Genomic DNA, 56693 nt, shown 5'->3' with positions numbered 1-56693 from the left:
GCGCCGGACCGTCAGGAGCGGGACCCACCACCCCCTGGCCGCCGGAGGGCTGCTCCCCCTGCGGCCCGGTGGACCCAACCTCGCGCTCGGTGCTCACGGACGACCTCCATAGCTGACAGGACCAACCACCATAGTTTTTCGCACACTCGATTCGATTGCCGTAAGGACCCTTCTGAAGAACTCATAAGAATCCTTAGCCCGGTCCAACAGCACCCCCTGCGAAGCTCCCGCGGCGCCCTTCTCGGGGCCCCTCCACCGGGCCTGCGCCGGACCCCGACCCGGGCCTGCGCCGGGCCTCGACCCGGCCCTCCGCCGGACCCCCGCGACGTCCCGCGATGCGGACCGCCGGGCGGCTGGCCTTGGCGTTCACCTCCGCGCCGGTTAGCCTGTCGCTCCAAACTGACACGCGGGAGCTTGGACCCACCAGGCTGAGAGTGCGCCGGTCGACCGTACGCCACGGGATCCGTGGACGGATCGTCGAGGGGGCGCTGACCGCCGGAACCTGTCCGGGTAATGCCGGCGTAGGGAGTATCGGCCATGCCGTCTGCTTCGCCATCCTCTTCTTCGGGCGCGCCCGCGTCCAAGGATTTCTCCGAGTCGTCCGCGACCGTTCACTCCGACGCCGCCGCGGCCGCGCCCGGTTCCCCGGCCACCGCCGTCCTGGACCGGCCGGAGCGGGACGGACGGGTCGAGGCGCCGCTCGTCCTGGACACCGAACCGCCGCGCACCCTGCGGTTCCGGGACCACTTCGCGCTCTGGATGAACCTCGGCGTCAGCCTGATCGGCTTCACCACCGCCGCCACCGTGCTGGGCGCGCCGGGCACCGAGCTGTCGCTGGCCGCCGCGATCACCGCGATCGTGGCCGGCACCGCGGTCGGCACCGCGATGCTCGGCGTGGCCGCGCTGATCGGGGCGCGCACCGGCGCGCCGGCGATGGCGAACCTGCGCGGGCTGTTCGGCACCCGGCTCTCGTACGTCCCGACCGTGCTGAACATCGTCCAGTGCCTCGGCTGGGGCGTGTACGAGCTGCTGGTCATCGCGATGGGCGCGCAGACCGTCGCGCACACCGAGGGCTACCGCTGGGTGTTCGTCGTGCTGGCGGGTGCGGTGACCACCGCGCTGACCATCTGGCCGCTGGGCGCGATCGCGGTGCTGCGCCGCTTCGTCGCCGCGGCGGTCGCGGTCGCGATGGTGTACTTCACCGTCCAGCTGGGCCGCCACGGCGTGCCGGACCCGGGCGCGGGCAACTGGCACGGCTTCCTGAAGGCCACCGACGCGATGATCGCCGTCTCGATCTCCTTCGTGCCGCTGGCCGCCGACTACACCCGGCACTCGCGCACCCCGCGCGCCGCGTTCTGGGGCAGCTTCTCCGGCTACACGCTCGCCCAGGTGTGGTGCTACGTGCTCGGCCTGTTCGCGCTGCTGCAGGCGGACGGCGACGCCGCGAAGATCTTCGACTCGTTCCTGGGCGTCTCGGCCGGCTGGCTGTTCCTGCTGGTCCTGGTGCTGCGCGAGACCGACCAGTCCTTCGCCAACGTGTACTCGACCGCGATGTCGGTCCACAACCTGCTGCCGAAGGTGGACCGGCGGGTGCTGACCGGCGGGACCGGCCTGCTGATCACCGTGCTGGCGCTGCAGATCACCGAGTTCACCGACTCCTACTACGCCTTCCTGGGCCTGATCGGCTCGGTCTTCGTGCCGATGTTCGCGGTGCTGGCGGTGGACTACTTCCTCGGCGCCGGGCGGCGCGGCTGGAACCTCGCCGACGACGCGCCCTCCCGCTGGCTGATGCTGCTGCCGTGGGCGCTCGGCTTCGCGGTCTACCAGCTGATCGCGCCGACCGCGATCGCCGGCTGGTGGACGGACTTCTGGACGGGGGCCCAGGAGGCGCTGCACTTCACCCCGCAGGAGTGGACCTCGGCCTCGCTCCTCGGCTTCCTGGTGCCCGCCCTGGCCACCTGGGCGCTCACCCCGCTGACCCGGCGGCGGCCGGCCGCCGCCTGACCGGACCGGACCGGAACCACCGGGCGGGAACCACCGGACCGGAGGAACCGAACCGGAGGAACCGGACGAACGAGCGAAGGCGGCCCCGCAGGTTGGGGCCGCCTTCGCTTCGGTGTCACCTCCGCCGCCTATCGTGGACGCGTGACCAGCCCTGACCTCTCCCCGGCGGCGGCGCGCACCGCGCCGTCCGTCCAGGTGATCGCCCACCGCGGTTCCTCGCACGCCCTGCCGGAGCACACGCTCGCGGCCTACCGCCGCGCGCTCGAGGAGGGCGCGGACGCGCTGGAGTGCGACGTCCGGGTGACCGCCGACGGGCAGCTGGTCTGCGTCCACGACCGCCGGATCGGCCGGGTCTCGGACGGCCGCGGCACCGTCTCGGCGATGACGCTGGCGCAGCTGGAGGCGCACGACTTCGGCGCCTGGAAGACCGGGGTGCCGAGCGCGGACCCGGAGCTGCGCGGCGTCCTGCGGCTGGAGAGCCTGCTGGAGCTGGCCGTGGACTGCGGGCGGCCGGTGGACCTGGCGATCGAGACCAAGCACCCGGTCCGCTTCCGGGGGCGGGTCGAGACCGAGCTGCTGCGGATGCTCGAACGGTTCGGGATCGGCGGTGCCGCGCCGGTCGGCGAGCCCCGTGCGGACGACCGTCCGAAGGCCCGGATCATGAGCTTCTCCTCGCTGGCCCTGACCCGGGTGGCCGCCGCCGCGCCGGAGTACCCGCGGGTCTTCCTGTTCGAGCGGATGCTGCCGCTGCAGGGCCGGCTGCGCCCGGGCGCGACGCTGCCGGGCGGGGCCCGGATCGCCGGGCCGGGGATCGACCTGGTGCGGGCCAGGCCCCGCCTGGTGACGCGGCTGCGCGAGCTGGGCCACCAGGTGCACGTCTGGACCGTGGACGAGCCGGCCGACGTGGAGCTGTGCCTGGAGCTGGGGGTGTCGGCGATCATCACCAACCGCCCGGCGGAGGTGCTGGCCCAGCTCGGCCGGTGAACGGCGGACGATCTCCCGGTCGACCGCCGCACCCGATCGCCGTCGCCGACCGGCCGCACCCGATCGCCGTCGCCGACCATCGCCGCTTATCGCCGTCGCCGCTCGGTCCGATGATCGTTCCACTGATCGTTTTGGTAGGGGCTCAAACCTTCCGCGTTCGTTTTGTGCCGGAGATTATCCGTTTTCACGACGGAGGGTGAGCGCCGAATCACCTGTCGCGCACCGTGGGTCGCGGGGCTTGAAATGTCCCCGCGGGATCGTCGCGCGGTCGTTTCCGACGCATTACCAAGGGGCATCCATCCCTCGGCATACGCTGAAGGAGGTCCGGGGGTGGCGTTGATGGTGGCGCGTGAAGTGCCTACTTCATCGACCATGGCAGTGCCGCACGGCCCAGCGAGTGTCGGGGTCGCACGGCGCCGACTGCGTCGAGATCTGGGTGACCGGGAGATACCGGAACCGGTCATCGATGATGCTGTTCTGATCCTTTCCGAACTGTTGAGCAATGCGTGTCGCTATGCCCGGCCGCTCGGTCCGCTGCCGGTGCTCGGGCGCAGTGCCCGCGCCGAGGTCGTGGACCAGGTGCTGGTCGGCGTCCCCTCGCGGAGCGCCGAGGCCAGACCCGCGGCCCGGCACGAGGACGGCGAGCCCGACGGCGGCGTCCTGGTCCGCTGGCAGATGCACGCGGACGGGGTCCTCACCCTGGAGGTGACCGACGGCGGGGCGCAGACCCGGCCGTCCCCGGCCAGCCCGTCGCTGACCTCGCGCGGCGGCCGCGGGCTGGGCATCGTCGACCAGCTGGCCAGCGACTGGGGCGTGCGCGACGCGCCCGGCGAGGTGACGGTGTGGGCGGCGCTGCCCGCCCGGGCCCGGCACGCCCGGCGCACCGGCGGTGATGCCCGCAGCGCCTGATCCCACCGGCCCTGGCCCGGCCCCGCCCCGATCGTCAGTAGGCTGCCCGGAGCACAACACAACCGTCCCCGGGAGAGCCGCACCATGGGCAAGAAGGCCGCCAAGAAGGCGCCGCAGCGCAGCCAGTCCACCACCGCCGTCACGGGTGAGATCCCCGTGGTCGGGGCCCGCGAGAACTGCCCGTGCGGTTCGGGCCGCCGCTACAAGGCGTGCCACGGCCGGGAGGCCTCGCACGCCGTGCAGGAGCTGGTGCACCGCCCGTTCGAGGGCCTGCCGGGCGAGGCCGACTGGGTGGCGCTGCGTGAGCTGGTGCCCGCCGCGACCGCGCCGCTGACGCTGGCCGCCGGGGTGGCCGAGACCGCCAACGGTGACGTCCCGTCGGTGACGCTGGCCACCGTGCTGCCGCTGGCCTGGCCGGCGCTGCGCCGCCAGGACGGGTCGATCCTGCTCGGCCTGCAGACCCAGTCCTCCTCCGGCGACCTGAGCCGCGACCTGGCGGACGCGCTGGAGCTGGCGCTGGCCACCGAGCCGGGTACGCCCGTCCCGGCCCGCCGGACCGTCCCGGGCGGACGCCGGCTGCAGGACCTGCTGGACGCCGACGCCGGCTTCGAGCCCACCGTGCACACCGGCTTCGAGTTCTGGCTGGAGGACGCCGAGACCGCCACCGGCGAGGTGGCCGCCTCGCTGGAGCGCGCCAACGCCTCGGCGATCCCGACCGAGAAGCTGGTCGGCGTCGACGCGGCGTACTGGTGCGGCACCCCGGACAAGAACCACCTGCGCTGGGTGATGACCGTCCCGGAGGAGCAACTGCTGGACGCGCTGGCCCGGCTGACCGCCGCCGACAAGTCCTCGCTCGGCCCGGACACCCGCCTGGTCGGCTCGTTCCGCGCGCACGGCCTGACCGTCCCGGTCTGGGACCTCCCGCTCGCCATGACGGCGGCCGACTGCGAGAAGCCGGCCGCCGAGTTCGCCGAGCGGCTCGCCGCGACGCTGGCCGACAGCACGCCGCTGACCGCCGAGGAGCGGCGCGCCCGCGCGAACCTGGTGAACCGTCAGGTCACCTTGAACTAAAGGGGACCGGATCCGGGTGATACGCGTCACATTGTCCGCCGGAAGGGCAATTTCCGGGCCCTGAAGGCCTCTTGGAAATTGGCGTGGACGCCGATCCTTGTTACTGTCTAAAGAGTCCGGTCGCTGGTGCATCCCCCGTCGCCAGCGGCCGGATCTTTTGTTTTCCGGACGACCGGCCGGATCAGCCCGGCCCGGCCGCCGGATCGACCGTCGGACCGGTCACCGGATCGGCCGCCCGCGACAGCGGGATCGCCGCCGGTCGCACCGGTCGGTCCGTACCCGATCAGTACGCCGAGCGACCGCTGTCCAGCCGGACCGTCGCCTCGACCAACTCGCCCAGCAGCGGCCCGACCTGAGGCAGCCACACGCCGCCGTCGGCCGCCGGGCGGGGCGCGAGCACCCAGCGCACCCGGCCGCCCGTCCCGCCGCCGGGCGGCAGCGACAGGAAGCCGCCGGCGCCGTGGTAGCGCAACGACCCTGGCACCCAAGGGAGTTGGGCGAGCATGTCGCCGAGCGCCTCCAGCGAGTAGGGGGCCACCAGGATCGCGTAGCGGCCGGGCAGCGCCAGCACCGGGCCGAGCGGCAGCCGCAACGCGCCGAGGTAGGCGAGCGCCCGGGCGCCGGCCGCCGCGGGCAGGCTGACCGCCGAGACGGTCCGGCCGGTCGCGGCCAGCACCGGCGCGTCCGGGCTCTGCCGCTCCCACCACCACCGCACCATCCGGGCGTCCGTGGTGGCCGCCAGCAGCGGCGGGTCGTGCGGGTGCGCGCCCGGGATGGGGCAGTCCGGATCGCCGCAGGAACAGCCACCGCCGAGGAGGAGCGTGCCGGGCACGACGGGCCAGCGATGGTCGACGGCGGCGGCCAGGGCCGCGGCCAGCCGGGCGGAACGGGCCGCCGAACGGCCGCTCCTCGGATCCTCACGCATGGCGCTCGTTCCTTTCCGTGACCGCTCGGTTCGCTCCGGGCCCACCGGCCGGCGTCGGGGTGCGTCGCACCGGCCCGGATTCAGGGGGGCGGGCATGGCGGCGACGGGCGGCCTGGCAGGGGCGGAGCACGGTGTGGAGCACGACCTGAGAAGGACCGCGGAACAGAACAGCCCTTGGAACGAGAATCCCGCATGCGACCGGATGGACGCCGCCCGGGCGCGATTGGTTCCACCGTACGAGTGAGTGACTTCCGGCCGACCCGGTCCACGGGCGGCCGAAGCATACGATCCGGACGGCCACCGGAGCCGTCCTCACGGTTCTGCCCGTTCTCCGGCCGCTCCATGCCCTCCGCCCGACCGGCGCGCGCACGAACGAAACGCGCCGCCCGAGCGGGTTGCGGAGGCCGTGGAACCGGCCACCGGCGCTGTCACGGATCTGGACATGCCCCGAATGGCCTGTGTAGAAGTGGTGGCATTGCTGACGATCAATGACGAGTAGTAGCGAATCAAGGCGAAACGCGCCCTTGGCCGTCCTCGCACGATCGGCCGTACCTGGGGGTTCCGCATGACACGTACCACCGCGTCAGGAGTGGCGGCATGACCGAGTCCCACGCACCGTCGACGTCCCCCGAGCCGGGCGAGCCCTGCGGCGCCAGCGTGCTGTCGCTGCTCGACCATCCGGGCTTCCCCGGCCCCGCCGACGAGCGCACCGCGCCCCCGTCCGGCGTGCAGGACCGTTTGGCCGGACGGCTGTCCGATTTCACCAGCCTGCACGAGCACACCGAGCTGCTCGCCCGCGCGCGCGGCCTGGAGGCCACCCTGGAGGCCGTCCTGGCCTCCGGCACCGCGCTGCTCGGCGCCCGCCGCGCCCTGCTGGTCACCGCGCTCCCCGGCGGCGGGCCCAGCCAGCCGTTCGGCCACGGCCTGGACCGCGCCAGCCTCGGCTCGCTGGAGACCGTGCCGACCGACCAGAGCCTGGTCGCCCGGCTGCTGCGCGAACACGACCGGCCCGACCGCCTGCACTCCCGCGACCTCGCCGAGGACCCCGCGATCGGCCCCCGGCTGCGCGAGCTCGCCGCCCACCTCGGCCTCGGCGGCTGCTACGGCCTGCCGCTCGCCACCGAGGAGGACGGCCCGCTGGCCGCCGCCCTCTGGTTCTACGACGAGCCCGCCGAGCCCACCGAGCGCCAGCGCGAGCTGGCCGGCCGGTACTGCGAGGTGGCCGCGCCGCTGCTGGCCAAGCAGCTGGACGCGGAGAAGGTCCGGCGCACCACCGAGGCGCTGCGCCGCGGCCTGCTGCCCGACCGCCTCCCGCAGCCCGCCGGCCTCCGGCTCGCCGCCCGGCTCGTCCCCGCCGGGCTGGACCACTCCTGCGGCAGCGACTGGTACGACGCCATCCCGCTGCCGGACGGCACCGTGGGGCTGACCGTCGGCAGCGTCTCCGGCGACGGCCCCGGCGCCGGACCGGGCTCGGCGCCCGGCGCGGCCGCCGCGATGGGCCGGGTGCGGGCGGCCCTGCGGGCGTACGCGGTGCTGGAGGGCGAGGACCCGGTCTCCGTCCTCGGGGACCTGGAACTGCTGCTCAAGACCACCGAGCCGACCCGCAGCGCGACCGCCGTCTACGCCTGGGTGGAGCCGGAGGACCGCCGGGTCACCCTGGCCGGCGCCGGACACTGCCCGCCGGTGCTGGTCACCCGGTACGGCGCCGAGTTCGTGGAGACCTCGCTCTCCGCCCCGCTCGGCATGCTCTCCTGCTGGGAGGCGCCGGGCGTCGAGCTGACCGCCGAGCGCGGCGACACCCTGCTGCTCTACACCGAGGGCCTGGCCCGCCGCTGCGGCCCGACCCTGCACGCCGGGCAGGCCAACCTGCGCCGGGCCGCCGCCGACGCCCCGCGGGACGTGCGGATCGACCCCGACCGGCTCTGCGCCCACCTGCTGGCCGTCTGCCCGGACCCGCACGCCGGGCCCGCCACCGACGACCTGATGCTGCTGGCGGCCCGCTTCGACTGAGACCTCCCCGCGGGGCCGCCCACGACCCCGAACGGCTGAGCGGCCGGGCGTCCGTACCATGGACGCACGGCCGCCCCCGCGTGTCGCGATCCGACGGGTCCAGGGCGGCACCACTCGCAAGGAGGCGACGTACGTGACCGAGGACCGCACCCCGGCGGTGGCCGAGAACCCCGAGGCCGCCGGCGGCGACGAGCAGCCGCAGCAGTTCAAGGGCCGCAAGAACGGCCTGTACTCGGAGGTCTCCGACGAGCTGGCCGCCTCGATGAAGTCCGGCTGGGCCGACACCGAGCTGCACGGCCTCGCCCCGGTCGCCCAGGCCCCGTACGCCGCCGAGCGCCGCGCCAAGCTCTCCGCCGCCTACCCCGGCGAGCGCCTGGTCGTCCCGGCCGGCACCCTCAAGGTCCGCGCCAACGACACCGACTACAGCTTCCGCGCCGCCAGCGAGTACGTGCACCTCACCGGCGACCAGACCGAGGACGCGGTGCTGGTCGCCGAGCCCACCGGCGAGAGCGGCCACGCGTTCGGCCTGTACCTGCTGCCCCGCTCCAACCGCGAGAACGGCGAGTTCTGGCTGGACGGCTACGGCGAGCTCTGGGTCGGCCGCCGGCACAGCCTCGCCGAGCAGGAGCAGCTGCTCGGCCTGCCGGTCCGCGACGTCCGCAAGGCCGCCGACGAGCTCGCCGAGCGGGCCAAGGACGGCACCGTCCCGACCCGCATCGTGCGCGGCTACGACGCCGGCCTGGAGGCCGCGCTCGCCGACGTGCTGGACGCCGACAAGGACGCCGAGTTCCGGGAGTTCCTGAGCGGGCTGCGGCTGGTCAAGGACGAGTGGGAGATCGGCGAGCTGCGCGCCGCCTGCGCCGCCACCGTCAACGGCTTCACCGACGTGGTCCGCGAGCTGGGCCAGGCCGTCGCCACCTCCGAGCGCTGGATCGAGGGCACCTTCTGGCGCCGCGCCCGGGTCGAGGGCAACGACGTCGGCTACGGCTCCATCTGCGCCGCCGGCCCGCACGCCACCACCCTGCACTGGGTCCGCAACGACGGCGAGGTCCGCCCCGGCGAGCTGCTGCTGCTGGACGCCGGCGTCGAGACGCACACCCTGTACACCGCCGACGTCACCCGCACCCTGCCGATCGACGGCCGGTTCAACGAGCTCCAGCGCAAGATCTACCAGGCGGTGTACGACGCCCAGGAGGCCGGCATCGCGGCGGTCAAGCCCGGCGCCCGGTTCCGCGACTTCCACGACGCCTCGCAGCGCGTGCTCGCCGAGCGCCTGCTCGCCTGGGGCCTGCTGGACGCCTCGGTGTACGACGTCGAGAAGGTCCTGGAGCTGGGCCTGCAGCGCCGCTGGACGCTGCACGGCACCGGCCACATGCTCGGCCTGGACGTCCACGACTGCGCCCACTCCCGCACCCAGGAGCACGTCGACGCGCTGCTGGTGCCCGGCATGGTGCTCACCGTCGAGCCCGGCCTGTACTTCCAGCAGGACGACCTGACGGTGCCGGAGGAGTACCGCGGCATCGGCGTCCGGATCGAGGACGACATCCTGGTCACCGCCGACGGCAACGAGAACCTCTCGGCCGGCCTCCCGCGCCGCGCCGAGGACGTCGAGGCCTGGATGGCCTCGCTCGCCTGAGCCGACGGGTACACGAGAGGGCCCGCCCCCCGCGGGGAGCGGGCCCTCGTGCGTCCTACTTGGCGACCACGCGCACCGGGATGGTGCGCTCACCGACGATGACGATCGGCGCGTCCTGGGGCACCACCGCCGCGCTCGCGGTCACCGGCATCACCCCGGCACCGTCCTGGGCGGTCAGCTTCATCCGGTACTTCACCGTGGCGTTCTGTCCCGGAGCGAGCGCCAGGGCCCGGTCGGTCTCGCCCTTCGCGGGCCTGTCGGCCGTCGCGAGGTCCAGCGGCATCCAGGCGCCGCCGACCAACCGCTCGATCGTCCCCTTGACGACCGGCGCCCCCGCGTACGGCTCGGCGTACACCCGGGGCACGATCGCGGCGTAGTTGGTCTGGCTGGTGTTCCGGTAGGTGACCGAGAACTCCACCGCGCTGCCGTCGTTCGGGACCGACTGCCCGGCGCCCAGACCTTCCACGCCGACGCCGATGTCGTTCTGGTTCGGCCGCGCCACCGGCGCCTGGCGGCCGCCGAGGTCCATGGTGTCCAGGATCGACACCAGGCCCGCCTGGTACTCGGGCTTGAGACCGTTCGCGGCGATGTACACCTGGTCGGTCCTCAGCCCCCACAGCTGGGCCGTGAAGTCCTCCCCGGGCTTGCAGGTGACCTGCCACTGCGTCTTGGAGATCGCCCGCCCGGCCACGATGTCGCGGGTGCGGACCGGCGCCCCGACCTTCGTGTAGGGCCCGGTGGGGACGTAGGGGTGACCCCACACCGGGCAGTCGGGCTGATGGCTGAAACCGCTGTCCGAGTCCAGGTCGAAGGCCGTGGGCCAGGTCGCGTGATCGGCCTCGTCCGCGGTGTTGTAGACCGCGATCACGATGCCGTAGGGCGCACAGGACTCGGGGGTCCAGCCCGGCTGGGAGCCGGTGGGCGCCCCCGGGCTCAGGACGCACATCTGGGTCTGGCCGGAGGCGGGCGGCACCGCCTTCCACCCCGCCGGGACCTTGAACTTGACGCCGCGGAACGTGTACGGCGTCGCGGGCCCCGCCGGCACCGCGGCGGTCGTGGCGGCCGTCGTGGGCGGGGCACCGGCCGGGATGTCGGCCTCGGCGTCGTCCGGGTCGGCCGACGGCGACGCGGTCGCGGTCGGGCCGGCCGTCGCCGTGGGGGTCGGGGTCTCGGTCGGCGTGGGGGACGGCGTGACCGAGACGGTGGCCGCCGGAGGCGGGGTGTCGTTCCGGTCGGCCACCGTGTCACCGCGGAAGCCGAGCACGCCGAAGGCCATCGCCGCGGCCAGACCGAAGAGCGGCACGGCCGCGAGGTACACCGGCTTCAGCCGGCGCAGCCGCCGGCTCGGCGGGTCGGCCGGGCGCAGGCTGTGCGCGGTGATCTGCGTCGCGCGTGCGTCCATCGCCTCGCGGAGCAGGCGTTCCATCGGGGTTTCGTCCGGCCCGCTTCTGTCGCCCCCGCTCGGGCGGGGAAACTTGTCGGTCATCGAACCTTCTCCAGATGCTTTTCCAAGGCGTCCAATGCCCGGCTGGCGGTGGACTTCACAGCACCCCGGGACAGCCCCAGGGTTTCGGCTATCTGCGCCTCCGACATGTCGGACCAGTAGCGCAGCACCAGGACCTCACGCTGGCGGGACGTCAGTTCCTGCAACGCCACCAGGACCCGCCGGTGCTCGTCGTTCAGCACGGCGTGGTCCTCGGCGGACGGCGCGTCGGCCTCGTGCGGCGGAACGTACTCGCGGGCCGTCTTCCGGCGGCGCAGCATCGAACGGGCCCCGTTGACCACGGAGGTGCGCAGGTACCCGAGCGCGTTGTCCAAGTCCTCCAGCTGCTCGCCGTGCCGCTGGTAGAGCTGGGTGAAGGCCTCCTGGACCACGTCCTCGGCCAGGTCCTGGTGGTCGACCAGGAGGACCGCCATCCGCACCAGGCTCAGCCGGTGCGCGTGGTAGAGGTCGGTCAGGGTGGGCCGCTCCTCCTCGGCGGACTGGCCGCGCCCCCCGCGCAGCAGCCGGAAGCCCGAACGACGCTTGGCCGCCTCCTGCTCCGGTCGCGGCGCGGCCGTCGGCTCGACGGCCTCCCGGGCGCCGAAGAGGAGGACGGCCAGCCCCAGCGGGGAGAATCCACGGGCCCTCCCGGGTCCCGCGATCGGCCCGATGGCCATGGACATGAGGTTCTGCTTTCCCCCGGGACGGCACCCGGCACTTGCCGGACCGTCAGGACACTGTGATCAAGGCTGCGATCTGCGGGCATCCTGCCAGTACCGGTGTCCCGGCGCCGCCCCGCCCCCGTACTGATGGACGTGTGGCGGGGCCCGGGGTTGCAGGGGGGTCCGCGGAAAATCCGAACTGGCCGGAACGGCTACACTCGCCGCCATCCCGCCACCCCTGAGCGAGAGGTCCGCGATGGCCGAGCAGCAGACGTCCGACCGGCAGTCGTCCCCCCGGCAGGGCGCCGGCCCGGTGACCGTCGCGATCGGCCGGCGGCCGGAGCCGGTGCACGACGTCGCGGTCTACGCCTTCGACGGCATGACGCCGTTCGAACTCGGCGTCGTGGTCGAGGTGTTCGGGCTGGCCAGGCCGGAGCTGAGCGGGCTGCTGGCGGCCCCCTGGTACGGGCTGAAGGTCTGCGCCGACCGTCCGGGCACCGCGCTGCAGGCGGTCGGCGGCTTCTCCCTGACCGCCCATCACGGCCTGGACGACCTGGCCGCCGCCGACACCGTGGTGATCCCCGGCGTGCCGAACGCCTTCAGCGGCGAGGTCTCCCCCGGTCTGGTCGCCGCGCTGCGCACGGCGCACGAACGCGGCGCCCGGATCGTCTCGATCTGCTCGGGCGCCTTCGCGCTGGCCGCGGCCGGCCTGCTGGACGGCCGCGAGGCCACCACGCACTGGCGGTACGCCGAACTGCTCCAGCGGCGCCACCCGTCGGTGCGGGTCAACCCGGACGTGCTCTACGTGGACAGCGGCGACGTGCTGACCAGCGCGGGCAGCGCCGCCGGGATCGACCTCTGCCTGCACCTGGTCCGCCGGGACCACGGCGCCAGGGTGGCCAACAACGTCGCCCGCCGCTTCGTGGTGCCGCCGCACCGGGACGGCGGGCAGGCCCAGTTCATCGAGGCCGCGATCCGGCCGGTCGAGGAGGAGGACGACGGCATCGCCCGGTCCATGCGGTGGGCGATGGACCACCTCTCCTCGCCGCTGACCATCTCCCTGCTGGCCCGCGCCGCCCGGATGTCCGACCGCTCGTACCTGCGCCACTTCACCGCCCGCAACGGCACCAGCCCGATGCGCTGGGTCGTCACCCAGCGCATCGCGGCCAGCCTGCCGCTGCTGGAGGCCCCCGAGGGCTCGGTGGAGGAGATCGCCACCGCCGTCGGCTTCGAGAGCGCCGCGACCTTCCGGCACCACTTCGGCCGCGTGATGCGGACCTCCCCCACCGCCTACCGCCGCGGCTTCGGCCGCGGGGCGGCGTAGCGGGGCCGGTTCCCGGGGTGCGGTGTCACGCCTGCTCGCCGGTGCGGAAGGCCGCGTTGGCGAGCATGGCGTCGTGCAGCCACCGGGCCAGGCCGGGGGCGAGCCGCTCGTAGACCTCGGTGAACCGCGGGTCGGCGACGTACATCCCCGCGATGCCGCGGTGGATCTCGAAGGTGCAGTCGTAGAAGTTCTCGCAGATGTGCTGCCGGTGCACCTCGGCGAGGTCCATGGCCGGGCCGCCGTCGGCGGGCTCGCCGGCGGTGAAGGCCTCGACCAGGCGGGCGTTGAGCGCGTCGGTCTCGGCCTTGATCCGCTGCCAGTCCGCCTTGCCGTACTCGGCGGTGCGGCGCTGGGACTGCGCCCAGGCCTCGGTGTCGCCCCAGCGCTGTTCGGCCTCGGCCTCCCACTCCTCGCGGTAGGACTCACCGAAGAGCTCGAACTTCTCCTCCGGGGTCAGCTGGATACCCATCTTCTTTGCCTCCATGGCGTGTTCGACGGCCGCGGCCAGTTCCTGGAGGTGGGCGATGCGCTCGGTCAGCAGCCGGTGCTGCCGCCGCAGGTGCTCGCGCGGGCTGACCGAGTGGTCGTCCAGGATGGCCGCGATCTCTTCCAGGGGGAACCCGAGTTCGCGGTAGAACAGGATCTGCTGCAGCCGGTCGAGGTCGGTGTCCTGGTACCGGCGGTAGCCGGCCGGGGTGCGGCCCCCGGGGGACAGCAGTCCGATCTCGTCGTAGTGGTGCAGGGTCCGGACGGTGATGCCGGCGACCCTCGCCACCTCGCCGACCGAGTAGCCGTCGCTCATGCGGGTTCTCCCTTCGTGCTGACCTCGACCCTCCCGCCTCCCGTTGCGTGAGGGTCAAGCCGGATTCCGCCCTCCGTCGGACCGGGCCCAGTCTCACCGGTCCCGGGCGCCCCCGGGGCCGTCAGCACCGTGCGAGTCTCCGAGCGGACGGCCCCGGACGGGCCCCGGGTTGGACGAAGCCGACTATTGCCGCACCCGGACGGCGGCCAGGACCATGGCGCCATGACCACCGTCTCTCCGCACCTGGTACGACGGCTGGCCGCGGAGGCGGTCGGCACGACGGCGCTCGCCGCCGTGGTGGTCGGCTCGGGCATCCAGGCCGCCGCGCTCAGCCCGGACGGCGGGATCCGGTTCCTCGCCAACGTCGGCGCCTCGGCGCTCGCCCTGACCGTACTGATCGAACTGCTCGGCCCGGTCTCCGGCGGGCACTTCAACCCGCTGGTGACGGCGGGCGCCTGGTGGGCCGGCCGGCGCGACGGCAGCGGGCCGGCGCTGCGCGAGCTGGCCTGGTACGCCGCCGCGCAGACGGCCGGCGCGGTGACCGGGACGGGCCTGGCCAACGTGATGTTCGGGCGGCCGTTCGCCGAGCCGTCCGGGCACGGGCGGGACGGCACCGCGCTCTGGCTCGGCGAGGCGGTGGCCACCGGGACGCTGCTGCTGCTGGTGGCCGGGCTGGTCCGCAGCGGGCGCGGCAGGCTGGTGCCGGCGGCGGTCGGCCTCTGGGTCGGCGCGGCCTGCTGGGCCACCTCCTCGGGCGGGTTCGCCAACCCGGCGGTCACCCTCGGGCGGGCGCTGACCGACAGCTACACCGGGATCGCGCCCGGCTCGGTGCCCGGTTTCGTGCTCGCCCAACTGGCCGGGGCGGCGGTCGGCGTGACCCTCGCGGCGGTGCTGTTCGGCCGGTCCCGGGCGGCCCGGACCACCGCGGTGCCGGGCGACGCCCGCGACCTGGTCGCGGGCTGACGGACACCGGGATCCGTCAGCGCCTCACGGCGCCGCCCCCACCAGCGTCCGCTCGCGCCGCCGGGCCGCCCGGCCGCCGGCCGCCCCGCCGTCCTCGCCGCCCCCGCCGCGCGGACGGCGGGCCCGCCGGGTCGGCCAGAGCAGCACGTACCCGGCCGAGACCACGACGAAGGCGAGCCGGACCAGGCCGCGGGCCGGGTCCGACGGGATCAGCAGCGTGCCCCCGTACAGCGCGGCCAGCGCGATCCAGCTCCACCACGGCACCAGCCGCTTCTGCCCGACCGCGTCCCAGAGCAGGGTGCCGAGCAGGATCGAGGCGGTGTAGTAGGTGTAGACGCTGGGGTCGAGCAGGATCCGGGCGTCCGCCCCCAGCAGGACGACGCCCGGCCAGCGGCCGCGCCGGACCGCGATGCAGCCCAGCGCCAGGCCCAGCGCGAACTGGGTGGGCCGGTCCCACCACGGGGTGGCCGGGTCGGTCACCCCGAACCAGCGCAGTGCCGAGGCCGGCTGGTTGGGGATGGTGAACTTGGCCGCGGCCACCGTGTCCAGGTTCCCCAGGTAGAACGGCAGCCAGGCGACGGCCACCAGCCCGGCGAACCAGAGGGCGGTGCGCAGCCAGGCCGGCCGGGGCAGCGCGAGGATCAGCGGGGCGAAGGCCAGCGCCCAGGGCTTGGAGTCCACCGCCAGGGCGAGGTGGACGCCGACCTGGGTGGCCTTGCCGCGGCTGAGCGCGTGCGCGGCGAGGGTGGTGAAGAAGAGCGCCAGCACGTCGTCCAGGTGCGCGAAGCGCACCGAGACCTCCACCCACATCGGGATGAACGCCAGGCCGGCGATCAGCAGGCGCTGCTGGAGCCGGCGGTGGTTGGTGCCGGTGCCGAGGTAGTACCAGGCGGCGGTGCGGCCGACCAGGACGAGCATCACCAGGCCGAGCCCGGACATCGCCGCCTCCGCGAGCACCTGGCCGGTGTGCGCGGGGAACGGGTCGAAGAGGCGGGCCACGGCCAGGCTGACCGGGCCGATCTGCAGCTCGGGGTGGTGCGCGTAGAGCGAGAGCCCGCCGTCGGGCTGGCCGCTGAAGAGCAGTTCCTCGCCCTGGCGCAGGTAGTGCCAGGAGAAGCCCCCGCTGGGCTCGACCAGCAGGAACCAGAGCGCCGTCCAGGCGACCAGCAGGACGTGGTGTCTGCGGAGCGGGAGACCGGCGATCCGCCCGGTGGCGGCCTCGTAGTCGGTCGTGGCCCGCGCCGAACGTGCTCCCCGCACCCCTTCGCACCTCTCGTGCCGTTCCGCCCCCTCCGGCCGGTCATCTTATGTGACCTGGCGGCGAGGGAAACGCCCCTCGGGTGTCCGGCGGACGGACATCCGAGGGGCGTTTCCCGGGGCTCGGCCCGGTGGCGCCGCTCAGCCCTGCTGGGCGGTCTTGCGGCGGCGGAGCACCACGAGGGTGCCGGCGCCGGCCGCGAGGACGGCGCCGCCGGCGATCGCGATGGCGGTGGTGTTGTCACCGCCACCGGTCTGGGCCAGCGCCTTGTCCGCGTTGTCGGCGGCGGTCTTGGCCTTGGTGACGCCGGCCGGGGTGAGCTTCGGCGCGGTCACGGCCGGGACCGCCACCGGGAAGTCGATCGGCTGCTGGGCGTCGCCGCTGCTCGCGGTCGGGGCCGGGGCGGAGCCGGTGGCGGACGCGCTCGGCGCGGTGGTGGCCGTCGCGGACGGCGAGGCCGTGCCCGTGGCGGTCGGCGACGCGGTGGTGGTCGGCGTGCCGGTCGCGGTCGGCGACGCGGTGGTGGTCGGCGTGGCGGTGGCCGTCGCGGTCGGCGAGGCCGTGGCGGTCGGCGAGGCGGTCCCGGTCGGCGAGTTGGTGGCCGTCGGGGTCGGCTTGGCGGTGGTCGGCTTCGCCGTGGTGGGCTTGGCGGTGGTGGGCTTGGCGGTGGGGCTCGGCTTGCCGCCGCCGGCCTTGATGGTGAAGCCGGCGCCGCGGATGCCGTCGCAGCTGAAGCGACCCTCGCCGACGGGCTCGTGGGTCTTGTCGTCGAGCTGGGCGGAGAACACGACCGGCACCACGCCGGCCTTGCCGAGCGGGGCGTCCTGGGTGAAGGAGACCCGGACCTTGATGGCCAGGTTCTTGCCCTGGTTGACGACCTGCAGGGCGTCGTCGGAGACGTTCCCGTCCCCCGTCACGGCGCCGAGCAGGGTGAGCACCGCGTCGTCGTCCTCGTCGCCGCCGCCGGGGGCGACCGAGCCGGGCAGCCACTGGCCGCCGGGCAGCTGGTACTCGACCTTGAGGTCCTTCGCCTCCAGGCTGCCCTCGCGGTTCTTGAACTTGAGCAGCGGGATCAGGACGAAGTCGTGCTTGGCCGAGTTGTCGATCTTGAAGGTGAACTCGCGGGCCTCGCCGCCCGCGACGAAGGTGTCCGGCACCCCGTGCACCGACAGGTCGAGGCTCTGGTGCGACGCCTTGTCGGCCTGCGGCGCGGCCGCGGACGGGGAACCGGTGGTACCGACGGCCATGGCTCCCTGGGCACCGGTCAGCACCAGGGAGGACGCGAGCGCGGCGGCGCCGGCGAAGGCAAGACTGCGACGGATGGTCATGGACAAGGAAGACCTCACGAGAGTGTCCGGGCACAGCCCGGGAGCGCGGCAGGGCAGGGCTGTCCGAACAGCTCTCCCCCCGCGAAGCTGAAAGTCCGACGGAGACTACCGAAGGACCGGGCCGGGCCGGAAGGCGGGTACCACGCTTCGGGCACCACCCGGGCCGCGGGCTGTCCGATTGACCCAACTCCGTCATGCGGTAAGGCTTTCGCGCTCGACCGCCGGGTGGCCACCGACTGACGGGGACACGCCGGAAGCCGCCCGCGGCGACCGGCCGTCAGATGCTGCGGTGAACGTCAGCCGGAGAAGAACGACGTGGCGGCGACCAGGGCCTGATCGTCCTTCAGCACCTCCCCCGGGCGGGTGCCGTTGCCGAGCAGCGCACCGCCCCAGCGCATGCCCAGGTAGTCGGCGCAGAGCCGCAGGGTGCCGATCAGCGGATCGGCCTTCTCCGGCTCGGTGGCGAGGGCGGTGACGGCCCAGATCGTCCCGCCGGCCATCCGGGCGCGGAAGTCCGCGCCGGGCAGCCGCATCCAGGCCGACCAGTGGTCGAGGTAGAGCTTGGCGCTGGTCGGCAGCGAGTACCAGTACAGCGGTGCGACGAAGACCAGGTCGGTCGCGGCGAGGGTGGCGTCCAGCAGGGTGCGCTCGTGCCCGACGGGCTCCGGGAACCCGCCGTCCACGGCGTGCCGGCGGTCCTCGAAGGGCGGCAGCGGGTGCTCGCTCAGCCGCAGCCAGCGCTGCTCGGCACCGGCCGGCAGGCTCGCCCCGGCGGCCAGCCGGGCGAGCCGTTCGGAGTTGCCGTCGGCCCGCGAGCTCGCGTTCAGGAAGAGGAAGCGGCGCGGCGCCGCGGCACCGGTCTGCGGTTCGGACATCGGGACCCCCGTGGCACGGTCGTCGGAAGGAGTTCGAGCCTACGACTCGGCCGGCGAGCCGGGCCCGGGCGGTCCCGGCTCAGGCGCAGGCCCGCCGGCGCAGCGGCGAGACGCGGGCCTGGTCCGCCTCCAGCTCGGCGATCACCCGGTGGCGCAGCAGCTCGTACTGGGCTTGGAGCCGACCGGGGCGCTGCGGGCGGGCGACCGGCCGGCCCGGGCCGACCAGCTCGTCCGGGCCGAACTGCTCGCGGGTGAGGTCGATCTCGACGCCGGTGGCGAACCGGTTCCACCAGTGCAGGTCCGTCCGGACGCCGCCGACGTGCACCTCGCCCATCATCAGCTCGCCGCCCAGCAGGTCGTGCAGCACCATCGCCGTCACCCCGCACTGGCCGCGGGCGGGATTGTCGGGACGCCAGTGGGCCAGGTCCTCGGGCGCACAGGTGTCGACACCCCAGGAGGAGCGGATCGCACGTTCGATGTCGTTGAGGGTCCACGCCGTCATACCGGGAAGCCTGCCACGCGGCACCGACAGTGGCAGCCCGCTTTTCAGTCGGCCACCCCCTGTTCTGCGCCGACCTTCTCGATCTTCACCCGTACGAGGAGTTCGCCCGGCACCCCGTTGCGGGCCCCGTACCGCTCGGCGCGGTCCTCGCCCATGTAGCGGGCCGCGATCCGGGTGGCCCAGGCGCGCACCTCGGCGAGGTCCTCGCTGAGCGTGGCGGTGCCCTGCACCAGGACGTAGGCGAACGGCGGCCGCTCGTCGTCCACGCAGAGCATCACCCGGCCGTCCCGGGCGAGGGTGCGGCCCTTGACGGTGTCGGCGCCGGTGTTGAAGACGATGTCGTCGCCGTCCAGCAGGAACCAGACGGGCTTGACGTGCGGGCGGCCGTCGGCCCGGGTGGTGGCGATCTTGGCGGTACGGGTGCCGGCGGAGAGGAAGGCCCGCCACTCGGCCTCGGTCATGTGTGCCATGCGCCCATCCTGGCCGCTCCGGTCCGGGGGCGCAGCCGGTTACACGGCCGCTTGCGCGGCCGATCGCGCGGCGGACGGCGCACCGGTTCCGCGCCGCTTCCGCCGTTCCGCACCCGGGCGGGCCGCGCCCCGGAGGCGGCGCCCGGGAGGCCGGTGCGCCGCCCGGCGGGCTCGGTGACTACTTGGCGAGCTCCGCGACACCGGCCTGGGCGAACTGCTCGTCGAGGTCGCCGCTGGGCGCGCCCGCGACGCCGATCCCCGCGACCGGGGCGCCCTTGGCCTGGACCGGGGCGCCGCCGGCCAGGAACAGCGTGCCGGGGATGTCCTTCAGGTTCGGCACCTGGGCGAGGCGCTTGGCCAGCTCGGAGGTCGGCGCGTTCCAGGAGACGGCCGTGAACGCCTTGCGCTCGGCGGACGCCGGCGACTGCGGGCCGGCCCCGTCGCCCTTGAGCAGCACCCGGGTGACGCCGTCGCGGTCCACCACGGCGACCGAGACGTGCTGGCCGGCCTTGGTGGCCGCGTCCAGGGTGGCCTGGGCGGCCCTGGTGGCGGCCTCGATGGTCAGGCCGGTGGTCTGGGCCAGGTTCTTGTTCTGGGTGTCGGCCCTCACCGCGGTGGCGGCGGCGGCCGGGGTCTCCGAGGTGTCGGCGCTGGCCGAGACGGCGCCGACGGTGGCGGCGGCCAGCGCCGCGGCGACGACGGTACCGGTCAGCACCCGGGTGCGCACGGAGATCTTCTTCATGGTCCAGCTCCTCGTCGGATCGGTCGGGGCCACGGCCGGGACCGGGGGGACCGGGTCGGGCTCGGCGGCTTCGGTGTCGATCCTCCGGCCGCCCGCCCCCGCGGCACATCGACGGTCCGGCGGCCGCTCGCGCGCATGATGGAGGACGGCCGGGTCAACCGATCGGCTGATGCGCGCCACTGCCGGACGGGTCACCATCGAGGGATCGGCGCAGGTCAGTGCCGATCCGGCGGCCGAGGTCGGCGCGGCGAGAGGAGCGAGGACGTGGAACAGCCCCACCCGGGCGCCGCGCCCGCACCCGCCCCGACCGGCGCACCCTCCCCGGCCGGCGGCACCCCCTCCCCGGCCACCGGCACCCCCTCCCCGGCCGGCGAGCCGGACGCGGGCCGGCTGGTCGTCCTGCTCGACTCCGCCTTCCTGCTGCTGCTCGCCACCTCGCTCAGCCGCTACCTCTCCCACCACCCCGGCAGCCCCCGGATCCCCTGGGTGATCGGCCTCAGCCTCGCCCTGGCCGTCGCCCAGCCGGCCGGCTCCTGGCTGGCCCACCGCCGCCCGCCCGCGCCGGGGCGGCGCCGCCGGCTCTGGCCGCTGGCCCTGGTGGTCACGCTCTGGGTGGTGCTGGTGCTGCTGGCCCCCAGCTTCGCCTGGTGCGCCGTCCCGCTCGTCTACACGGCGCTGCGCACGCTGCCGGCCCGGGCGGCGATCCCGCTGGTGGCGGCGCTCACGCTGCTGGTGGTGGTCGGCGAGGTCCGGCTGCCGGGCGGGGTGGACGCCAACCTGATCCTGCTGCCGCCCGCCGTGGCGGCGCTGGCCACCGCCGTCTTCCTGCACATGGAGCGGCAGGCCGAGCGGCAGCGCGCGCTGATCGCCGACCTGCGCCGCACCCGGCGCGAACTGGCCGCCACCGAGCGGCGGGAGGGCACCCTGGCCGAGCGCGAGCGGCTCGCGATGGAGATCCACGACACCCTGGCGCAGGGGCTGTCCAGCCAGCAGATGCTGCTCCAGGCCGCCGACCGCACCTGGGACGCCGACCCGGCGACGGCCCGCGCCCACGTCCGCACCGCCGCCGAAGTGGCGGCCCGCAACCTGGCCGAGGCCCGCCGCTTCGTCCACGACCTGGCGCCGGCCGAACTCGCCGACGGCCGCACCCTCGACCAGGCGCTGCGCTCGCTCGCCGAGCGGGAGTCCGCCGAGAGCGGCCTGCCGGTCCGGTTCCACCTGGACGGCACCGCGGTTCCGCTGCCCGCCGCCGCCCAGTCCGCGCTGCTGCGGATCGCCCAGGGCGCGCTGGCCAACGTACGGGAGCACGCGGGCGCCTCGGCGGCCGCGCTGACCCTCTCCTTCCTCGGCGACCAGGCCGTCCTGGACATCGCCGACGACGGCCGGGGCTTCCGCGTCGACGGGCCCGGCACGGCGGGCGCGGCCGGCCCCGGCGGCGGGCGCGGCCACGGCCTGCCGGCGATGCGGGCCCGGTTGCGCCAGCTCGGTGGCACCCTGACGGTCGAGAGCACTCCCGGCGAGGGCACCGTCGTGTCCGCCGCGATCCCGTTGGAGCCCCGATGAATCCCGCTTCCTCCGCTGCCCCGCCGGTCCGGCTGCTGGTCTGCGACGACCACGCCGTCGTCCGGGCCGGCCTGCTGGCACTGCTGGCCAGCGCCGGGGACATCGAGGTGGTGGGCGAGGCGAGCAGCGGGGAGGAGGCGGTCGCGCTGGCCGCCCGGCTCGCGCCGCAGGTCGTCCTGATGGACCTCCAGCTCGGCGAGGGCATCGACGGGGTGGAGGCCACCCGCCGGATCACCGCCGCGCCGGGCGCCCCGCACGTCCTGGTGCTCACCACCTACGACACCGACGCCGACATCACCCGGGCGATCGGCGCGGGCGCCACCGGCTACCTGCTGAAGGCCGAGCGGCCGGAGGAGCTGTTCGCCGCGGTGCACGCGGCGGCGCTCGGCCGCACGGTGCTCTCACCGCCGGTCGCCTCCCGGGTGATGGCCCAGATGCGGGCCCCGCTCCCGCAGTTGACCGAGCGCGAGCAGGAGATCCTGGCCCAGCTGGCGCAGGGGCTGGGCAACCGGGAGATCGCCCGGGCGCTGTTCATCAGCGAGGCGACGGTGAAGACCCACCTGGGCCGGATCTACGACAAGTTGGGCGTGGACACCCGGGCCGGGGCGGTGGCGGTGGCCAAGGAGCGCCGGCTGCTGCGCTGACCGCCCGGCGGGGCCCGCGGGTCCGCGGCCGAAGCCGCCGCGTCGGCCATCGCGTCGGCCGCCGAGCGTACACTGCACCGAGTAGTGCAACCCACGCCGAAGGAGCGAGCGCCGATGACCGCAGGGACCCGAGGGACCTCAGCGACCTCCGGAGCGCCCGCCCCGGCCGCCGGCTCGCGCCGGATGCCGGAGAAGCGGCAGGCCATCACCCGCGCGGCGGCCGCGGTGTTCGGTCGCGAGGGCTACACCCGCGCCAGCGTGGACGCGATCGCCGCCGAGGCCGGCGTGTCCAAGCGCACCGTCTACAACCACTTCGGGGACAAGGAGAAGCTGTTCCTCTCCGTCGCGCTGGAGACCGCCGACGAGCTGACCGAGATCATCGCCGCGCTGGCCGACCGGCACCTGCACAAGATCGTCGACCTGGAGGCCGACCTCACCGCCTTCGCCCTGGACCGCGCCCGGGCCGTGCTCACCGCGGGCGACCACTTCGCGCTCGGCCGGACGATCCGCGCCGAGGCCGGCAACATCCCGCGCGACGTCCTGAACGCCTGGCTGGACGCGGGCCCGCTCGCCTCCCAGCGCGACCTGGCCGCGCACTTCGGCCGCCTCGCCGACCAGGGACTGCTGCACCTGGACGACGCGACGCTGGCCGCCACCCAGTTCACCCTGCTGACCTTCAGCGGCGCCGCCGACGCCAGTTTCTTCGGCGCGATCGAGCTGCCCGAGGCCGAGCTGACGGCCGGCGTCACCGCCGGCGTCCGGGCCTTCCTGCGCCTCTACGGCTGAGCCCGCCCCGCCCCGGCACGAGGGCCGGTCCCACCCGGGGCCGGCCCTCGCCGCACCTCCGGCCCGCCCGGGCCGACCCGGTCCCATGGATTGCACTACACGGTGTAGTTGCAGTCATGACCTGCACCGTGTAGTTTACTTTCTCGTCAGCGCCCCACCGGCCACTCCGAAAGGACCTCCCCGCCATGCCCGCCATCACCGTCGACGCCGCCCGCATCCCCTACCGCATCGTCGGCGACGGCCCCGAGACCCTCCTCCTCGTCCACGGCACCGGCCCCGGCTCCGGCATGTGGGACCACCTGCTGGACGCCCTCACCGACCGCTACACCGTGCTGCTCCCCGAGCTGTCCGGCAGCGAGACCGCCGAGGACGACGGCGGCGAGCTGACCGTCGACACCCTCGCCGCCCAGGTCAACGCCGTCATCGAGGACGCCGGCCGCGGCCCCGTCCACCTGGTCGGCTTCTCGCTCGGCGCCGTCGTCGCCACCGCCGCCGCGGCCCGCCGCCCCGAGCAGGTGCGCCGCCTGGTCGCCGCCGCGGGCTGGATCAACGCGGACGACGAGTACCTGCGCACCATGATGACCGTCTGGCTCGCCCTGGCCGGCGACCCGGCCGCCTTCGGCCGCTACGCCACCCTCACCGCGTTCAGCCGCGGCTTCCTCAACCGGATCGGCCGCGAGGCCGTCGAGGCCAACGCCGCCTTCATGCGGCCGACCCCGGGCACCCTGCGGCACATCGCCCTCGACCTGAGCCTGGACATCACCGCGCTGCTCCCCCGCGTCCAGGCCCCGACGCTGGTGATCGGCTGCGCCCAGGACGCCACCGTCCCGGTGGAGAACGCCCGCCGGCTGCACGCGGCCATCGCCGACAGCGAGTACGCCGAGTTCGACACCGGCCACGTCGTGGTCTTCGAGCAGCCCGAGGCCTTCGTCAAGACCGTCCGCGACTTCCTCGCCACCGCCTGAGCAGCGCCGCCGCCGGGCCGGGCGTGACCCTCGCCACATCCGCCGCCCCGCCCGTCACACTTCCGCCCCGCGATCCGCTCGAAGGGTGTCGCCGGCCGACGCCACCGGGAGCGCACCGCACCCGAACCGGCCACGCCGACGCCAGAACGGCCGATTACCGACCCCCCGGGAACGCGATGTGACAGCACGTCAGTTCACGGGAGGAGGCGGGCCCGGCCCGCACGACCTGTTCCGACCGGCTGACCGATTTCAGGAGTCACACCGTGCGCATACTCTTCACCAGCCCGCCCGCGGCCGGGCACTTCTTCCCGATGATCCCGACCGCCCAGGCCCTGCGGGCCGCCGGGCACGAGATCCTCTTCGCCGGCTCGAAGCCCCTGGAGCAGCTCCTGGCGACCGGCTTCCCGGTCGTCGAGATCGGCGACGGCCGCTCGCTCCGGGAGGCGTTCCAGGAGGCGTTCGGCACCGAGGCGCGCTACGCCCGGCCGGACATGACCCAGGACCAGATCCTCGACATGGCCGCCACGGGCTTCGCCGTCGCCTCCCGCTCCACCGTGGACGGCCTGCTGGCCACCGCCCGCGACTGGGGCGCCGACCTGCTGGTCCACGACGCCTGCCAGCCCTCCGCCGCGCTGGTCGCCGCGAAGCTCGAAATCCCCTCGGTGATCCAGAACTTCGGCGTCTCGTCGGGCCACGACATGATCGCCCGGACGACCCCGCACTTCGCCGACCTCTACGAGGCGCACGGCGTGGCCGGCCCCGCCGCGGCCACCGCGCTGAACATCGTCCCGGCCTCGCTCGGCGGCGACCCGGACGGCCTGCGGATGCGCTACCAGCCCTACAACGGCGGCGGGGTCCTCCCCGCCGACCTGCTCCGCCGCGGTGACCGCCCCCGGGTGGCCGTCACCCTCGGCACCGTGGTCGCCCAGGTGGACGGGGTCGAGGCCATCGCCCGCCTGGTCGACGCGGCCGCCGCGGTCGACGCCGAGTTCCTGATCGCCGTGGGCGACGCCGACCTCGGCACGCTCGGCACCCTGCCGGCCAACGTCCGCCAGCTGCCGTGGGTCCCCCTGGCCGAACTGCTGAGCACCTCCGACGCGGTGGTCCACCACGGCGGCTCCGGCAGCACCCTCACCGCCCTCCAGGCCGGTCTGCCCCAGCTCCTCCTCCCCCAGGGCGCCGACAACTTCGCCGTCGCCGAAGCCCTCACCAAGGCCGGCGCCGCCCTCAGCTCCGCCTCGGCCGAGGTCGACACGCCGCTCCTCACCCGTCTCCTCACCGATCCGTCCCTCCGGGCCGGGGCCGCCCGCCTCCGGGACGAGAACGACGCCCTCCCCACCCCGGCCGCCCTCGTCCCCGCCCTGGAGGCCCTCGTCACCCGCTGACCCCGCCGCCGGCCCCACCGGGATCACCGGTCCCAGCGGGACCGCCGGAACCGCCGGGGCCGCAGGTCGGGCGACCTGCGGCCCCGGCGCGCCCGCCCGGAACAGCACCGCCCGGGCCGCAGCCGCCCGGGCTAGCTGAGGCGGTGTCAGATTGCCGACCCGACTGGAACAAGACCTGTACATGACCGCGTTAGGGTGCGGGCGTGAACCTTCATGTCGTCATTGGACACGGGCCCGCCGGAGCGGCCACCGCACGACTGCTGGCCCAACGGGGCCATCCGGTAAGGGTCGTCACCAGGTCGGGCCGGAGCCCGGAACCCGGGATCGAACACGTCGCGCTGGACGCGACCGACAGCGCGCGGCTGATCGAGGCGACGCGGGGCGCCGCCGCGATCCACAGCTGCGCCGCACCGCCCTACCACCGCTGGGCGGACGAGTGGCCGCCGCTGGCCGCGTCGCTCTGCGCGGCGGCCGAGGCGACCGGCGCCGTCCTGGTCATGCTGGGCAACCTCTACGGCTACGGCCCGGTGTCCGGCCCGATGACCGAGGAGCTGCCGCTCGCGGCCACCGGACCCAAGGGACGGGTCCGCGCCCAGGTCTGGGAGCAGGCCCGCGGCCTGCACGAGCAGGGCCGGATCAAGGCGGTCGAGCTGCGCGCCTCCGACTTCTTCGGGCCCGGCGTGACCGACGGCGGACACCTCGCCGCCCGGGTCGTGCCCCGGCTGCTGCGCGGCAAGCCGGTCTCCGTGCTCGGGGACCCGGACGCCCCGCACAGCTGGACGTACCTGCCCGACGTCGCCGCGGCCCTGGTCGAACTCGCCGGCGAGGAACGGGCCTGGGGCCGGGCCTGGCACGCCCCGACCGCCCCCGCGCTGTCCGCCCGGGAGCTGGTGGGCCGCCTGGCCGCCGAGGCCGGCACCGGTCCGGTCGCCGTCCGCCGGACGCCGCCGGCCCTCCTGGGGGTCGCCGCGCTCTTCTCCCCGCTGATCCGCGAACTGAAGGAGATCCGCTACCAGTTCGACGCGCCGTTCGTCGTCGACTCCGGCGCCTACGAGGCCGCGTTCGCGGTCCGGGCCACCCCGGTCGACGAGCAGGTCGGCGCGACGGTCGCCTGGTGGCGCGAGCGACTGGCCGCCGCCCGATGATTCCCCCGGCGGACGGGCGCGCGGCCGGCACCGCGGCCGCGCGGCGGGACGACGTGGCGATCGTGGGCATGGCCTGCCGGTTCCCGGGCGCGCGCGACCTCAACCAGTACTGGCGGCTGCTCACCGCCCCGCAAGCGCAGTTCTCCACCGTCCCGGACTCGCGGTGGCGCTCCGCCGCCTTCCTCGGCGACGACTTCCGGGACGCCGCCTCGGCGTACACCAACACCATGGCGCTGCTGCCGGACGTCGGCCACTTCGACGCCGCGCACTACGGCATCCCGCCGCGGCGGGCCCGCTCGATGGACCCGCAGCACCGGCTGCTGATCGACCTCGCCCGGGAGGCGCTCCAGGACGCGGGGTGGGAGGCCCGGGGCTTCGACCGCGAGGAGACCTCGGTGATCACCTCGCTCACCGAGAGCGGCTACCGCGACATCAGCGCGATGCGGATCCGGATGCGGCAGCTGGCCGGCGGCGAGTTCGGGGCGCGGGCGACCGACCCCGGGTGGCCGGAGCTGGTCCGCGCCGTCGACGGGCTGCACGGTTCCTCCGTCGCCGGGCTGCTGCTCAACATGGGTCCGAACACCATCAGTTCGGTCTTCGACCTGCACGGCGAGAGCTACGCGCTGGACTCCGCCTGCTCGGGCGGGCTGATGGCGGTGGCCAACGCGGTGTTCGCGCTGCGCTCGGGCCGCTGCCGGATCGCCCTCGCGGGCGGCGCCCAGCTGATGCTGACCCCCGACCTGCTGATCGGGCTGTGCCGGATCGGCGCCGTCTCGCGCAGCGGCCGGTGCCTGCCGTTCGGCGCGCAGGCCGACGGCTTCGTCCTCGGCGAGGGCGCCGGGGTCCTGGTGCTGCGGCCGCTGGCCGACGCGCTGGCCGCCGGCGACCGGGTCTACGCGGTGATCCGCGGCGTCGGCACGGCCAACGACGGGACCGTGCAGGGCGGCCTGCACCCGCAGGCCGGCGGCCAGCTGCGCGCCCTGCGCCGGGCCTACCGCGACGCGGGCGTGGCCCCGGACTCGGTGGACTACCTGGAGGCGCACGGCACCGGGACGACGGTCGGCGACCCGGTCGAGGTGGAGGTGCTGCGCGAACTGCGCGGGGACGGCGGCGCGCCCGCCCACCTCGGCGCGGTGAAGGCGGTGCTCGGGCACTCGCTCAACGCCGCCGGGATCGCCGGGCTGATCAAGACCGTCCTGGCCGTGCACCGGGGCGTGATCCCGCCGCAGCCGGAGTTCGAGCCGGCCGACCGCGCCGGCCTCGCCGCCGCCGGGCTGAGCATCGCGACCTCGCCGATCGGCTGGCCGGAGTCCGGGCGGCCGCGCCGGGCCGGGGTGAGCGCCTTCGGCTTCGGCGGCACCGGCGTGCACCTGGTGGTGGAGGAGTGCGCCGCACCGGCCGCCGTCACGACGCCCGAGGAGCCGCAGCTGCTGCTGCTCGGCGCCCGTGACCGGGCCGGGCTGGCCCGGTACGCCCGCGAGCTGGCGGACACCGTCACCGCCGACCGGCCGTCGCTGGCCGGGGTGGCGGCCACGCTGGCCGACCGCGCTCCGCTCCCGGAGCGGCTGGCCGTGGTCGCGCGGGACGCGGACGACGCCGTCGCCAAGCTGACCGCGGCCGCCGAGGCCGTGGCGGCCGGCCGCACCGACCGACCCGGGCCGGGGTGGCCGGCCGGCACGGCCTTCGGCACGGTGGCCGTCACGGGCGCTGGCGCCGAGCTGCCGGAGGAGGCCGTCCCGGCGCCGGGCACGCTCTCCGGCGAGGCCCGCACGGCCGCGCTGGCCGGGCTCGCGGAGCGCGCCGTCACCGGCCCGGGGGTCCGTTTGGTGATGGACCGAATACCCCCGAGCACCCTGCCGCCGAGCCCGCTCGCCCCGCGCCACCACTGGGTGGTGGCCGAGGACGGGCGCGACCTCGCGGACCGGCCCGAGCCGGCGGACGCGGCCGCGGCCGTACCCGCCGCGGTGGGGGCGGGTACCTCCGGGGGCGCCACGTCCCTCGTCCTCGAAGAGGTCTCGCGCACCGGCGTCTTCCCGCTCGCCGAGCTGAGCGAGCGGATGGCGCTGGTGGCCGACCTCGGCTTCGACTCCCTGATGCTGCAGGAGTTGGAGGTGAACATCGGCAAGCGGGTGCCGGGCTTCCGCAGCGAGGAGCTGTACGAACCCGGCCTCACCGTCGCCGGGCTGGCCGCCCTGGTCGGCCCGCGGCTCACCGGGCCGCCCGGCCCCGGCGGGCCGCTGCCCGGGGAGACGACGACCCCCTGGGCCGCGGGGACCACCAGCGTCGACGACTTCCCCGAGGTCCGGCAGTTCGAGGACCGCCTGGACGCGATCACCGCGAGCGGTGCGGGCTACCCGTACTTCCGGGTGCACCAGGGGAACATCCGCGACACCACGGTGATCGACGGCCGGCCGTACCTCTCCTTCGGCAGCTACAACTACCTGGGCCTCTCCGGCCATCCGGCGGTCGACCGGGCCGTGCACGAGGCGGTGGACCGGTACGGGACGTCCGTCTCGGCCAGCCGGGTGCTCTCCGGCGAACGGGACCTGACCGTCCGGCTGGAGCGGGCGCTCGCCGACTTCCTCGGCGTCCAGGACTGCCTGACCCTGGTGAGCGGCCACGCCACCAACGTCACCGCGATCGGCCACCTGGTCGGCCCGGGGGACCTCGTGGTGCACGACGCGCTCGCCCACGACAGCATCCTGCAGGGCTGCGCGCTGTCCGGCGCGGCGCGGCGCCCGTTCGCCCACAACGACGTCGGCCGGCTGGAACACCTCCTCCGGCTCAACCGCTCCCGGTTCCGCCGGGTGCTGATCGCCGTCGAGGGCGCCTACAGCATGGACGGCGACCTGGCGGACCTGCCCGCCCTGATCGACCTGAAGAAGCGGTACGGCGCCCTGCTGCTGGTCGACGAGGCGCACAGCATCGGCACCGTGGGCGAACGCGGCCGTGGCGTCGGCGAGTTCTTCGACGTCGACCGGGCCGACGTGGACCTCTGGATGGGCACCCTCTCCAAGGCCTTCGCCAGCTGCGGCGGCTACCTGGGCGGCTCGGCCCGGACGGTCCGGTGGCTGCGGCACACCCTGCCGGGCTTCGTCTACAGCGTCGGCCTCACCCCGGCCAACGCGGCCGCGGCGCTGGCCGCCACCGAGCTGATCACCGCCGAGCCCGAGCGGGTGGGGCGGATGCGGCGCAACGCCCGGCTCTTCCTCGACCTGGCCGCCTCGGCCGGGCTGGCGACCGGCACCAGCGCGGACACCCCGATCGTGCCGTGCCTCCTCGGCGACTCGGCGAAGACCCTGCGCGTCGCGGACCGCCTCTTCCGGCGCGGGATCATCGCCGACCCGATCTTCCACCCGGCGGTCGAGGAGGGCCTGTCCCGGCTGCGGTTCTTCGTCACCAGCGAGCACCGCGAGGACGACGTCCGGCGGACCGTGTCGGTCCTGGCCGAGGAGGTGGCGGCCGCCCACCGCTGAGCGCCCGGTTCAGATCAGGGTGCGTTCGATCCGGCTGAGCACGGCGTCCCGTCCGGACGCCCCGGCCGGGGACGCGTCGTGCCGCTCCCCGGGGCCGCCCACCCGCTGGGAGAGCAGGTAGGCGATGATCTCCGCCTCCTGCTCCTGAACGTCGTCGTAGGTCGCGCGCAGGAGCATGTCGCGCACGAGGTCGGGGTCCAGGTTGGGGAAGAGGAGCCGGGCGGTCTCCTCGTCCAGCCAACCCGCCCCGCGGTGGCAGCAGATGATGTGGCCCAGCTCGTGCAAGATGATGTGCTCCTGATGCGTGCTGGTCGTGTTGGCGTCGTAGAAGATGAGGTCTTCGTCGCGTGCGGCGACCCACATGCCGCACGGGTGCGACGCGGGCATCTGCATCGGGATCAGCGTGATCGGGCGTTCCCTGATCTCACCGAGGTAGCGGCAGAGTTCGGCCACGTCGCCGACCTCCGGCAGCCCGAGCTCGGCGATCTTCCGGGCGCCGGCCTTCCGGAGCCGCTTGAGCTGACTGCGCCGGTCCTGGTCCGCCGCCGACGCCCTCCGGCCGGCCCTCACTCCTGGTCCGAGGGATCCGTGACGGGTGGCAGGCCCTGCAGCTGCCGGTACTGGTCCATGATGGCCGTGATGGCCTGGAGGTTCTCCTTCTTCATCCCGGCCGCCCGCATCGCGACGGCGCGGACCCCCGCCTGCCGCAGCGCCTCGATGGCGGCGACCTGGCTGAGCACCGACTCGGCGACCTGGTCGTCGAAGAAGTACGCGACCGACACCCCGAAGAAGCGCGCCAGCGCGGCCAGGAGGTCCGGTGAGGGGTTGGAGCGCTTGCCCGTCCGAAGCTGCGACAGATAGACGGCCCCGACCTTGAGTTCGGGGTTGACCCGCTTCAGCTCCTCCGCCACCTCGGCGTTGGTCCAGTGCTTCCCCTTGGGACGCACCGTTCTGAAGAGGTCGTCCAGACGCACCGCCAGCATCGGCCGGTCGTCAGTCTCGGACATCGCGATTCTCCCCCCGTTCACCTCCCCGGCATTGCCCTCAGCTATCCGTCAGTTTCGCAGATTAGCTGCTAGTTGACAATCGACCGCGGTTCCGCCAACGTGGACCCCGCAGATAGCTGCCAGTTAACTTCGCTTACGGGGGTAGCCGAGTTGGCTGCAGCCATGTCGCCCCGGTCCGACCCTCGGGGGACGGGCCGGACCGGGGACGACAGCGCTCCAGGCCGCGCGCGCGGACGGGAGCGGGCCGATCCACGGGGGAAACGCGGGGAGGCCAGGGGGGAATCGGGGGAACGGCGGACCCAAGGGGGAGATGGGGAGGCCGGGGGCCCGTGGGGAAATCGGGGGCACGGGGAAAAGCGGGGGGAACGAGTGAACCCGCCCGGTCTGACGGGGGTTCAGACCGGGCGGGAGCTCTCAACTCGCGGTGCGGATCCGGCTGTAGGCCGATGCCACCTTGGTGAGCCACGCCACTTCCGCGGTGAAGCTGACGGTGTCGCGGTCCTCGAAGTCACCGGCGTCCCCGTTGTCGTCGGGCACGGTGCCGGTGCTCTTCGCCCGCAGCGCCTGCCGGATCCGGGCCGCCTCGGCGAACGCCTGCCGGGACTCCTCGTTCGTCCCCCGGTACACCTCGTCCGCACCGCCGGCGCGGTCGATGTAGGGCCGCAGGTCCCGCCACCCGTCCCGGATCTCCACCACCCGCCGGTGCAGGCGGTAGTTGAGGTCCGAGACCGAGGAGCCCGGCGGCTCCAGCGCGATGTCCGGGGAGGACTCGTAGAGGTCCCGCCAGAGCGGGTAGAGCGCCCGGTAGGACCGGTAACTGCGCGCCCAGTCCAGCAGCCTGGTGGCCGACGCCCCCCAGGAGGAGATCGTCAGGCCCAGCGAGAGGGTGACGATGCCCAGCGCGCTGAAGACGTTGGACGCGAGCTGCCAGGCCCCGATGTCGATCCCGGCCGCGGCGGTGAGGATGTTCACCGTCCGGGCCGTGCAGTAGAGGAAGAGGATCACGGCGGCGACCGAGAGCGTCTGCAGCGCCTGCCGCACCGAGACGTTGTCGGTCATCCGGGCGTACGGACCGCACTGGCGGAAGATGGTGACGCACGGCACCGCCTGGGAGACGATGAACGCCAGGAGGTAGGTGAGCACCAGCGGTTGGCCGCTGCCGGTGTTGAAGTCCGTCGCCGGCCGGCCGGTGCCGTCGGCGACGAGGAAGAGCACGACCAGCAGCGCGTCGAGCGCGATCCCGGTGATCACCCAGTACCGGGTCTTCCGGGCCGCCTCCTCCGCGACCGTCGCCGCCCAGCCCAGCAGGATGATCTGCGCGCAGACGCAGAAGGCCACCGCCGACAGGTGCATCAGCAGGATCGCGAGGTTGCCGACGCCGAGGAGGCTGTCGGCCCCCATGGCGACGGCACCCATCGTGAAGGTGAGGCACTGGAACAGCAGGGTGACGACCAGCATGCGGTACGCGCTGTCCCGCCGGCTGCGCCGGACCTGGCTCAGCCGGTAGACGAGGGCGGCGTACGACGAGAGCGCCGCGATGACGAAGCAGAGGGTTCTGGTGGTGTTCACGGCCTGGATTCCCCGCCGACGCCGCACCCGCGGCGGACGGTCTAGTCGTTGTCGGTACCGAGCGGGACGTCGAGGCCGATGCCCTCGGCCGCCACCGCGATGGCGTAGTCGAAGAACGCGGCCTCGTCCCGGACGCTGTCGTGGGTCCGGCTGAAGACCTGGAACACCAGGAGCCCGATCAGGTTGCTCCACAGCACGATGCCGCGCTCGATGATGTCCGCGAACGGGGCCTCGGGCACACCGCCGAAGACCTGGACGGCCTCCGGCAGCAGCAACGACGTCCCGGACACCACCCGCCGCGGCGGGGCGAGCTCGCCGGCCTCCAGCGCCGAACGCACGATGCCCGCCATCACCCCGGGCGTGCGCGAGGCGGCCGGCACGGTGTCCTGCGGGGCGTGGTACCCCGGCACGGGCGAACCGTAGATCAGCGTGAACTCACCGGGGTTGGCGAAGGACCACGCCCGCAGCGCCCGGGTGACCGCGAGCAGCCGCGCCCCCGCCGACGCACCGGCCTCCCGGGCGGCCTGGTCGGCCCGCTCCATCGCGGCGCCGGACTCGTTGTAGGCGTCGATCACCAGCGCGGTCAGCAGGTCGTCCCGGTCCGGGAAGACGGCCGCCACCTCGGCGACGGCGAGCCCGGCCTCACCGGCCACGGCATCGAGGGACAGTCCTCCGGCCCCCAGCTTCACGAGCAGTTGGCGCGCGGCGGCCTTGACGACCACCGCCGGCGTGTCCTGGTCGGCGGCGCTTGCTCCGGAAACATCCATGGGCCAAACCGTACCGGTCGGTTGCTACGACGATAAGACCCGTCACCCACCGTGTTCCACGCAGCCGCTGTGATCCCGGCCACCCACCCCCGGCGCCTGCCCGAACCGCCCCGAGCCGCCCCCGGGGCCCGTCCGGACACGACACCACGGGGACCCGCGCGCCGATCGCCCCGGCGGCGCCCCGGTCCGGGATCCGCCCCGTGCCCTCAGGCGCTTCGGCCCGCCGGACCGGCGACTTCGAGGGCGACGAGCCGGTTGGCGAGCGCGCGGGCCGGACCGGTGAGGCCCACCAGGATCTCCCGGGCGTACGGGCTCCGCGGGCGGTGGGCGAGCTCCTGGACGGCGCTCCAGGCCTCGGCGATGCCGGCCAGCCGGTCCTGGATGTGGCGGATGGTGTCGTGCCGCCGGGCGAGGTACTGCTCGGCACGCTGGTGGGCGCGGCGCCAGTCGGTGTCGCCGCGCTCGGCGGACCGGGCGAAGGTGGACTCGTCGCCGTCGGCGAGGAGGATGGCGTCGATCTCCTCGACCCGCTTGCGGAGGTGCTCCTCCTCGCACCGGGCGTCGAGCGCCGCGATGGCGTCGGTGAGCGTGAGCCGGCCGTCGATGACCTGTTCGGCGAGGTCGGGCGCGTGCTGGCGCAGCCGCGCGTGCTGGGCGAGCAGGGCCTTGGTGTCCGCCCTGCGTCTGCGGGCGGTCCGGTGGGCGGTGCCGAGGGCGAGCGTGCCGGCCCGGACGTGTTCGGCGAGGTCGGGAGCCTGTTCCAGCACGGTGGTGGCGATGGACAGCCGGGTGAGGCTGATGCCGTGGGAGGCGGTGTCGGCGGGCACGGGGCGCGGCGAGAGCGAGCGCACCATCGCGGTGATCATGGCGCGCTGGCCCTGCGAGATGTCCCGGCGGTGGCGGTTGGCGGACATCACCAGGCAGACCGGATCGTCGCCCTGATAGGTGGTGAAGCTGGGCTCGACGTCGGCCAGTTCGCACGCGGCGAGCCGGCTGCGGCCGTCCAGGAGAACGCCGTCCGGGTCGAGGACGACGGGCTCGCGCAGGCCGTTGGCCTCGATGTCTTCGGCGAGGCCGAGGATCTCGTCGTCGCTGAGCATCGGGAACAGGGCGGTGACGGGGTGGACCTTCAGGACGGGCTCCTAGATCGGGGGTGGCGCGGGCGCACGGGGAGTGCGTTCCCGGGGCAGGCTGCCTTGGGGCAGAAGACGCCGCACCCGTGCCTCTGGTTCACCCCCGGCCCCGTCGACCCCGGAGCCGGCCGCCGGCGAGCGGCCGGCTCCACCCGGCTCAGCCGCCGAACTGATCACGAACCCGGCCCGACGGGGCCCAAATTGGTCCAGACAACGCGAAAGCCGCAGGTCGCTGACCTGCGGCTTTCTCAATGGAGCGGGCGACGAGAATCGAACTCGCGCTCTAAGCTTGGGAAGCTCATGTTCTACCATTAAACTACGCCCGCCTGATGAGCCGTCAGAGACCGCTCGATCACCTTCACTGTACCCCATCCGTGACGCCGGTTGCACGGGTGGCGGGAGCCCGTGGCGGAGCCGGGTGGGAGGGGGTCGGGGGGCGTACTGTTTGGACCGGGCGGGAGTGCTCCGACGGGCGGGGCCGGGGCGGCGAGCCAAGGTGTGGAATGTCCGGAAGATCCCCTAATGTGACGCTGTCCCGCGGCTCGGTCCGCGGGACGCGATGAGTACGGGTGAGTACTGGGTTAGGGATGGGAAGGGGATCGATGGAGCAGCGCGCCGTCGTTCGTTGTGCCGAGGGGCACCTGTTCAGCACCACCACGTTCCCGATGCAGAACCTCGGACCCGGCCGGCTGGGGCCCGGCCGGCTGATCCGCTGTCCGCAGTGCGGACGGCTGCGGAGCTCGGTGCTGGCCGACGTGCGGGAGCTGTCCGCGCCGCAACTGGCCCGGGCGATGCGGCTGGAGGCCGCGGAGTTCCTGGCCTGACGGGACAGGAGTGACGGAGGCGGCCCCGGGCGATTCGTCCGGGGCCGCGTCGTGCACGTAACCTCGAAGCGTGCTGCTCTCTGACAAGGACATCCGGACCGAGATCGACCTGGGCCGGGTCGTGATCGACCCGTTCGACCCGGCGATGATCCAGCCGTCGAGTATCGACGTGCGCCTCGACCGCTTCTTCCGCGTGTTCGAGAACCACCGCTACCCCCACATCGACCCCTCCGAGGAACAGCCGGACCTGACCCGGCTGGTCGAGCCGGAGGGCGACGACGCCTTCATCCTGCACCCGGGCGAGTTCGTCCTCGCCTCGACCTACGAGGTCATCACGCTGCCCGAGGACGTCGCCTCCCGGCTGGAGGGCAAGTCCAGCCTGGGCCGGCTCGGCCTGCTGACGCACTCCACGGCCGGCTTCATCGACCCCGGCTTCAGCGGCCACGTCACGCTGGAGCTGTCGAACGTCGCGACGCTGCCGATCAAGCTGTACCCGGGCATGAAGATCGGGCAGCTCTGCCTGTTCCGGCTCTCCTCGCCGTCCGAGCACCCGTACGGCTCGGAGCGCTACGGCTCGCGCTACCAGGGCCAGCGCGGCCCGACGCCGTCCCGCTCGTACCTGAACTTCCACCGCACCCAGGTCTGAGCGCGCCCCCCGCGCCCCCCGGCGCCGGCGCACACGGCCCCGGCCGGCATCACGGCTCCGGCCCGCACCAGGGCCCCGGCGCACGACACAGCAGAGCGCACGCACGACGGGCGGCCGCCCCTCACCCCGAGGGGCGGCCGCCCGCGGCGTTCCCCGGGCTCGTCAGGCCCGCTTGGGGCGGGTGACGGCGACCAGCTCGCTGCCGTCCTCGGAGAGGCGCAGCTCGGTGCGGAGCTCGGCCAGCTCGCCGAGGTGGTGCAGGTGGGTGCCGCCGCAGAAGATCTGCGCCGCGCCCTCGGGCAGCTCGCAGTGCCACTGGCGGCGGGCGGTCAGCTCGGGGCCGGGGACGTCGATCCGGACCGGGGCGTCGGCGGCGACCCAGGCGGCCAGCCGCCGGTTGACCGCCTCGGTGAGCGCCGGGAGGGCGTCGGCGAGGGCCGGGAACTCCTCGGTGGCGTCCACCGTGAAGCCCTTCTTCTTGAGCGACTTGCCGAGCCGGTAGGTGTCGGTGCTGGCCTCGGTGTCCATCACCGAGCTCGCCATGGCGAGGCTGTCGAAGTCCGGGTGGCCGAAGGCGTCGGCGCGGCCCGGGTCCTTGCGCCAGCGCGGGGCGAGCGCCTCGTTGAGGGCGAGGGCGAGCAGGTGGCAGCCGCTGTGCGAGGCGGACAGGGCGGCCCGGCGCTCGGCGTTGACGGTGAGGGTGGCGGTCCGGCCGACGACGTCGCCCGGGTCGGTGTCGAGGACGTGCAGGACCAGCCAGGACCACTCCTCGTCACCGCGCCGGACCGGGATGTCGGCGCCCACCAGCAGGTCGCCGCCGTCCGGGCCGAGGGCGCCGGTGAGGCAGTCGACCACGGCGAGCTCGCGGCCGTCCACGGTGAGGGTGCCGAGGTCGGCCGGCTGGTCGGGCCAGGTGTGGTCGAGCGGGTGGAACGGGGTCGCCTCGGTGACGACGGCGACCCGGCCGCCGTCCAGGTGCTGCACCGCGATCACGGTCGACTCGCCGGTCACCGCCCCGGCCGGGAAGCTGACGTGGGTGGTAGGGAGGGTCATGCCTGGCTCCGTGCGGGTGAGGGTGGTGGAAGCGGAACGGGCCCCGCAGGCGGGGCCCGTCGTCCATTCTCCCCCGGGCCGGCGCGGCCCGGGCCGGGGGTTTCGCCGCCCGGCTCAGCCCAGCGTCGGCAGCTTGATCAGCACCAGCAGGGCGAGCAGCTGCAGCGCGGCCGCACCGGCCGCCTTGCCCCAGGGCAGGTCGTGCAGCCGGCGGACCATCGTGGTCAGCAGCACGGCGCAGAGCACCCAGGTGGCCCAGCCGACGGCCTGGACCACGACGTTGTCGGAGGGCAGCACCAGGGCCAGCAGCAGCCGGGGCGCGTCGGTGGTCCAGCCGATCAGCACGGCGAGGCCGACCGTCGACCGCCACGGGCCGTCCCCGCCGAACTGGCGGGCCAGCGCGTACGTGACCGCGCCGAGCGTGGCGCCGGCCAGGGTGAAGCAGAGCGCGGCGGCGAGGATGGCCGTGAGGGCGACGCCGAAGGTCGACTTGAAGACGTCGTCCCGGGTCAGGCCGATGCCGAGGACGGCCAGCGCGCCGTACAGCAGCGAGACGGTGAGCGCGGGCAGCCAGACCTGGTGGTCCCGGGTGCGGTCGAAGGTCGCGGCCGGGCTGCGGAAGAGGCCGGTCAGCAGCTCGCGCCAGCCCGGGCGCGGGCCGGAGACGTGCGGAGCGGACTGACCGCCGGCCCGGTACACGGCGACATTGTCCTGGCCGTAGCCCTGCTCCTGGGGGTACCCCTGGTCCGGGCCGTAGCCCCCGCCGTACGCCGGCGCGTCGCCGTACGCGGGCCCGTAGCCCTGCGGGCCGTGGCCCCCGCCGTGGGCCGCGTCCGGGTACGGCTGCCCGTACTCCCCCGGGTGGCCCTGGCCCTGGTAGGGGTACGGCTCCCCCGCGTACGGGTCCGCGCCGGTCGGGAACGCCCGGGTGTGGCCGGGCTGGTCCGCGGCGTACGGATCGGGCCCGCCGGCGTACCCGCCGTCGGCGCCGGCGCCCCCGGGCGCCGCCTGGTGCGGGGCGGTGAAGTACTCCGGCCCGTCCGTCTGCCCGTAGCCCCCGGGCGCCCCCGCCGAGGGCGGCGGAGCCGACCACCCGCCACGGGGGTCGGCTCCCTGACCGCTGTCGTATCGATTACCAGCCACGTTCCGAAGGTACCCGTCCGGCTGACTCCGCGTCGGCCGCGCACCGAGCCGGGGCCGGTTTGCAGCCAGCCTGTGACGGCGCCGGCCCAGGGGAGGGCGGCCCTACCGCTGCGCGGAGACCTTGGGGCCGTGCACCGCGGCGGCGGCCGTGGCACCGGCCGGGCAGCCGCCCGGGCCGGCCGAGGTGCGGACGGCGCCGACCGGCAGCAGCGTGCCGCAGGCGATCCGGACGCCGCTCGGCAGCTCGTTGTCCGCCTCGACGATCGCGCCGTCGCCGATCACCGCGCCGTCCAGCGACGTCCGGGCGCCGACGGTGGCGTACGCGCCGACGATCGAGTCCTTGACCAGGGTGTCCGGGCCGATCACCGCGCCGGGCAGGATCACGCTGCCCTCGACGATCGCGCCGGGCTCGACCACCGCGCCCTCGGAGAGCACGCTGCCGCAGCTCAGCACCGCGCCCGGGTGGACGGTCGCGCCGGGCAGCAGCAGGGCCTCGCCGGTCGGGCCGGGGACGGCCGGGGAGTCGACCTTGCCGAGCACCAGGTCGGCCGAGCCGCGGACGAAGGCCGCCGGGGTGCCGAGGTCCAGCCAGTACGAGGTGTCCACGACGCCGCGCAGCAGCGCGCCGGTGGCCAGCAGCTCGGGGAAGGTCTCGCGTTCGACGGAGACCTCGCGGCCGGCCGGGATGCGGTCGATCACGGACCGGGTGAAGACGTAGCAGCCGGCGTTGATCTGGTCGGTGACGATCTGCTCGGGCGTCTCCGGCTTCTCCAGGAACTCCAGCACCCGCCCGTCCTCGTCGGTCGGGACGAGGCCGAAGGCGCGCGGGTCCTCGACCCGGGTGAGGTGCAGGGTGACGTCGGCGCCGGCGGCCACGTGGCCGTCGCGCAGGGCGGCGATGTCGACGCCGGAGAGGATGTCGCCGTTGAAGACCAGGACCGGCTCGTCGGGGCCGCAGGTGAGCCCGGAGGCGGCGTTGCGGATGGCGCCGCCGGTGCCGAGCGGCTCGCGCTCGGTCAGGTAGACCAGCTCGATGCCGTACGGGGTGCCGTCCTGGAAGTGGTCCTCGAAGACCTCGGCCAGGTAGGAGGTGGCGAGCACCACGCGGGTGACCCCGGCGGCCGCCGCGCGGGCCAGCTGGTGCGCGATGAACGGGACGCCTGCCACGGGCAGCATGGGCTTGGGGGTGTGGGTGGTCAGCGGACGCAGTCGCGTGCCCTTACCACCGACCAGCATGATCGCCTCGGTCATGGTCTGCGCTGTTCCCCTTGTGGTCTCTGCGGCCCGGCCCGGCGGGCCGATACCTCCGTCGGTGGTCTGGCACCCGGCCCGGTGTGACGGAACGGGTCGACCGGCACACGGCCGGTCAGGCGCCTACTGTATTTCCTTCCAACACGGCCGTTGCCAGGCGGCCGCGCTATCGGCACCACTCCCCCACGACTCGGGTGCCGCCGCTCCCCCCGCCGCGGCACCCCCGTCGCCCCAAAAGCCCGGCCCGGCGGGCGCTTTCGCGTCGCCCACCGGGCCGGGCAGTTGTAGCAGAACTGTCGAACAGCGGATGCTACGCGTCCACCGTCTCCGGCTGGTCCGCCGCGGCCGGCGGCGCCGCCTTGACCGAGTCGAGCAGCAGCTGGGCGACGTCGACCACCTTCAGGTGCTCCTTCGCCGCGCCCTCGTTCTTCTTGCCGTTGACCGAGTCGGAGAGCATGACCAGGCAGAACGGGCAGGCGGTGGAGACGATGTCCGGGTTGAGGGACAGCGCCTCGTCCACGCGCTCGGTGTTGATCCGCTTGCCGATGCGCTCCTCCATCCACATCCGCGCGCCGCCGGCGCCGCAGCAGAAGCCGCGCTCCTTGTGGCGGTGCATCTCCTGCTGGCGCAGACCGGGGACCTTGTCCATGATCTCGCGCGGCGGGCTGTAGACCTTGTTGTGGCGGCCCAGGTAGCAGGGGTCGTGGTAGGTGATCAGGCCCTCGACCGGGTTGACCGGGACGAGCTTGCCCTCGTCGATCAGGTGCTGCAGCAGCTGGGTGTGGTGGATGACCTCGAAGTGGCCGCCCAGCTGCGGGTACTCGTTGGCGATGGTGTTGAAGCAGTGCGGGCAGGTGGCGACGATCCGCTTCTTCGGAGCGTCCTCCAGCGCCGCGTTCAGGGTCTCGACGTTCTGCGCGCCGAGCATCTGGAAGAGGAACTCGTTGCCCAGGCGGCGGGCGGAGTCACCGGTGCAGGACTCCTCCTTGCCGAGGATCGCGAACCGCACGCCGGCGGTGTGCAGCAGCTCAGCGAAGGCCTTGGTGGTCTTCTTGGCGCGGTCCTCCAGGGCGCCGGCGCAGCCGACCCAGTAGAGGTACTCGACCTCGGCGGGGTCGATGTCCTCGCCGATCACCGGCACCTCGATGCCGGTCTCCTTCTTGAGCTCCTTGACCCAGTCGAGGCGGGCCTTGGTGGCCATGCCCCACGGGTTGCCCTTGTTCTCCAGGTTCTTGAGCATCGTCCCGGCCTCGGTCGGGAACGAGGACTCGATCATCACCTGGTAGCGGCGCATGTCGACGATGTGGTCGATGTGCTCGATGTCCACCGGGCACTGCTCGACGCAGGCGCCGCAGGTGGTGCAGGACCACAGGACGTCCGGGTCGATGACGCCGTTCTCCTCGGCGGTGCCGATCAGCGGGCGCTCGGCCTCGGCCAGCGCCGCCGCCGGGACGTCCTTGAGCTGCTCGGAGGTGGCCTTCTCGGTGCCCTCCATGTCCTTGCCGCCGCCGGCCAGCAGGTACGGCGCCTTGCCGAAGGCGTGCTCGCGCAGGCTCATGATCAGCAGCTTGGGCGAGAGCGGCTTGCCGGTGTTCCAGGCGGGGCACTGCGACTGGCAGCGGCCGCACTCGGTGCAGGTGGAGAAGTCGAGGATGCCCTTCCAGGAGAAGTGCTCGACCTGGGAGACGCCGAAGACGGCGTCGTCGGCCGGGTCCTCGAAGTCGATCGGCTGGCCGCCGCTGGTCATCGGGCGCAGGGCGCCGAGCGCGGTGCCGCCGTCCTCCTCGCGCTTGAAGTAGATGTTGAAGAAGCCGAGGAAGCGGTGCCAGGCCACACCCATCGAGGGGTTGAGGCCGATGGTGGTCGCCCACGCGAAGGAGATGCAGATCTTCAGCATCGCGAAGAGGTAGACCAGGTTCTCCAGCGTCCCGTGCGACAGCCCGCTCAGCGCGGTGACGAGCGGGTACGAGACCAGGTGCTCCGGCCCGTAGGAGTCGACGCCGGCGAGGGCGCCCTCCAGGGCGCGCAGCATGGTGATGCAGAGGCCGATGCCGAGGATCGTGTACTCGACGTAGAAGGCCTGCCAGGCGATCGAGCCGGCGAAGCGCGACTTGCGGCCGGACTTCGACGGCAGGCTGAGCAGCCGGATCACCATCAGGGTCAGGATGCCCAGGGTGGTCAGGGTGCCGAGCAGCTCGACGAAGAGCTGCCAGAGCATCCAGTGACCGATGACCGGCAGCGCGAACTCGGGGTCGAAGAGCTGGCCGAAGGCGTTGACGATGGTCAGCACCAGGCTGAAGAAGCCGACGGCGACGAACCAGTGCGCGATGCCGACGACGCCCCAGCGGTTCATCCGGGTGTGGCCGACGAACTCGACCGCCACGGTCTTGACCCGCTGGGCGGGCTGACCGAAGCGGGTGGGGTCGGATTGGCCGGTCCGCACCACCTTGAAGATGTACAGCGCCGCACGGGCGGCGAGCGCGGTGCCGATCACGAACGTGACCAGCGAGATGACGATCGCTGCTAGTTGCATCGGCTCTCCGTCTCCTGCGGCTTCCTGGGTTGGCGGTCTCTCCGAAGTGAGTGTACTCGTCGGTAACTTCCCGGGCCGACGGCCCGGACATTACCGTTTGTCAACTCTTCTCCTGAAGACGTCCAAGGTATGGCGGCAGTCACGTAAGTCCACCCTCGGCACTCGGAGCGACCCCCGCCACCGCTCCACCCGCCGCGACGGCGACCGGCCGGCCCCGCGCCCCGCTCAGCAAAGTTGAGCGACCCCGACTCATAGCTGTTGACGGTCCCCGGGGAGTCGTGCATCCTTGAGCCCGTAAAGCTCAACTCTTCCGTGGAGGTATCTACGATGGCACGCGCGGTCGGCATCGACCTCGGTACGACGAACTCGGTCGTCAGCGTCCTTGAGGGTGGCGAGCCCACCGTCATCACGAACGCCGAGGGTGCGCGGACCACGCCGTCCGTCGTCGCCTTCGCGAAGAACGGCGAGGTCCTCGTCGGTGAGGTGGCCAAGCGCCAGGCCGTCACCAACGTCGACCGGACGATCCGCTCGGTCAAGCGCCACATGGGCACCGGGTGGAAGATCAACCTGGACGGCAAGGACTTCAACCCGCAGCAGATCAGCGCCTTCATCCTGCAGAAGCTGAAGCGCGACGCGGAGTCCTACCTGGGCGAGACCGTCACCGACGCCGTCATCACCGTCCCGGCGTACTTCTCCGACTCCGAGCGCCAGGCCACCAAGGAGGCCGGTGAGATCGCGGGCCTCAACGTCCTGCGCATCGTCAACGAGCCGACCGCGGCCGCCCTGGCCTACGGCCTGGACAAGGACGACCAAACCATCCTGGTCTTCGACCTCGGCGGCGGCACCTTCGACGTCTCCCTGCTGGAGATCGGCGACGGGGTCGTCGAGGTGAAGGCCACCAACGGTGACAACCACCTCGGTGGTGACGACTGGGACCAGAAGGTCGTCGACCACCTGGTGAAGACCTTCCAGGCCGGCCACGGCGTCGACCTGTCGAAGGACAAGATGGCCCTCCAGCGCCTCCGCGAGGCGGCCGAGAAGGCCAAGATCGAGCTGTCCTCCTCCTCCGAGACCTCGATCAACCTGCCCTACATCACGGCCTCCGCCGAGGGCCCGCTGCACCTGGACGAGAAGCTCACCCGCGCCCAGTTCCAGCAGCTCACCGCCGACCTGCTGGAGCGCTGCAAGGTCCCGTTCCACAACGTCATCAAGGACGCCGGCATCTCGCTCTCCGAGATCGACCACGTCGTCCTCGTCGGTGGCTCGACCCGCATGCCGGCCGTCGCCGACCTGGTCCGCGAGCTGACCGGCGGCAAGGAGGCCAACAAGGGCGTCAACCCGGACGAGGTCGTCGCCATCGGCGCCTCGCTCCAGGCCGGCGTCCTCAAGGGCGAGGTCAAGGACGTCCTGCTGCTCGACGTCACCCCGCTGTCCCTCGGCATCGAGACCAAGGGCGGCATCATGACCAAGCTGATCGAGCGCAACACGACCATCCCGACCAAGCGCTCGGAGATCTTCACCACGGCCGAGGACAACCAGCCGTCCGTGCAGATCCAGGTCTACCAGGGCGAGCGCGAGATCGCGGCGTACAACAAGAAGCTCGGCATGTTCGAGCTGACCGGCCTGCCGCCGGCCCCCCGCGGCCTGCCCCAGATCGAGGTCACCTTCGACATCGACGCCAACGGCATCATGCACGTCGGCGCGAAGGACCTCGGCACCGGCAAGGAGCAGAAGATGACCGTCACCGGCGGCTCCGCGCTGCCGAAGGACGACATCGAGCGCATGATGCGCGAGGCCGAGCAGTACGCGGAGGAGGACCACAAGCGCCGCGAGTCGGTCGAGACCCGCAACCAGGCCGAGCAGCTCGTCTACTCGACCGAGAAGTTCATCGCCGACAACACCGACAAGCTGCCGGCCGACGTCAAGACCGAGGTCGAGACCGCCATCGGCGAGCTCAAGGAGGCCCTGAAGGGCGAGGACATCGCGGCCATCCGCGAGGCCTCGGAGAAGGTCTCCACCACCGCCCAGAAGCTCGGCCAGGCCCTGTACGCCAACGCCGACGCCGCGGGTGCCGCCCCGGCCGGTGACGCCGCCGGCGCCAAGGACGACGACGTCGTCGACGCCGAGATCGTGGACGACGAGAAGCCCAAGGGCGGTGCGGCATGACGGAGAAGCCGCAGGGTGCTGAGCCCGGCGACGACTCCGCCGCCGAGGAGGCCGTGATCAAGGCTGCCGAGGAGGCCGCCGCGGCCGGTTCGGCCGGCGGGGACGAGCTCGCCACGGCCAAGCGCGAGCTGGCCGAGCGGACGGGCGACCTCCAGCGCCTCCAGGCCGAGTACCAGAACTACCGCAAGCGGGTCGAGCGCGACCGGCTCACGGTCCGCGAGATCGCCGTCTCCAACATCCTGGAGTCGCTGATCCCGGTGCTGGACGACATCGGCCGGGCCCGCGAGCACGGCGAGGTGACGGGCGGCTTCAAGTCCGTCGCCGAGTCGCTGGAGACGGTCGTGGCCAAGCTGGGCCTGCAGCAGTTCGGCAAGGAGGGCGAGCCCTTCGACCCGACCATGCACGAGGCGCTGATGCACAGCTACTCCTCGGACGTCACCGAGGACACCTGCGTCCAGATCCTCCAGCCCGGCTACCGGATCGGCGAGCGGATCATCCGCCCGGCGATGGTGGCGGTCGCGGAGCCCCAGCCGGGCACCCAGACCACCGCCGCGCCGGACGCCGATTCCGCGAAGTCCGCCGACGCGGACGAGGCTGACGGTGGCGCGGACAGCTGACCGCCGGTGACAGCTGACAACCCGTGCGCTGCGGAGTCGTACGTCGTCCAGTACGACGGCCGGCTCCGCAGCGCCGTATCCGTTGACTCCACATCGTGGGGACCCGTATCTGTTGACTCCGGGAGGTGGCGGCAGCGCATGAGCGAGCGAATCGTCGGTGGGTGCGCGGTGCGTGACGCGGCCGCCGAGCGCGGCGAGGTGGATGCATGAGCGGCAAGGACTACGTGGAGAAGGACTACTACAAGGTCCTCGGCGTGCCCAAGGACGCCTCCGCCACCGAGATCAAGAAGACCTACCGCAAGCTGGCGCGCGAGTTCCACCCGGACGCCAACAAGGGTGACGCCAAGGCCGAGGACCGCTTCAAGGACATCTCCGAGGCCTACGACGTCCTCTCGGACGAGAAGCGCCGCAAGGAGTACGACGAGGCGCGCACCCTCTTCGCCAACGGCGGCTTCCGCTCCGGCGGCCCGGGCGGCGGCAGCTACAGCTTCGACTTCGGCGACCTCTTCAGCGGCAGCCAGGGCGGTGCCGGCGGCGGGATCGGCGACGTCTTCGGCGGACTGTTCAACCGCGGCGGACGACAGGCCCAGCCGCGCCGCGGCGCCGACGTCGAGACCGAGGTGACGCTCTCCTTCGAGGAGGCCGTCGACGGCGCGACCGTCCCGCTCCGGATGACCAGTCAGGCCCCCTGCCGCACCTGCAGCGGCACCGGCGCCAAGGCCGGCACCACCCCCCGGGTCTGTCCCACCTGCGTCGGCGCCGGCACCGTCAGCCGCGGCCAGGGCGCCTTCGCGCTCTCCGAGCCCTGCCGGGACTGCCGCGGCCGCGGCATGATCGTCGACGACCCGTGCCCCGACTGCCACGGCAGCGGCCGGGCCAGCTCCGCCCGCACCATGCAGGTCCGGATCCCGGCCGGCGTCCAGGACGCCCAGCGCATCCGGCTCAAGGGCAAGGGCGCCCAGGGCGAGCGCGGCGGTCAGGCCGGCGACCTCTACGTCACCGTGCACGTCGACCCGCACCCCGTCTTCGGGCGCAAGGCCGACAACCTCACCGTGACCGTGCCGGTCACCTTCCCCGAGGCCGCCCTCGGCGGCACCATCGAGGTGCCGACGCTCAACGGCCCCTCGGTGAAGCTCAAGCTGCCCCCCGGCAGTGCCAACGGCCTCACCCTGCGGGCCCGCGGCAAGGGCGCCACCCGCAAGGACGGCACCCGCGGCGACCTCCTGGTCACCGTGGAGGTCGTGGTGCCCCAGCACGTCACCGGCGACGCGCTGACGGCCCTGGAGCAGTACCGCGAGGCCACCGCCTCCGACGACCCGCGAGCCGCCCTCTTCAAGGCGGCGAAGGGAGCGTGACGACCAGATGACCCCCGACAGTCCCATCGGCCCCGGGATCGGCGAAGGCCTCCCCGGCGGTGCCCCGCGCACCCGCCGCACCGCCCCGCCCCCGCAGTACGTCCTCACCGAGGACACCCCGGTCTACGTGATCTCGGTCGCCGCCGAGCTCTCCGGCCTGCACCCGCAGACGCTCCGCCAGTACGACCGGCTCGGCCTGGTCTGCCCCGACCGCACCGCCGGCCGCGGCCGCCGCTACTCGGCCCGGGACATCCAGCAGCTGCGCGAGGTCCAGCGCCTCTCCCAGGACGAGGGCATCAACCTGGCCGGCATCAAGCGGATCATCGAGCTGGAGAACCAGGTCACCGCCCTCCAGTCCCGCATCGCCGAACTGGTCGACTCCCTCGAAGGCGCGGCCACCGCCCTCCAGCAGCGCGAGGCCACCATCCACGCCTCCTACCGCCGCGACCTGGTCCCCTACCAGCCCCCGACGCAGTCCAGCGCCCTGGTCGTCTGGCGCCCGAAGCGCTGACCGGGCCGCTCCGCCCACAGCCGCCGGTTCTCCCCTGCTCGGGGGGTGCCGGCGGCTCGGTGTTGGTGAGAGAGTGCTCCTCCGAGCAGCCATGGTGTTAATCTCCGTGCCCGCCGGGCCGGGCACTGGATCGAGGTCCCTGTTTTAAAATCCCTGGGACCGCACACCTCAGTCGCGTTGACCACTTGTCCGGTCGACGACAAGGAGCCGGAAGTGAGTGATCGAGAACAACTGGCGAACAACCACGGCCGGTCACACCTACTGTCTCCGGATGCCCGCGGCCTCTACCTGAAGGCCTTGAGCGAGGACGGTCGGCTCAGCAGAAGCACCTGCACTCCCGACGAGAGTGCGGCACTCGACGAGTTGCTGGAAATCGGGCTCCTGATATCGGATGCCGACGAACCCGGCTCGCTCTTCGCCGCGGACCCCGCGAAACTCGCGGCGAGCCTGAGTTACACGTGGCAACGGCAGGCGCTCGACCTGCTGTCCCGCGCGGTGGCCGTCCCGGGGGATCTGAACGAACTCGCCGAGGCGTTCCACAACCCCGCCCAGAGCGGAGGCCCGATCGAATACGTCCAGGGCCGGGCGCTGATAAACCAGCGCGTCCAGCAGGCCATGGCCGGCGAGATCACCGAGGGCCTCGCCATGCAACCGGGCGGCCCACGGCCGTCCGACTTGCTGACCTCGTTCATGAACCGCGACCTGGACATGATCCGGCAGGGCGCGTCGATGCGGACGATCTACAACGCCAGCACCAGGCATCACCAGCCCACCAGGGATTACGTCGCCACGCTGGCCAAGGAGGGCTGGCAGTTCAGAACCCTGGACGAACCGTACGCCCGGCTGCTCATCGTCAACCGACGACTTGCGGTGATCCCCGTGGCCGGCGACCACCTGGCCGCTTTCATCCACGATCCCGCGGTCATCAGTTTCCTCGCCCAAGAGGTTTTCGAACGGAACTGGAGCCGGGCGCTCGATTTCGACGGCGACCGGACCATTCCCCAGCAAGTCGTCTCCCAGCTGCGCCAGACGATTATCGACCTGCTTCTCGCGGGAACCAATCACCGGGTAATCGCCCGTCGGCTCGGGATCAGCGAGCGCACACTCGCCCGGCACATCGCGGAGATGCGCGAGGAGTACAACGTGGATTCGCTCTTCCAGCTCGGCTACGTGCTCGGGCAGGCGCCGAGGGCCGGCCACGAGGCGCATTAGGGGCAACGCGCGGCCATCCGACCCGGCACCTCGTTCACGGCGCCGTGGGCCGAACCGGACGCGACGTCAATCCCCGGCACGACCCTGCGCCCGGCCGATCGGGCTCAGAAGGCCGCGCGGGCCCGATCCACTACCAGTGGAAGTCCTCCTCCATGAGCTGCACCTGAGCCCGGACCTCCGGCGCGTGGCCATTCACGGTTTCGGCCTGCGCGTTACCCGTCGCAAGAGTGCCCACGGCCAGGAGAGAGACGCCGACAACGGCGGACAGCACGGCCTTACGGACAAGTCGGTACATACGAGACACGGACTCACGCCTCCTTCTCTTTGGCTTAGCGAGCCGAACTAATAGCACTGGCGTCCACATGATGCCGCACACCTCGTACCGTGTCATCTCCTACAGGAGGCGATGCGCGTCATCTCCCTGCCAGGCATCCAGATGACAGGGCGAAACGGTGGACGGGGCCGTGGCCACTGATAGACGATCAGTTCGCTCCCGATGGTCCAGCACAAGCGGGAAACTTGCCGCTGTACCGTCAAATACCCCTCTGTGCAGTGCAGATTCTCTGAAGCAGCAAACAACCGCAGCGCCTGCCGGCACCGCATCTCCCCCCCGGTCGGCCTTCCCCCCGGAGTCGACAATGACCGAGCCCTACCTGCGTCACCACGACAGCCAGGCCCCTGAGGGCCGGCGTGCACGGGTCTTCCTGGCCGCGCCGCTGATGCGGCTGACCGGTCCGGCGGACAGTGTGGTGACGCTCGCCAGCCGGACGCGGCTGACGACGCTTCGCACGACCCTCCTGCGCAGCGGCGCCGCCGTGTACAGCGCCCACCACAGTGACGCCTGGACCGTCGCCGGGCGCGCCCCCGAGCCGCGCGTGCCGTCGGACTTCCGGGCGCTGCAGTCCGCCGACCTGGTCTTCGCCTACGTCGGTGCGCCGCTCTCGGCCGGGGTGAGCCTGGAGCTCGGCTGGGCGTCGGCGCTGCGGAAGCCGATCGTGCTGCTGGTCGACGAGGCCATCACGCACAACCCGCTGATCGCCACCATCGAGCAGGTCGCCCCCGTCCTGCCGCTGGTCTTCGACGACACCTGGTCGCAGGAGGCCCTCCACCACACCGTGGAGACCGCCCTCGACTGGGCCGGCATGGCGCTCTCCCTGCGCCAGGGCTTCTGGACCGCCCCCGGCGAGCAGTTCACCGTCCCCCGGCAGCAGCCCCCGGCCGTCGGCCCGACCGGCTACTGGCCGAGCAACGCCGCCACCGGCTGACCCCTCCCCCGCCCCTCGGAGCATCGGCCCACCGGCCGGCGGCTCATCGGCCGACGGCTCACGCACCGGACTCCCCCGTCCGGGCTCCGCGCATCTGCCAGCCGAGCTGGAACAGCGTCTCCGCGTCGTACAGCTCGCGCAGCCGCGCGATGTGACCGGCCACGGTGCGCTCGCTCAGCCCGAGCCGGCTCCCGATCGCCCGCTGGGTCAGCCCCTGGGCCAGCAGTCGGCCGACCTGCTCGTGGACGGCCGACACGGCGGCGCCCTCGGCCAGGGCCGCCCAGTTCACGCCCTCGGCCTGCTGCCACTGCTGCTCGAAGACGCCCACCAGGAACGTCACCGTGGCGGGGTCCTCCACGATGGCGGCGCTGCTGTTGTCCGCGGCCGCCGGGATCACGGCCACGGCCCGGTCGAAGATCATCAGGCGGGTGAACGGCGCGGCCAGCACCCGGATCACGCAGCCGAGCCGGGTGGCTTCGGCCGCGTAGGCGACGTTCGCCGGGTCCAGTCGGACCGCCGGTTCGTAGATCATCCGCATGGCGGTGCCCTGCCCGAGGTACCGCCTGGCGGCCTCCAGCGCGGCGGGCAACACCTCGGCGGGACGGCTGCCGCCGGGCTGCGCGGTCAGGCACTCCCAGCGGCAGCGCTCGGCCAGCACGGCGATCTCGTGCCGGATCTGCGCCATGTCCGCCAAGTACCGCACCCCGGAAGGCGCGTCCGCCCGGCGCGACGTGGCGTCGTACGCCCGCGTGAGGTCGTCCATCAGCTCGGGCAGCTGCTCCGCCTCGACCAGCAAGCGCGCACTCGCCAGCCGGATGCCCGCCCCGATCCGCTCGGTGACCGACCGCGGATCGACCGCGCTGTACGAGGCGTCCATCAACTGGTGCACCAGCAGCCCGACGTCGACGAGCCGCCGCAGCGCCGCCTCATCCCCCGGAGCGACCTCGGCGGCCCGGATCCGACCGCCGTCCTTCAGGATCGCGCAGTACAGCTCGCGCGCGGCCGCGTCCGGCAGCGCGGCCGTCAGCAGCTCCGACGCCGGACCGAGGTCAGCCACCCTGCCCTCCCCTCATCTGCCAGCCCAGCTGGAACAGGGTCTGCGCGCCGTAGCGCTCGCGCAGGCGGGAGATGTGGGCGGCGACGGTGCGTTCGCTCAGGCCCAGCCGGCTGGCGACGGCCCGTTGGGTGAGGCCGCGGGCGAGCAGCCGGCCGACCCGTTCGGGGGCGTCGCGGGCGGGGCCGTTGGTGTGGGCGGCGGCCCAGTCGGTGGTCTCGGCGCGGGCCCAGTCGCGTTCGAAGGTGTTGACGAGGAAGGCGATCGCGGCCGGGTCGGAGATGAACGCGGCGGTGCTGTGGTCCTCGTTGGCGGAGAGCACGGCGACGGAGCGGTCGAAGACGAACAGGCGCTGGAACGGCTCGTCCAGGGTCCGGATCAGCGATCCGCGCCGGGTGACCTCGTCGGCGTAGGCGATGGCGGCGGGGTCGGAGACGGCCACCGGCTGGTAGATGGTGCGCAGCGAGCAGCCGCGCTGGAGCAGTTGGACGTCCTGGAGCAGCGCGATCTTCAGCGCCTCGGGCGGGCGGTGGCCGGGCTGGGCGGTGAGGACCTCGGTGCGGCAGTCGGAGACCAGTTGCGAGATGCGGTGGCGGATGTGGACGTGGCCCTCGAGGTAGACGGCGCCGCCGGAGCGTTCCGGCGGGCGGGGCATCGCGTCGTAGGCGCGGGTGAGGGAGTCCAGGGCACCGGGGAGGTTCTCGGCGCAGACCAGCAGCCGGGTGGCCTCGCTGCGCAGTTCGGCGCCGAGCCGGTCGCTGACGGAGCGTGGGCTGACGGCGGTGTAGCAGGCGTCCATGGGGTTGGGCATCAGCAGGCCGACGTCGACCAGCCGGCGCAGCGCGGCCCGGTCGGTCTCGGGTACGTCGGCCGCGGCGATGCGGCCCCCGTCGGCGAGGATGGCCAGGTAGAGCCGACGGGCCTCCTCGTCGGGCCCGCCGGACGGCCTGGTGATGCCCGGTACGGCCGTCGGGTCCGCCGTCACCTCGAACACTCCCTGCCGGATGGGTCTCGGACTACGCCTTGCTCCGCGTGCGCGCCGAGTGGGTGTCGAGTGCGCGGCGGGGGTGTGCGGCCCACCGGTCATGATCCCGGTACGGCGCGCTGCACGCGATCACGGTACTAGCGAGCCGGCGGACCCCCGGGTCCCGGGTGCCGTCGCACGCCGGGGGGCCGGGGGCCGCCGGTGCCACACCAGGGTCGAGGCGCTTCCGGCGAGGCGGAGCAGCAACGCCTCGCTGGATCCGGTCCCGGGGGCCATCACCACACATGGCGTCCCGGCCGGCGCTCTTTCCCCCGACATGCAGGTACGGACGTACCTCTCGCATCCAGTTCTGAAGAGCAAGTCGCCACCATCGGGCTGCGGTTGCCCGGCAACCCTGGCGTGGCTCCACCCTCACAGCGTGACGGCCGGTGAACAAGTGCCGCCCGAGTGCATGTTCTCGCAATTGCAGGAACCTGCAGCGGCCGAACGGCGCGATCGGCCGCCGGGCGGCGCGGCTGCTGATAAAGGTACTGGTCAGAAGGGTGCTTTCGCGGAAACCGGCCGTCCGGTCGTTCGGTCGTGACAGGGCGGTCATTCGGTCGCAATGCGGTGGTCATTCGGTCGCATCACAGCGGCCATCCGGGCACCCGTGCGAGGGCCGCGCCGGAACCCGGACGAACCGCCCATTCGGCACGCCGGCGCCTCGGCACGCGCGCCGCTCGGCGCGCCGGCCGCTCAGCGCGCCAGCAGCCGTCCGCCGGCCAGGCCGGCCACGGTGCCGCACGCGGCGACGGCCCAGGCGGCCACCAGCAGGACGAAGAGCCCCGCCGCCAGGCCGGTGAAGCCCGCGAAGCCGGTGTGCCGGGCGAGCGCGGCCGCGCCGGTGACGCAGGTGCCCACCGGGAAGGTGTACGCCCACCACGTCATCGCGAAGGTCATCCCGGCGCGGCGGGCGCGCAGGTTGGCGGCGGCGGCGATGACGAGCCAGAGCATCGCGACGCCGAGCACCGCGACGCCGTACAGCTCGGCGAAGGCGAGCACGGCGGGGGCGAGCCGCGGGGTGACCTGGCGGGCGGCGTCGGCGAGCTGGTGGACGGCGGTGGTGGACTGGCCGAGCGGGCCGAGCACCAGGAAGAGCGCCGGGGTCAGCGCCGGGGCCGGCGGCTTGCTGTGCACGAGGCCGGTGAGCACCACCGGCAGCAGGGCGAGGGTGGCGAGCAGGCCGACGCCGAGCAGCGCCCAGCAGCCGTACAGCATGGCCCGCTGCGGGGTGCCGGCCGGCAGGTGCGGGACGAGCGCGGGGCCGGTGGCGGCGGCGACCAGCGGGGCGACCACCGGCAGCAGCCAGGTCGGGTTCGCCTCCAGCGCGGAGAGCCGGTGCCGGGTGATCATCAGGTACGGGATGCCGGCCGCGACCGTCAGCGCGTACAGCGTGCCGGCGCCCCAGAGCGCCGCGTCCACGGCCACGGCCGGGCCGGTGCCGATCACCCGCGAGCCGAGCACCAGGGTGCCGAAGCCGACCGAGAGCAGGGCCATCGGCGGACAGCCGTAGAAGACGGCGGTGGCCGGGGTGTCCAGCAGGTGCCGACGGGCGGCCGCCCGGTGCCGGGTGAGGTGGACCAGCCGGGCCGCGCCCAGCACCAGCAGCGCGACCAGCCCGAGGCCCCACATCAGCTCGCCGAACCCGGTCAGCCCGGGCGGCCGGACCGGCAGGGCCGCGGCGCCGTTGCCGACGATCGCCGTTCCCATCACCGCCGCGTACCAGTTGGGGCCCAGCTGGGCGAGGTCGGGGCGGGCGGAGGGGCCGACGAGGGAACGGCCGAGGCGGCGGGCGAGGGAGCGGGGGGCGCCGAGCGGGGGTCGGGGCCGGGTGATCACGGTGGCCATGCCGTCCACCGTGCCGGGGCGGGGCCGGTGCCGGTAGCGCCGGGCACTCTATGAGGGCATAGCCTGAACCTATGGCCCTCTCCCCGCACGTCCCCGAACTCGGCGCGCTGGAGCTGCTCCTCGCGGTGGCCCGGCTGGGCAGCGTCGGCCGGGCGGCGGCCGAACTGGGGGTGAGCCAGCCGACCGCCAGCGCCCGGATCAAGGGCATGGAGCGGCAGATCGGCGTCCCGCTGCTGGACCGCTCGCCGCGCGGCAGTCGGCCGACCGAGGCGGGCCGGCTGGTGGTCGAGTGGGCCCGCCAGGTCGTGGAGGCGGCGCAGGCCCTGGACGCCGGGATCGACGCGCTGCGCGAGCGGCGGGACGCCCGGCTGGTGGTGCTGGCCAGCCTGACCGTCGCCGAGTACCTGATGCCGGGCTGGCTGCTGGCGCTGCACGGGAGCAGCCCCGGCACCGCGGTGACGCTGCGGACGGCCAACTCGGCGGACGTCGCGGGGCACGTGCTGGCCGGGGAGGCCGACCTCGGCTTCGTCGAGGGCCCGTCGACCCCGCCCGGGCTGGCCGGCGCGGTGGTGGCCGCCGACCGGCTGGTGGTCGTGGTCGCCCCCGACCACCCGTGGGCCCGCCGCCGGACCCCGCTGACCGGGGCCGAGCTGGCCGCGACCCCGCTGGTGCTGCGCGAGCCCGGGTCAGGCACCCGGGAGGTGCTGGAGATGGCGCTCGCTCCGTTCGGGGGTGCGGCGCGGCCGCGGCTGGAGCTGGCCTCGTCCACCGCGCTGAAGGCGGCGGCGATGACCGGCGCCGGGCCGGTCTGCCTGAGCGAGCTGGCGGTGGTGGAGGAGCTGGCGACCCGGCGGCTGGTGGAGGTGCCGCTGGCGGAGGAGCTGGACCTGCGGCGCCCGCTGCGCGCGGTCTGGCCGGCCGGGCGGCGGCCGAGCGGCCCGGCCCGGGAGCTGCTGACGCTGACCCGGCGGACCGGGGCGGGCGGCGGGCCACGGCCGCAGCCACGGCCACGGCCACGGCCACGGAAGAGTTCACCGAAAAGTCGGGCCGAGGACGGTTGAGCAGAAAGTTGAGTGGAATAGACTCAACTTAGTGCATGCTGTAGTCAGCAGTACGCAGCCATCAGCGAGGAGGACACCCCAGCAGTGGACGCCAGCAAGTTCACCACCAAGACGCAGGACGCCCTGTCCGCCGCCATCCGGCAGGCCGGCTCCGCGGGGAACCCGGACGTCAAGCCGGTGCACATCCTGACCGCCCTGCTGGAACAGCCCGAGGGCATCGCCAGGCCGCTGCTGGAGGCGGTCGGCGCGGACGTCGCCCGGACCGACGCCGAGGCCCGCCGGCTGCTGGCCGCGCTGCCCAGCGCGATGGGCTCCACCGTCGCCGCCCCGCAGCTGGCCCGCGACACCCTGGCCGTGCTCACCGAGGCCGGCAAGCGCGCCGACGACCTGGACGACCAGTACGTCTCCACCGAGCACCTGATGGTCGGCCTGGCCGCCGAGGGCGGGGCCGTCGCCGAGCTGCTGGTGCAGCAGGGCGCGACCCCGAAGGCGCTGCTCGCCGCCTTCAAGGACGTGCGCGGCAGCGGCCGGGTCACCTCACCCGACCCGGAGGGCACCTACAAGGCGCTGGAGAAGTACGGCACCGACCTCACCCAGGCCGCCCGGGACGGCAAGCTCGACCCGGTGATCGGGCGTGACCAGGAGATCCGCCGGGTCGTCCAGGTGCTGTCCCGGCGCACCAAGAACAACCCGGTGCTGATCGGCGAGCCCGGCGTCGGCAAGACGGCCGTGGTCGAGGGCCTGGCCCAGCGGATCGTGGCCGGCGACGTGCCGGAGTCGCTGCGCGGCAAGCGCCTGGTCGCACTGGACCTCGGCGCGATGGTGGCGGGCGCCAAGTATCGTGGCGAGTTCGAGGAGCGGCTGAAGGCCGTCCTGAACGACATCAAGCAGAGCGACGGCCAGGTCGTCACCTTCATCGACGAGCTGCACACCATGGTCGGCGCGGGCGCCGGCGGCGACTCCGCGATGGACGCCGGCAACATGCTCAAGCCGATGCTGGCCCGCGGCGAGCTGCGGATGGTCGGTGCCACCACCCTGGACGAGTACCGCGAGCGGATCGAGAAGGACCCGGCGCTGGAGCGCCGCTTCCAGCAGGTGCTGGTCGGCGAGCCCAGCGTGGAGGACTCGATCGCCATCCTGCGCGGCCTCAAGGGCCGGTACGAGGCGCACCACAAGGTGCAGATCTCGGACGCCGCCCTGGTCGCCGCGGCCACCCTGTCCAACCGCTACATCACCGCGCGCTACCTGCCCGACAAGGCGATCGACCTGGTCGACGAGGCGGCCTCCCGGCTGCGGATGGAGATCGACTCCTCCCCGGTCGAGATCGACGAACTCCAGCGCTCCGTCGACCGGTTGCGGATGGAGGAGCTGGCCCTGGAGAAGGAGTCGGACCCGGCCTCCGTCGAGCGCCTCACCCGGCTTCGGCGCGATCTCGCCGACAAGAACGAGCACTTGAGCGCGCTCACCGCCCGGTGGGAGCAGGAGAAGAAGAGCCTCAACCGGGTCGGCGAGCTGAAGGAGCGGCTGGACGACCTGACCGGCGCCCTCGAACGCGCCCAGCGGGACGGCGACTTCGAGCGCGCCTCCAAGCTGATGTACGCCGAGATCCCGGCCGCCGAGAAGGAGCTGGCCGACGCCCAGGCGCACGCCGCGGACGAGGACACCTCGACCTCGATGGTCAAGGAGGAGGTCGGCCCGGACGACGTCGCCGACGTGGTCGCCTCCTGGACGGGCATCCCGGCGGGCCGGCTGATGGAGGGCGAGAGCGCCAAACTCCTGCGGATGGAGGAGGAGTTGGGCCGCCGCCTGATCGGCCAGACCGAGGCCGTGCAGGCCGTCTCGGACGCGGTGCGCCGTACCCGCTCCGGCATCGCCGACCCGGACCGGCCCACCGGCTCCTTCCTCTTCCTCGGTCCGACCGGCGTCGGCAAGACCGAACTCGCCAAGGCCCTGGCCGACTTCCTCTTCGACGACGAGCGCGCCATGGTCCGGATCGACATGAGCGAGTACGGCGAGAAGCACTCCGTCTCCCGCCTGGTCGGCGCCCCGCCCGGCTACGTCGGCTACGAGGAGGGCGGCCAGCTCACCGAGGCGGTCCGCCGCCGCCCGTACAGCGTGGTGCTGCTGGACGAGGTGGAGAAGGCCCACCCCGAGGTCTTCGACGTGCTGCTGCAGGTGCTGGACGACGGCCGGCTCACCGACGGCCAGGGCCGCACGGTGGACTTCCGCAACGCGATCCTGATCCTCACCTCCAACCTGGGCAGCCAGTTCCTGGTGGACCAGACCACCCCGGAGGAGAAGAAGAAGGCCCTGGTGCTGGACACCGTCCGGGTCGCGTTCAAGCCGGAGTTCCTCAACCGGCTCGACGACATCGTGGTCTTCGACCCGCTGGGCACCGCCGAGCTCAGCCGGATCGTCGACCTCCAGGTGGCCCGGCTGGGCGAGCGGCTGCGGGAGCGCCGGCTCACCCTCCAGGTCAGCGAGGCCGCCCGGGACTGGCTGGCGCTCACCGGCTACGACCCGGCGTACGGCGCCAGGCCGCTGCGCCGCCTGGTGCAGTCCGCGATCGGCGACCAGCTCGCCCGGGCGATCCTCTCCGGACAGGTGCACGACGGCGACACCGTCCTGGTCGAGCGGGACGACAAGGACGACCGCCTCACCGTGCGTGGCCGCGGGCCGCTGGAGAAGTAGCCCGTCCGGGCCCCGGCGGTGGTGGGCCGCCCCTTCCCGGAGGGGCGGCCC

At 73.5% G+C, this 56693-nt stretch carries 47 protein-coding genes, 1 tRNA gene, 1 pseudogene and 1 riboswitch (1 of these 50 running past the window's edge); of the genes and pseudogenes, 25 read left to right on the top strand and 24 right to left on the bottom strand.

From position 1 onward, the window contains the following. Positions 1 to 97 carry the beginning of a S1C family serine protease gene (locus ACFVHB_RS25400; RefSeq protein ID WP_380326595.1) on the bottom strand. 1673 nt of this gene lie to the left of the window's left edge, so 97 of the gene's 1770 nt are visible here — the first part of the coding sequence; it begins with the start codon at positions 95 to 97; its stop codon lies beyond the left edge, outside the window. Between the two features lie 299 nt (positions 98 to 396). Further along, positions 397 to 545, top strand: a riboswitch (TPP riboswitch). Between ACFVHB_RS25400 and ACFVHB_RS25395 the strand changes: the two genes are divergently transcribed. From ACFVHB_RS25395 to ACFVHB_RS25380, 4 genes are all read left to right on the top strand, one after another. Continuing rightward, positions 538 to 2004, top strand: coding sequence for a purine-cytosine permease family protein (locus ACFVHB_RS25395; RefSeq protein ID WP_380326592.1), 1467 nt, complete (start codon positions 538 to 540; stop codon positions 2002 to 2004). It overlaps the preceding riboswitch by 8 nt. A 141-nt stretch (positions 2005 to 2145) precedes the next feature. After that, the gene (locus ACFVHB_RS25390) at positions 2146 to 2988 is read left to right on the top strand and encodes a glycerophosphodiester phosphodiesterase (protein WP_380326589.1); all 843 of its coding nucleotides are present in this window, start codon (positions 2146 to 2148) and stop codon (positions 2986 to 2988) included. Between the two features lie 330 nt (positions 2989 to 3318). Beyond that, positions 3319 to 3897 carry an ATP-binding protein gene (locus tag ACFVHB_RS25385; RefSeq protein ID WP_380326586.1) on the top strand — a complete coding sequence of 193 codons (579 nt, stop codon included), beginning with the start codon at positions 3319 to 3321 and terminating at the stop codon, positions 3895 to 3897. A gap of 84 nt (positions 3898 to 3981) precedes the next feature. Next, entirely contained in the window at positions 3982 to 4968 is a 987-nt protein-coding gene (locus tag ACFVHB_RS25380; protein WP_380326583.1) for a DUF5926 family protein, read from the top strand. Between the two features lie 283 nt (positions 4969 to 5251). Here the strand turns inward: ACFVHB_RS25380 and ACFVHB_RS25375 are convergent, their stop codons facing one another. Then, on the bottom strand, positions 5252 to 5893 hold the full coding sequence (locus ACFVHB_RS25375; RefSeq protein WP_380326580.1) for a bifunctional DNA primase/polymerase: 642 nt from the start codon (positions 5891 to 5893) through the stop codon (positions 5252 to 5254). Between the two features lie 597 nt (positions 5894 to 6490). Between ACFVHB_RS25375 and ACFVHB_RS25370 the strand changes: the two genes are divergently transcribed. Then, the gene (locus tag ACFVHB_RS25370; protein WP_380326577.1) at positions 6491 to 7903 is read left to right on the top strand and encodes a PP2C family protein-serine/threonine phosphatase; all 1413 of its coding nucleotides are present in this window, start codon (positions 6491 to 6493) and stop codon (positions 7901 to 7903) included. A 133-nt stretch (positions 7904 to 8036) separates the two neighbouring features. Beyond that, on the top strand, positions 8037 to 9539 hold the full coding sequence (locus ACFVHB_RS25365) for an aminopeptidase P family protein (protein WP_380326574.1): 1503 nt from the start codon (positions 8037 to 8039) through the stop codon (positions 9537 to 9539). 55 nt (positions 9540 to 9594) lie between these two features. Here the strand turns inward: ACFVHB_RS25365 and ACFVHB_RS25360 are convergent, their stop codons facing one another. Together ACFVHB_RS25360 and ACFVHB_RS25355 are read right to left on the bottom strand one after the other, a co-directional pair. Continuing rightward, complete coding sequence (locus tag ACFVHB_RS25360) at positions 9595 to 10965, bottom strand: hypothetical protein (RefSeq protein WP_380326571.1); 1371 nt, start codon at positions 10963 to 10965, stop codon at positions 9595 to 9597. Between the two features lie 56 nt (positions 10966 to 11021). Then, positions 11022 to 11705: an RNA polymerase sigma factor gene (locus ACFVHB_RS25355; RefSeq protein WP_380326568.1), complete on the bottom strand. Its 684-nt coding sequence runs from the start codon at positions 11703 to 11705 to the stop codon at positions 11022 to 11024. Between the two features lie 235 nt (positions 11706 to 11940). Between ACFVHB_RS25355 and ACFVHB_RS25350 the strand changes: the two genes are divergently transcribed. Continuing rightward, a complete protein-coding gene (locus ACFVHB_RS25350; protein WP_380326565.1) occupies positions 11941 to 13008 on the top strand; it encodes a helix-turn-helix domain-containing protein in 1068 nt (355 codons plus the stop codon). Between the two features lie 25 nt (positions 13009 to 13033). On the opposite strand, the gene ACFVHB_RS25345 is transcribed toward ACFVHB_RS25350, so the two are convergent. Beyond that, a complete protein-coding gene (locus ACFVHB_RS25345) occupies positions 13034 to 13810 on the bottom strand; it encodes a MerR family transcriptional regulator (RefSeq protein ID WP_380326562.1) in 777 nt (258 codons plus the stop codon). Between the two features lie 222 nt (positions 13811 to 14032). Between ACFVHB_RS25345 and ACFVHB_RS25340 the strand changes: the two genes are divergently transcribed. Continuing rightward, a complete protein-coding gene (locus ACFVHB_RS25340; protein WP_380326559.1) occupies positions 14033 to 14773 on the top strand; it encodes an aquaporin in 741 nt (246 codons plus the stop codon). Positions 14774 to 14797: 24 nt separating this feature from the next. On the opposite strand, the gene ACFVHB_RS25335 is transcribed toward ACFVHB_RS25340, so the two are convergent. From ACFVHB_RS25335 to ACFVHB_RS25310, 6 genes are all read right to left on the bottom strand, one after another. After that, positions 14798 to 16033 carry a hypothetical protein gene (locus ACFVHB_RS25335; RefSeq protein WP_380326556.1) on the bottom strand — a complete coding sequence of 412 codons (1236 nt, stop codon included), beginning with the start codon at positions 16031 to 16033 and terminating at the stop codon, positions 14798 to 14800. Between the two features lie 138 nt (positions 16034 to 16171). Beyond that, entirely contained in the window at positions 16172 to 17359 is a 1188-nt protein-coding gene (locus ACFVHB_RS25330) for an LPXTG cell wall anchor domain-containing protein (protein ID WP_380326553.1), read from the bottom strand. A 296-nt stretch (positions 17360 to 17655) separates the two neighbouring features. Then, the gene (locus ACFVHB_RS25325) at positions 17656 to 18234 is read right to left on the bottom strand and encodes a flavodoxin family protein (RefSeq protein ID WP_380326550.1); all 579 of its coding nucleotides are present in this window, start codon (positions 18232 to 18234) and stop codon (positions 17656 to 17658) included. A gap of 79 nt (positions 18235 to 18313) precedes the next feature. Then, positions 18314 to 18736 carry a hypothetical protein gene (locus ACFVHB_RS25320; protein WP_380326547.1) on the bottom strand — a complete coding sequence of 141 codons (423 nt, stop codon included), beginning with the start codon at positions 18734 to 18736 and terminating at the stop codon, positions 18314 to 18316. 44 nt (positions 18737 to 18780) lie between these two features. Next, positions 18781 to 19197 carry a PPOX class F420-dependent oxidoreductase gene (locus tag ACFVHB_RS25315; protein ID WP_380326619.1) on the bottom strand — a complete coding sequence of 139 codons (417 nt, stop codon included), beginning with the start codon at positions 19195 to 19197 and terminating at the stop codon, positions 18781 to 18783. Positions 19198 to 19384: 187 nt separating this feature from the next. Beyond that, positions 19385 to 19948, bottom strand: coding sequence for a heme-binding protein (locus ACFVHB_RS25310; RefSeq protein ID WP_380326544.1), 564 nt, complete (start codon positions 19946 to 19948; stop codon positions 19385 to 19387). A 138-nt stretch (positions 19949 to 20086) separates the two neighbouring features. On the opposite strand from ACFVHB_RS25310, the gene ACFVHB_RS25305 reads away from it, so the two are divergent. From ACFVHB_RS25305 to ACFVHB_RS25275, 7 genes are all read left to right on the top strand, one after another. Next, a complete protein-coding gene (locus ACFVHB_RS25305; RefSeq protein WP_380326616.1) occupies positions 20087 to 21511 on the top strand; it encodes a sensor histidine kinase in 1425 nt (474 codons plus the stop codon). Next, positions 21508 to 22155, top strand: a complete 648-nt coding sequence (locus tag ACFVHB_RS25300; RefSeq protein WP_380326541.1) for a response regulator — start codon at positions 21508 to 21510, stop codon at positions 22153 to 22155. The genes ACFVHB_RS25305 and ACFVHB_RS25300 overlap by 4 nt, the downstream gene beginning before the upstream one ends. Before the next feature lie 114 nt (positions 22156 to 22269). After that, complete coding sequence (locus ACFVHB_RS25295) at positions 22270 to 22941, top strand: TetR/AcrR family transcriptional regulator (RefSeq protein ID WP_380326538.1); 672 nt, start codon at positions 22270 to 22272, stop codon at positions 22939 to 22941. Positions 22942 to 23126: 185 nt separating this feature from the next. After that, positions 23127 to 23906, top strand: a complete 780-nt coding sequence (locus ACFVHB_RS25290) for an alpha/beta fold hydrolase (RefSeq protein ID WP_380326536.1) — start codon at positions 23127 to 23129, stop codon at positions 23904 to 23906. A gap of 263 nt (positions 23907 to 24169) precedes the next feature. Further along, the gene (locus ACFVHB_RS25285) at positions 24170 to 25291 is read left to right on the top strand and encodes a nucleotide disphospho-sugar-binding domain-containing protein (RefSeq protein ID WP_380326534.1); all 1122 of its coding nucleotides are present in this window, start codon (positions 24170 to 24172) and stop codon (positions 25289 to 25291) included. A 203-nt stretch (positions 25292 to 25494) separates the two neighbouring features. After that, positions 25495 to 26436 carry an NAD-dependent epimerase/dehydratase family protein gene (locus ACFVHB_RS25280; RefSeq protein ID WP_380326532.1) on the top strand — a complete coding sequence of 314 codons (942 nt, stop codon included), beginning with the start codon at positions 25495 to 25497 and terminating at the stop codon, positions 26434 to 26436. 68 nt (positions 26437 to 26504) lie between these two features. Then, on the top strand, positions 26505 to 29912 hold the full coding sequence (locus ACFVHB_RS25275; RefSeq protein ID WP_380326613.1) for an aminotransferase class I/II-fold pyridoxal phosphate-dependent enzyme: 3408 nt from the start codon (positions 26505 to 26507) through the stop codon (positions 29910 to 29912). Positions 29913 to 29921: 9 nt separating this feature from the next. Here the strand turns inward: ACFVHB_RS25275 and ACFVHB_RS25270 are convergent, their stop codons facing one another. The 6 genes from ACFVHB_RS25270 to ACFVHB_RS25245 form a co-directional block, all read right to left on the bottom strand. Next, positions 29922 to 30482: a toxin gene (locus ACFVHB_RS25270; RefSeq protein ID WP_380326530.1), complete on the bottom strand. Its 561-nt coding sequence runs from the start codon at positions 30480 to 30482 to the stop codon at positions 29922 to 29924. Further along, on the bottom strand, positions 30479 to 30919 hold the full coding sequence (locus tag ACFVHB_RS25265; protein ID WP_380326528.1) for a helix-turn-helix domain-containing protein: 441 nt from the start codon (positions 30917 to 30919) through the stop codon (positions 30479 to 30481). The genes ACFVHB_RS25270 and ACFVHB_RS25265 overlap by 4 nt, the downstream gene beginning before the upstream one ends. A gap of 414 nt (positions 30920 to 31333) precedes the next feature. Then, positions 31334 to 32488 carry an MAB_1171c family putative transporter gene (locus ACFVHB_RS25260; protein ID WP_380326526.1) on the bottom strand — a complete coding sequence of 385 codons (1155 nt, stop codon included), beginning with the start codon at positions 32486 to 32488 and terminating at the stop codon, positions 31334 to 31336. Positions 32489 to 32529: 41 nt separating this feature from the next. After that, the gene (locus tag ACFVHB_RS25255) at positions 32530 to 33255 is read right to left on the bottom strand and encodes a WHG domain-containing protein (RefSeq protein WP_380326524.1); all 726 of its coding nucleotides are present in this window, start codon (positions 33253 to 33255) and stop codon (positions 32530 to 32532) included. A 206-nt stretch (positions 33256 to 33461) separates the two neighbouring features. Further along, the gene (locus tag ACFVHB_RS25250) at positions 33462 to 34355 is read right to left on the bottom strand and encodes a hypothetical protein (RefSeq protein ID WP_380326522.1); all 894 of its coding nucleotides are present in this window, start codon (positions 34353 to 34355) and stop codon (positions 33462 to 33464) included. A 285-nt stretch (positions 34356 to 34640) separates the two neighbouring features. Next, positions 34641 to 34714, bottom strand: a tRNA-Gly gene (locus tag ACFVHB_RS25245). A gap of 276 nt (positions 34715 to 34990) precedes the next feature. Between ACFVHB_RS25245 and ACFVHB_RS25240 the strand changes: the two genes are divergently transcribed. Then, positions 34991 to 35212, top strand: a complete 222-nt coding sequence (locus ACFVHB_RS25240; RefSeq protein ID WP_363603827.1) for a hypothetical protein — start codon at positions 34991 to 34993, stop codon at positions 35210 to 35212. A gap of 70 nt (positions 35213 to 35282) precedes the next feature. Next, positions 35283 to 35858 (top strand): dCTP deaminase, encoded by a 576-nt coding sequence (dcd, locus tag ACFVHB_RS25235; protein ID WP_380326520.1) that lies wholly within the window; start codon positions 35283 to 35285, stop codon positions 35856 to 35858. Positions 35859 to 36020: 162 nt separating this feature from the next. Here the strand turns inward: dcd and ACFVHB_RS25230 are convergent, their stop codons facing one another. The 4 genes and pseudogenes from ACFVHB_RS25230 to ACFVHB_RS25215 form a co-directional block, all read right to left on the bottom strand. Continuing rightward, on the bottom strand, positions 36021 to 36911 hold the full coding sequence (locus ACFVHB_RS25230; RefSeq protein WP_380326518.1) for a metal-dependent hydrolase: 891 nt from the start codon (positions 36909 to 36911) through the stop codon (positions 36021 to 36023). A gap of 114 nt (positions 36912 to 37025) precedes the next feature. Continuing rightward, positions 37026 to 38054, bottom strand: a complete 1029-nt coding sequence (locus ACFVHB_RS25225) for a Yip1 family protein (protein ID WP_380326515.1) — start codon at positions 38052 to 38054, stop codon at positions 37026 to 37028. A 177-nt stretch (positions 38055 to 38231) separates the two neighbouring features. Beyond that, a pseudogene (locus ACFVHB_RS25220) lies at positions 38232 to 39305 on the bottom strand (sugar phosphate nucleotidyltransferase); the annotation flags it as partial. 310 nt (positions 39306 to 39615) lie between these two features. Further along, entirely contained in the window at positions 39616 to 41838 is a 2223-nt protein-coding gene (locus tag ACFVHB_RS25215; protein WP_380326512.1) for a (Fe-S)-binding protein, read from the bottom strand. A gap of 327 nt (positions 41839 to 42165) precedes the next feature. On the opposite strand from ACFVHB_RS25215, the gene dnaK reads away from it, so the two are divergent. From dnaK to ACFVHB_RS25185, 6 genes are all read left to right on the top strand, one after another. Further along, the gene (gene dnaK, locus ACFVHB_RS25210) at positions 42166 to 44004 is read left to right on the top strand and encodes a molecular chaperone DnaK (RefSeq protein WP_380326509.1); all 1839 of its coding nucleotides are present in this window, start codon (positions 42166 to 42168) and stop codon (positions 44002 to 44004) included. Then, positions 44001 to 44621 carry a nucleotide exchange factor GrpE gene (gene grpE / locus ACFVHB_RS25205; protein ID WP_380326506.1) on the top strand — a complete coding sequence of 207 codons (621 nt, stop codon included), beginning with the start codon at positions 44001 to 44003 and terminating at the stop codon, positions 44619 to 44621. Before dnaK ends, grpE begins: the two co-directional genes overlap by 4 nt. A gap of 206 nt (positions 44622 to 44827) precedes the next feature. Next, complete coding sequence (gene dnaJ, locus ACFVHB_RS25200) at positions 44828 to 45976, top strand: molecular chaperone DnaJ (protein ID WP_380326503.1); 1149 nt, start codon at positions 44828 to 44830, stop codon at positions 45974 to 45976. 7 nt (positions 45977 to 45983) lie between these two features. Then, the gene (locus ACFVHB_RS25195; RefSeq protein ID WP_380326500.1) at positions 45984 to 46487 is read left to right on the top strand and encodes a heat shock protein transcriptional repressor HspR; all 504 of its coding nucleotides are present in this window, start codon (positions 45984 to 45986) and stop codon (positions 46485 to 46487) included. A gap of 213 nt (positions 46488 to 46700) precedes the next feature. Then, positions 46701 to 47699: a helix-turn-helix domain-containing protein gene (locus ACFVHB_RS25190; RefSeq protein ID WP_380326497.1), complete on the top strand. Its 999-nt coding sequence runs from the start codon at positions 46701 to 46703 to the stop codon at positions 47697 to 47699. A gap of 638 nt (positions 47700 to 48337) precedes the next feature. Then, positions 48338 to 48964 carry a hypothetical protein gene (locus ACFVHB_RS25185; protein WP_380326494.1) on the top strand — a complete coding sequence of 209 codons (627 nt, stop codon included), beginning with the start codon at positions 48338 to 48340 and terminating at the stop codon, positions 48962 to 48964. Between the two features lie 58 nt (positions 48965 to 49022). Here the strand turns inward: ACFVHB_RS25185 and ACFVHB_RS25180 are convergent, their stop codons facing one another. The 3 genes from ACFVHB_RS25180 to ACFVHB_RS25170 all read right to left on the bottom strand — a co-directional run bounded on the left by ACFVHB_RS25180 (position 49023) and on the right by ACFVHB_RS25170 (position 52890). After that, positions 49023 to 50021 carry a LuxR family transcriptional regulator gene (locus ACFVHB_RS25180; RefSeq protein WP_380326491.1) on the bottom strand — a complete coding sequence of 333 codons (999 nt, stop codon included), beginning with the start codon at positions 50019 to 50021 and terminating at the stop codon, positions 49023 to 49025. After that, entirely contained in the window at positions 50014 to 51003 is a 990-nt protein-coding gene (locus tag ACFVHB_RS25175) for a LuxR C-terminal-related transcriptional regulator (protein WP_380326488.1), read from the bottom strand. The genes ACFVHB_RS25180 and ACFVHB_RS25175 overlap by 8 nt, the downstream gene beginning before the upstream one ends. A gap of 735 nt (positions 51004 to 51738) precedes the next feature. Beyond that, the gene (locus ACFVHB_RS25170) at positions 51739 to 52890 is read right to left on the bottom strand and encodes a TDT family transporter (RefSeq protein WP_380326485.1); all 1152 of its coding nucleotides are present in this window, start codon (positions 52888 to 52890) and stop codon (positions 51739 to 51741) included. 71 nt (positions 52891 to 52961) lie between these two features. Between ACFVHB_RS25170 and ACFVHB_RS25165 the strand changes: the two genes are divergently transcribed. Both ACFVHB_RS25165 and clpB read left to right on the top strand, forming a co-directional pair. Continuing rightward, positions 52962 to 53951, top strand: a complete 990-nt coding sequence (locus ACFVHB_RS25165; protein ID WP_380326482.1) for a LysR family transcriptional regulator — start codon at positions 52962 to 52964, stop codon at positions 53949 to 53951. Between the two features lie 84 nt (positions 53952 to 54035). After that, on the top strand, positions 54036 to 56642 hold the full coding sequence (clpB, locus tag ACFVHB_RS25160; protein WP_380326479.1) for an ATP-dependent chaperone ClpB: 2607 nt from the start codon (positions 54036 to 54038) through the stop codon (positions 56640 to 56642). Positions 56643 to 56693 lie beyond the last annotated feature (51 nt).

The organism is Kitasatospora sp. NPDC127111 (genome assembly GCF_042677465.1).
In the GTDB taxonomy this organism is placed as follows: Bacteria; Actinomycetota; Actinomycetes; order Streptomycetales; family Streptomycetaceae; genus Kitasatospora.
Note: the sequence above shows the minus strand (reverse complement) of the source record. Positions and strands in the feature narration are given on the sequence as shown.

What these genes read in the sequence shown, in the direction of transcription:
- ACFVHB_RS25310 (WP_380326544.1), bottom strand. Translation starts at nt 19,948, where the DNA reads ATGAAGAAGATCTCCGTGCGCACCCGGGTGCTGACCGGTACCGTCGTC.
- dnaJ (WP_380326503.1), top strand. Translation starts at nt 44,828, where the DNA reads ATGAGCGGCAAGGACTACGTGGAGAAGGACTACTACAAGGTCCTCGGC.
- ACFVHB_RS25215 (WP_380326512.1), bottom strand. Translation starts at nt 41,838, where the DNA reads ATGCAACTAGCAGCGATCGTCATCTCGCTGGTCACGTTCGTGATCGGC.
- ACFVHB_RS25250 (WP_380326522.1), bottom strand. Translation starts at nt 34,355, where the DNA reads ATGCTCAGCGACGACGAGATCCTCGGCCTCGCCGAAGACATCGAGGCC.
- ACFVHB_RS25375 (WP_380326580.1), bottom strand. Translation starts at nt 5,893, where the DNA reads ATGCGTGAGGATCCGAGGAGCGGCCGTTCGGCGGCCCGTTCCGCCCGG.
- ACFVHB_RS25315 (WP_380326619.1), bottom strand. Translation starts at nt 19,197, where the DNA reads ATGACCGAGGCCGAGTGGCGGGCCTTCCTCTCCGCCGGCACCCGTACC.
- ACFVHB_RS25395 (WP_380326592.1), top strand. Translation starts at nt 538, where the DNA reads ATGCCGTCTGCTTCGCCATCCTCTTCTTCGGGCGCGCCCGCGTCCAAG.
- ACFVHB_RS25195 (WP_380326500.1), top strand. Translation starts at nt 45,984, where the DNA reads ATGACCCCCGACAGTCCCATCGGCCCCGGGATCGGCGAAGGCCTCCCC.
- ACFVHB_RS25170 (WP_380326485.1), bottom strand. Translation starts at nt 52,890, where the DNA reads ATGGCCACCGTGATCACCCGGCCCCGACCCCCGCTCGGCGCCCCCCGC.
- ACFVHB_RS25165 (WP_380326482.1), top strand. Translation starts at nt 52,962, where the DNA reads ATGGCCCTCTCCCCGCACGTCCCCGAACTCGGCGCGCTGGAGCTGCTC.
- ACFVHB_RS25275 (WP_380326613.1), top strand. Translation starts at nt 26,505, where the DNA reads ATGGCCTGCCGGTTCCCGGGCGCGCGCGACCTCAACCAGTACTGGCGG.
- ACFVHB_RS25355 (WP_380326568.1), bottom strand. Translation starts at nt 11,705, where the DNA reads ATGTCCATGGCCATCGGGCCGATCGCGGGACCCGGGAGGGCCCGTGGA.
- ACFVHB_RS25255 (WP_380326524.1), bottom strand. Translation starts at nt 33,255, where the DNA reads ATGGATGTTTCCGGAGCAAGCGCCGCCGACCAGGACACGCCGGCGGTG.
- ACFVHB_RS25300 (WP_380326541.1), top strand. Translation starts at nt 21,508, where the DNA reads ATGAATCCCGCTTCCTCCGCTGCCCCGCCGGTCCGGCTGCTGGTCTGC.
- ACFVHB_RS25185 (WP_380326494.1), top strand. Translation starts at nt 48,338, where the DNA reads ATGACCGAGCCCTACCTGCGTCACCACGACAGCCAGGCCCCTGAGGGC.
- ACFVHB_RS25325 (WP_380326550.1), bottom strand. Translation starts at nt 18,234, where the DNA reads ATGTCCGAACCGCAGACCGGTGCCGCGGCGCCGCGCCGCTTCCTCTTC.
- ACFVHB_RS25320 (WP_380326547.1), bottom strand. Translation starts at nt 18,736, where the DNA reads ATGACGGCGTGGACCCTCAACGACATCGAACGTGCGATCCGCTCCTCC.
- ACFVHB_RS25290 (WP_380326536.1), top strand. Translation starts at nt 23,127, where the DNA reads ATGCCCGCCATCACCGTCGACGCCGCCCGCATCCCCTACCGCATCGTC.
- ACFVHB_RS25295 (WP_380326538.1), top strand. Translation starts at nt 22,270, where the DNA reads ATGACCGCAGGGACCCGAGGGACCTCAGCGACCTCCGGAGCGCCCGCC.
- dnaK (WP_380326509.1), top strand. Translation starts at nt 42,166, where the DNA reads ATGGCACGCGCGGTCGGCATCGACCTCGGTACGACGAACTCGGTCGTC.
- grpE (WP_380326506.1), top strand. Translation starts at nt 44,001, where the DNA reads ATGACGGAGAAGCCGCAGGGTGCTGAGCCCGGCGACGACTCCGCCGCC.
- ACFVHB_RS25230 (WP_380326518.1), bottom strand. Translation starts at nt 36,911, where the DNA reads ATGACCCTCCCTACCACCCACGTCAGCTTCCCGGCCGGGGCGGTGACC.
- ACFVHB_RS25265 (WP_380326528.1), bottom strand. Translation starts at nt 30,919, where the DNA reads ATGTCCGAGACTGACGACCGGCCGATGCTGGCGGTGCGTCTGGACGAC.
- ACFVHB_RS25340 (WP_380326559.1), top strand. Translation starts at nt 14,033, where the DNA reads ATGACCACCGTCTCTCCGCACCTGGTACGACGGCTGGCCGCGGAGGCG.
- ACFVHB_RS25345 (WP_380326562.1), bottom strand. Translation starts at nt 13,810, where the DNA reads ATGAGCGACGGCTACTCGGTCGGCGAGGTGGCGAGGGTCGCCGGCATC.
- ACFVHB_RS25330 (WP_380326553.1), bottom strand. Translation starts at nt 17,359, where the DNA reads ATGACCATCCGTCGCAGTCTTGCCTTCGCCGGCGCCGCCGCGCTCGCG.
- ACFVHB_RS25240 (WP_363603827.1), top strand. Translation starts at nt 34,991, where the DNA reads ATGGAGCAGCGCGCCGTCGTTCGTTGTGCCGAGGGGCACCTGTTCAGC.
- ACFVHB_RS25350 (WP_380326565.1), top strand. Translation starts at nt 11,941, where the DNA reads ATGGCCGAGCAGCAGACGTCCGACCGGCAGTCGTCCCCCCGGCAGGGC.
- ACFVHB_RS25360 (WP_380326571.1), bottom strand. Translation starts at nt 10,965, where the DNA reads ATGGAACGCCTGCTCCGCGAGGCGATGGACGCACGCGCGACGCAGATC.
- ACFVHB_RS25305 (WP_380326616.1), top strand. Translation starts at nt 20,087, where the DNA reads ATGGAGGACGGCCGGGTCAACCGATCGGCTGATGCGCGCCACTGCCGG.
- ACFVHB_RS25380 (WP_380326583.1), top strand. Translation starts at nt 3,982, where the DNA reads ATGGGCAAGAAGGCCGCCAAGAAGGCGCCGCAGCGCAGCCAGTCCACC.
- ACFVHB_RS25370 (WP_380326577.1), top strand. Translation starts at nt 6,491, where the DNA reads ATGACCGAGTCCCACGCACCGTCGACGTCCCCCGAGCCGGGCGAGCCC.